53 protein-coding genes (1 of these 53 only partly in view) are annotated in these 56644 nt (G+C 58.9%); 22 read left to right on the top strand and 31 right to left on the bottom strand.

The genetic code is table 11. The features are described 5' to 3' along the window. The 3 genes from lysA to argH all read right to left on the bottom strand — a co-directional run. Positions 1 to 77, bottom strand: partial view of a diaminopimelate decarboxylase gene (lysA, locus tag EYD00_RS16715; protein ID WP_034497215.1) — the 5' end (the start) only. The gene continues 1192 nt to the left of window position 1, outside the view; only the first 77 of its 1269 coding nucleotides appear in the window; the start codon lies at positions 75 to 77; its stop codon lies off the left edge, out of view. 13 nt (positions 78 to 90) lie between these two features. Continuing rightward, entirely contained in the window at positions 91 to 294 is a 204-nt protein-coding gene (lptM, locus tag EYD00_RS16710; RefSeq protein WP_004445637.1) for an LPS translocon maturation chaperone LptM, read from the bottom strand. A gap of 94 nt (positions 295 to 388) precedes the next feature. Continuing rightward, positions 389 to 1789 carry an argininosuccinate lyase gene (argH, locus tag EYD00_RS16705; RefSeq protein ID WP_034497212.1) on the bottom strand — a complete coding sequence of 467 codons (1401 nt, stop codon included), beginning with the start codon at positions 1787 to 1789 and terminating at the stop codon, positions 389 to 391. Positions 1790 to 1811: 22 nt separating this feature from the next. On the opposite strand from argH, the gene tlpA reads away from it, so the two are divergent. Next, the gene (gene tlpA, locus EYD00_RS16700; protein ID WP_034497626.1) at positions 1812 to 2480 is read left to right on the top strand and encodes a thiol:disulfide interchange protein TlpA; all 669 of its coding nucleotides are present in this window, start codon (positions 1812 to 1814) and stop codon (positions 2478 to 2480) included. 58 nt (positions 2481 to 2538) lie between these two features. On the opposite strand, the gene EYD00_RS16695 is transcribed toward tlpA, so the two are convergent. The 7 genes from EYD00_RS16695 to EYD00_RS16665 form a co-directional block, all read right to left on the bottom strand. Next, positions 2539 to 3420, bottom strand: a complete 882-nt coding sequence (locus tag EYD00_RS16695) for a 3-hydroxybutyryl-CoA dehydrogenase (protein ID WP_004445632.1) — start codon at positions 3418 to 3420, stop codon at positions 2539 to 2541. Between the two features lie 114 nt (positions 3421 to 3534). After that, entirely contained in the window at positions 3535 to 4464 is a 930-nt protein-coding gene (locus EYD00_RS16690; RefSeq protein ID WP_006697715.1) for an electron transfer flavoprotein subunit alpha/FixB family protein, read from the bottom strand. Positions 4465 to 4489: 25 nt separating this feature from the next. Then, a complete protein-coding gene (locus EYD00_RS16685) occupies positions 4490 to 5236 on the bottom strand; it encodes an electron transfer flavoprotein subunit beta/FixA family protein (RefSeq protein WP_022563006.1) in 747 nt (248 codons plus the stop codon). A 180-nt stretch (positions 5237 to 5416) separates the two neighbouring features. Continuing rightward, positions 5417 to 6190 carry a rhomboid family intramembrane serine protease gene (locus EYD00_RS16680; protein WP_034497209.1) on the bottom strand — a complete coding sequence of 258 codons (774 nt, stop codon included), beginning with the start codon at positions 6188 to 6190 and terminating at the stop codon, positions 5417 to 5419. A 32-nt stretch (positions 6191 to 6222) separates the two neighbouring features. Beyond that, entirely contained in the window at positions 6223 to 6801 is a 579-nt protein-coding gene (locus EYD00_RS16675) for a cob(I)yrinic acid a,c-diamide adenosyltransferase (protein ID WP_022563004.1), read from the bottom strand. 1 nt (position 6802) lies between these two features. Further along, positions 6803 to 7000: a twin transmembrane helix small protein gene (locus EYD00_RS16670; RefSeq protein WP_004445622.1), complete on the bottom strand. Its 198-nt coding sequence runs from the start codon at positions 6998 to 7000 to the stop codon at positions 6803 to 6805. Positions 7001 to 7016: 16 nt separating this feature from the next. Next, positions 7017 to 7850, bottom strand: a complete 834-nt coding sequence (locus EYD00_RS16665; protein WP_034497206.1) for an SDR family oxidoreductase — start codon at positions 7848 to 7850, stop codon at positions 7017 to 7019. Positions 7851 to 8029: 179 nt separating this feature from the next. Between EYD00_RS16665 and EYD00_RS16660 the strand changes: the two genes are divergently transcribed. Beyond that, positions 8030 to 8947: a YihY/virulence factor BrkB family protein gene (locus EYD00_RS16660; protein WP_004445618.1), complete on the top strand. Its 918-nt coding sequence runs from the start codon at positions 8030 to 8032 to the stop codon at positions 8945 to 8947. Here EYD00_RS16660 and gluQRS read toward each other — a convergent pair. Then, positions 8915 to 9814, bottom strand: coding sequence for a tRNA glutamyl-Q(34) synthetase GluQRS (gene gluQRS / locus EYD00_RS16655; protein WP_034497203.1), 900 nt, complete (start codon positions 9812 to 9814; stop codon positions 8915 to 8917). The two genes, EYD00_RS16660 and gluQRS, sit on opposite strands and share 33 nt — an antisense overlap. 39 nt (positions 9815 to 9853) lie before the next feature. Between gluQRS and EYD00_RS16650 the strand changes: the two genes are divergently transcribed. After that, positions 9854 to 10510 (top strand): DNA-3-methyladenine glycosylase family protein, encoded by a 657-nt coding sequence (locus EYD00_RS16650; RefSeq protein WP_162699271.1) that lies wholly within the window; start codon positions 9854 to 9856, stop codon positions 10508 to 10510. Positions 10511 to 10516: 6 nt separating this feature from the next. On the opposite strand, the gene EYD00_RS16645 is transcribed toward EYD00_RS16650, so the two are convergent. After that, complete coding sequence (locus tag EYD00_RS16645) at positions 10517 to 11935, bottom strand: helix-turn-helix domain-containing protein (RefSeq protein WP_034497200.1); 1419 nt, start codon at positions 11933 to 11935, stop codon at positions 10517 to 10519. 118 nt (positions 11936 to 12053) lie between these two features. Between EYD00_RS16645 and EYD00_RS16640 the strand changes: the two genes are divergently transcribed. The 8 genes from EYD00_RS16640 (at position 12054) to EYD00_RS16605 (ending at position 21998) form a co-directional block, all read left to right on the top strand. Beyond that, the gene (locus tag EYD00_RS16640) at positions 12054 to 13586 is read left to right on the top strand and encodes an acyl-CoA carboxylase subunit beta (protein WP_034497197.1); all 1533 of its coding nucleotides are present in this window, start codon (positions 12054 to 12056) and stop codon (positions 13584 to 13586) included. 102 nt (positions 13587 to 13688) lie between these two features. After that, positions 13689 to 14585 carry a glutathione-dependent disulfide-bond oxidoreductase gene (yghU, locus tag EYD00_RS16635; RefSeq protein WP_004445609.1) on the top strand — a complete coding sequence of 299 codons (897 nt, stop codon included), beginning with the start codon at positions 13689 to 13691 and terminating at the stop codon, positions 14583 to 14585. A 21-nt stretch (positions 14586 to 14606) separates the two neighbouring features. Further along, on the top strand, positions 14607 to 14984 hold the full coding sequence (locus EYD00_RS16630; RefSeq protein ID WP_004445608.1) for a hypothetical protein: 378 nt from the start codon (positions 14607 to 14609) through the stop codon (positions 14982 to 14984). 36 nt (positions 14985 to 15020) lie between these two features. Next, positions 15021 to 15584, top strand: a complete 564-nt coding sequence (locus EYD00_RS16625) for an RNA 2'-phosphotransferase (protein ID WP_006697708.1) — start codon at positions 15021 to 15023, stop codon at positions 15582 to 15584. Continuing rightward, positions 15581 to 17584 (top strand): acetyl-CoA carboxylase biotin carboxylase subunit, encoded by a 2004-nt coding sequence (locus EYD00_RS16620; protein ID WP_034497194.1) that lies wholly within the window; start codon positions 15581 to 15583, stop codon positions 17582 to 17584. The genes EYD00_RS16625 and EYD00_RS16620 overlap by 4 nt, the downstream gene beginning before the upstream one ends. 133 nt (positions 17585 to 17717) lie before the next feature. Further along, on the top strand, positions 17718 to 19859 hold the full coding sequence (gene scpA / locus EYD00_RS16615) for a methylmalonyl-CoA mutase (RefSeq protein WP_034497192.1): 2142 nt from the start codon (positions 17718 to 17720) through the stop codon (positions 19857 to 19859). A gap of 12 nt (positions 19860 to 19871) precedes the next feature. Then, positions 19872 to 20288 (top strand): methylmalonyl-CoA epimerase, encoded by a 417-nt coding sequence (gene mce, locus EYD00_RS16610; RefSeq protein WP_034497189.1) that lies wholly within the window; start codon positions 19872 to 19874, stop codon positions 20286 to 20288. A 165-nt stretch (positions 20289 to 20453) separates the two neighbouring features. After that, entirely contained in the window at positions 20454 to 21998 is a 1545-nt protein-coding gene (locus EYD00_RS16605; RefSeq protein ID WP_034497186.1) for a glycerol-3-phosphate dehydrogenase, read from the top strand. A gap of 16 nt (positions 21999 to 22014) precedes the next feature. Here EYD00_RS16605 and EYD00_RS16600 read toward each other — a convergent pair whose 3' ends face one another. Next, the gene (locus EYD00_RS16600; RefSeq protein ID WP_034497184.1) at positions 22015 to 23247 is read right to left on the bottom strand and encodes an ROK family transcriptional regulator; all 1233 of its coding nucleotides are present in this window, start codon (positions 23245 to 23247) and stop codon (positions 22015 to 22017) included. A gap of 241 nt (positions 23248 to 23488) precedes the next feature. Between EYD00_RS16600 and xylF the strand changes: the two genes are divergently transcribed. The 3 genes from xylF (at position 23489) to EYD00_RS16585 (ending at position 26723) form a co-directional block, all read left to right on the top strand. Then, positions 23489 to 24529: a D-xylose ABC transporter substrate-binding protein gene (gene xylF, locus EYD00_RS16595; RefSeq protein ID WP_004445598.1), complete on the top strand. Its 1041-nt coding sequence runs from the start codon at positions 23489 to 23491 to the stop codon at positions 24527 to 24529. A 79-nt stretch (positions 24530 to 24608) separates the two neighbouring features. After that, complete coding sequence (locus EYD00_RS16590) at positions 24609 to 25922, top strand: sugar ABC transporter permease (protein ID WP_004445596.1); 1314 nt, start codon at positions 24609 to 24611, stop codon at positions 25920 to 25922. An 18-nt stretch (positions 25923 to 25940) separates the two neighbouring features. Next, positions 25941 to 26723 (top strand): ATP-binding cassette domain-containing protein, encoded by a 783-nt coding sequence (locus EYD00_RS16585; protein ID WP_004445595.1) that lies wholly within the window; start codon positions 25941 to 25943, stop codon positions 26721 to 26723. Between the two features lie 242 nt (positions 26724 to 26965). Here the strand turns inward: EYD00_RS16585 and EYD00_RS16580 are convergent, their stop codons facing one another. The 7 genes from EYD00_RS16580 to EYD00_RS16550 all read right to left on the bottom strand — a co-directional run bounded on the left by EYD00_RS16580 (position 26966) and on the right by EYD00_RS16550 (position 33365). Further along, entirely contained in the window at positions 26966 to 27199 is a 234-nt protein-coding gene (locus EYD00_RS16580) for a hypothetical protein (RefSeq protein WP_004445594.1), read from the bottom strand. A gap of 93 nt (positions 27200 to 27292) precedes the next feature. Beyond that, positions 27293 to 27730, bottom strand: a complete 438-nt coding sequence (locus EYD00_RS16575; protein WP_006697702.1) for a helix-turn-helix domain-containing protein — start codon at positions 27728 to 27730, stop codon at positions 27293 to 27295. Between the two features lie 139 nt (positions 27731 to 27869). Then, entirely contained in the window at positions 27870 to 29006 is a 1137-nt protein-coding gene (locus EYD00_RS16570; protein WP_034497180.1) for a hypothetical protein, read from the bottom strand. After that, a complete protein-coding gene (locus EYD00_RS16565; protein WP_034497177.1) occupies positions 28996 to 29712 on the bottom strand; it encodes a TfuA-like protein in 717 nt (238 codons plus the stop codon). The genes EYD00_RS16570 and EYD00_RS16565 overlap by 11 nt, the downstream gene beginning before the upstream one ends. Further along, positions 29709 to 30908: a YcaO-like family protein gene (locus EYD00_RS16560; RefSeq protein WP_034497175.1), complete on the bottom strand. Its 1200-nt coding sequence runs from the start codon at positions 30906 to 30908 to the stop codon at positions 29709 to 29711. The genes EYD00_RS16565 and EYD00_RS16560 overlap by 4 nt, the downstream gene beginning before the upstream one ends. Positions 30909 to 30945: 37 nt before the next feature. Next, a complete protein-coding gene (locus EYD00_RS16555; RefSeq protein ID WP_004445589.1) occupies positions 30946 to 31374 on the bottom strand; it encodes a hypothetical protein in 429 nt (142 codons plus the stop codon). An 8-nt stretch (positions 31375 to 31382) separates the two neighbouring features. Next, a complete protein-coding gene (locus tag EYD00_RS16550) occupies positions 31383 to 33365 on the bottom strand; it encodes an AfsR/SARP family transcriptional regulator (protein WP_193604416.1) in 1983 nt (660 codons plus the stop codon). A gap of 132 nt (positions 33366 to 33497) precedes the next feature. Here EYD00_RS16550 and EYD00_RS16545 point away from each other — a divergent pair, with 132 nt between their 5' ends. The 3 genes from EYD00_RS16545 to EYD00_RS16535 all read left to right on the top strand — a co-directional run bounded on the left by EYD00_RS16545 (position 33498) and on the right by EYD00_RS16535 (position 35778). Continuing rightward, a complete protein-coding gene (locus EYD00_RS16545) occupies positions 33498 to 33989 on the top strand; it encodes a hypothetical protein (RefSeq protein WP_004445587.1) in 492 nt (163 codons plus the stop codon). Between the two features lie 98 nt (positions 33990 to 34087). Next, on the top strand, positions 34088 to 34462 hold the full coding sequence (locus EYD00_RS16540; RefSeq protein WP_244465096.1) for a hypothetical protein: 375 nt from the start codon (positions 34088 to 34090) through the stop codon (positions 34460 to 34462). Between the two features lie 401 nt (positions 34463 to 34863). Beyond that, the gene (locus tag EYD00_RS16535) at positions 34864 to 35778 is read left to right on the top strand and encodes a TIM barrel protein (protein WP_034497622.1); all 915 of its coding nucleotides are present in this window, start codon (positions 34864 to 34866) and stop codon (positions 35776 to 35778) included. A gap of 79 nt (positions 35779 to 35857) precedes the next feature. Here EYD00_RS16535 and eglC read toward each other — a convergent pair whose 3' ends face one another. The 4 genes from eglC to EYD00_RS16515 all read right to left on the bottom strand — a co-directional run bounded on the left by eglC (position 35858) and on the right by EYD00_RS16515 (position 41502). Continuing rightward, positions 35858 to 37255, bottom strand: coding sequence for an endo-1,3-1,4-beta-glycanase EglC (gene eglC / locus EYD00_RS16530; protein WP_034497169.1), 1398 nt, complete (start codon positions 37253 to 37255; stop codon positions 35858 to 35860). Between the two features lie 183 nt (positions 37256 to 37438). Beyond that, positions 37439 to 38533, bottom strand: coding sequence for an acyltransferase family protein (locus EYD00_RS16525; RefSeq protein WP_051674175.1), 1095 nt, complete (start codon positions 38531 to 38533; stop codon positions 37439 to 37441). A gap of 124 nt (positions 38534 to 38657) precedes the next feature. After that, complete coding sequence (locus EYD00_RS16520) at positions 38658 to 40034, bottom strand: O-antigen ligase family protein (protein WP_034497166.1); 1377 nt, start codon at positions 40032 to 40034, stop codon at positions 38658 to 38660. A gap of 130 nt (positions 40035 to 40164) precedes the next feature. Beyond that, positions 40165 to 41502, bottom strand: coding sequence for an SGNH/GDSL hydrolase family protein (locus tag EYD00_RS16515; RefSeq protein WP_034497163.1), 1338 nt, complete (start codon positions 41500 to 41502; stop codon positions 40165 to 40167). A 247-nt stretch (positions 41503 to 41749) separates the two neighbouring features. Here EYD00_RS16515 and EYD00_RS25940 point away from each other — a divergent pair, with 247 nt between their 5' ends. The 3 genes from EYD00_RS25940 to EYD00_RS16505 are packed head-to-tail and all read left to right on the top strand — an operon-like array spanning position 41750 to position 44218. Continuing rightward, positions 41750 to 41923, top strand: coding sequence for a hypothetical protein (locus EYD00_RS25940; RefSeq protein WP_156510768.1), 174 nt, complete (start codon positions 41750 to 41752; stop codon positions 41921 to 41923). Beyond that, on the top strand, positions 41920 to 43068 hold the full coding sequence (locus tag EYD00_RS16510) for a glycosyltransferase family 4 protein (RefSeq protein WP_034497160.1): 1149 nt from the start codon (positions 41920 to 41922) through the stop codon (positions 43066 to 43068). Before EYD00_RS25940 ends, EYD00_RS16510 begins: the two co-directional genes overlap by 4 nt. 55 nt (positions 43069 to 43123) lie before the next feature. Next, on the top strand, positions 43124 to 44218 hold the full coding sequence (locus tag EYD00_RS16505; protein WP_034497158.1) for a glycosyltransferase family 4 protein: 1095 nt from the start codon (positions 43124 to 43126) through the stop codon (positions 44216 to 44218). On the opposite strand, the gene EYD00_RS16500 is transcribed toward EYD00_RS16505, so the two are convergent. The 5 genes from EYD00_RS16500 to EYD00_RS16480 all read right to left on the bottom strand — a co-directional run bounded on the left by EYD00_RS16500 (position 44219) and on the right by EYD00_RS16480 (position 50945). Continuing rightward, positions 44219 to 45424, bottom strand: coding sequence for a glycosyltransferase family 4 protein (locus EYD00_RS16500; RefSeq protein WP_034497156.1), 1206 nt, complete (start codon positions 45422 to 45424; stop codon positions 44219 to 44221). Between the two features lie 2 nt (positions 45425 to 45426). Next, entirely contained in the window at positions 45427 to 46956 is a 1530-nt protein-coding gene (locus tag EYD00_RS16495; protein ID WP_034497154.1) for an O-antigen ligase family protein, read from the bottom strand. Between the two features lie 73 nt (positions 46957 to 47029). Next, entirely contained in the window at positions 47030 to 47707 is a 678-nt protein-coding gene (locus EYD00_RS16490; RefSeq protein ID WP_034497151.1) for a hypothetical protein, read from the bottom strand. Continuing rightward, positions 47700 to 49958 (bottom strand): polysaccharide biosynthesis tyrosine autokinase, encoded by a 2259-nt coding sequence (locus tag EYD00_RS16485; protein ID WP_034497149.1) that lies wholly within the window; start codon positions 49956 to 49958, stop codon positions 47700 to 47702. Before EYD00_RS16485 ends, EYD00_RS16490 begins: the two co-directional genes overlap by 8 nt. Before the next feature lie 129 nt (positions 49959 to 50087). Beyond that, a complete protein-coding gene (locus EYD00_RS16480) occupies positions 50088 to 50945 on the bottom strand; it encodes a hypothetical protein (RefSeq protein ID WP_034497146.1) in 858 nt (285 codons plus the stop codon). A 429-nt stretch (positions 50946 to 51374) separates the two neighbouring features. Between EYD00_RS16480 and EYD00_RS16475 the strand changes: the two genes are divergently transcribed. Continuing rightward, the gene (locus EYD00_RS16475; protein WP_034497143.1) at positions 51375 to 52427 is read left to right on the top strand and encodes an acyltransferase family protein; all 1053 of its coding nucleotides are present in this window, start codon (positions 51375 to 51377) and stop codon (positions 52425 to 52427) included. A 110-nt stretch (positions 52428 to 52537) separates the two neighbouring features. On the opposite strand, the gene EYD00_RS16470 is transcribed toward EYD00_RS16475, so the two are convergent. Continuing rightward, entirely contained in the window at positions 52538 to 53866 is a 1329-nt protein-coding gene (locus EYD00_RS16470; RefSeq protein ID WP_034497141.1) for a hypothetical protein, read from the bottom strand. A gap of 45 nt (positions 53867 to 53911) precedes the next feature. Next, positions 53912 to 54985, bottom strand: a complete 1074-nt coding sequence (locus tag EYD00_RS16465) for an acyltransferase family protein (RefSeq protein ID WP_034497139.1) — start codon at positions 54983 to 54985, stop codon at positions 53912 to 53914. A gap of 364 nt (positions 54986 to 55349) precedes the next feature. On the opposite strand from EYD00_RS16465, the gene EYD00_RS16460 reads away from it, so the two are divergent. Continuing rightward, on the top strand, positions 55350 to 56573 hold the full coding sequence (locus EYD00_RS16460; protein WP_034497137.1) for a glycosyltransferase family 4 protein: 1224 nt from the start codon (positions 55350 to 55352) through the stop codon (positions 56571 to 56573). Positions 56574 to 56644 lie beyond the last annotated feature (71 nt).

Below are 56644 nucleotides of genomic sequence, written 5' to 3'. Positions count from 1 at the left end.
CCGACCGCCTTGGCGATCTCGGGCACGGGCACGTTTTCGGCGTGCAGCACGCCGTCGATATAGCCAAAATGGTTCACGGCTTTTTACCCGTCAGAGAAGCTTGTCGAGAATGAAGGGCCGTTCCGCCGTTGCCGGCTTCGGCTCACTGCCATCGGCGGCGCGCTTGTTGCGCATTTCGACCGGCGTGCTCGGCGGATCGATGTCGCCCTTGCGCCCGCAGGCGCTGAGAGCGAGGCTTACGGCAAGCGTCATGCCGATGGGAACGATGAGTTTGCGCACGGATTTTGAAAGCATGGGCCTGTCCAAAGGAAATATGTGCTTCTCTGATAACGAAAAACAGGGCGCTTGTGCACCCTGTTTCTTGTGATCGCGGCTTAACGCAGATTTATCAGTTGCGGCCGCGCCACCAGGCGATTTGTTTGCGCACCTCCGAAGGAGCCGTGCCGCCGAAGCTTGTGCGACTGGCGACCGATGCTTCCACCGAAAGAACATCGAAAACGCTGTTGGTGATACCGGGGTGGATGGCCTGCAACTCCTCCAGCGAAAGATCGGCGAGATCGCAGCCTTTCTTTTCCGCCAGCGCCACGGCATTGCCGGTCACATGGTGGGCATCGCGGAAGGGCAGTCCCGCTTCGCGCACCAGCCAGTCGGCCAGATCGGTCGCGGTGGAATAACCGGAGCCTGCCGCCGCCCGCATGCGGTCCTTGCGCACTTCAAGGTCGCGGATCATGCCGGTCATGGCGGCGATCGCCAGTTCCAGGCTTTCGGCGGCGTCGAAAACCTGTTCCTTGTCTTCCTGCATGTCCTTGGAGTAGGCGAGCGGCAGACCCTTCATCACGGTGAGGAGAGCGATCAGCGAGCCGTTGATGCGGCCGGTCTTGGCGCGCACCAGCTCAGCGGCATCAGGGTTCTTCTTCTGCGGCATGATCGACGAGCCTGTGGAAAAGGCGTCCGACAGCCGAATGAAACCAAATTGCGGCGTCGACCAGATGACGATCTCTTCGGCAAGACGCGACAGATGCGTGGCGCAGATGGAGGCGATCGACAGGAATTCCAGCGCGAAATCGCGGTCGGACACGGTGTCGATGGAGTTGCGGGTCGGCTCGCGGAAACCGAGCGCCTTGGCCGTCATGTGGCGATCAATCGGATAGCCGGTGCCGGCAAGGGCAGCCGCACCAATCGGGCTTTCGTCCATGTGCTCGATGGCGTGGCGTACGCGGGCGCGGTCACGGCCGAACATTTCCACATAGGCCATGCAATGATGGCCGAAGGTGACAGGCTGCGCCGTCTGCAAATGCGTGAAGCCGGGCATGACCGTATCGGCGTTTTCCTCGGCGCGGTCGAGGAAGGCGGCGATGAGCGCCGTCAGCATGCCTTCGGTCTTCTGCAATTCTTCCTTGACCCACAGGCGGAAATCGAGCGCCACCTGGTCGTTGCGCGAGCGGGCGGTATGGAGGCGGCCGGCGGCCGGGCCGATGAGGGTGGCAAGCCGCGCTTCGATATTCATGTGAATATCTTCGAGCTTGCGGGAGAATTCGAAGCTGCCGGATTCGATCTCTGACAGGATCGTGTTCAGGCCTTCGGTGATCTTGTCTTTATCTTCAGGCGAAATAATGCCTTTAGATGCCAGCATGGCGGCATGCGCCATAGAGCCGCGGATATCCTGGGCGTAAAGTTTCTTGTCGAAGCCGATGGAGGCATTTATCTCTTCCATGATGGCAGATGGCCCGGAAGCGAAACGCCCGCCCCACATCTGGTTGGAGGATTTCTGATCTGTGCCGTCAGCCATGTGTGATGCCCTGGAGTATTCGATGACAGAGAAAAGGCCGTTCAGGCTTCCTTCCGCCAAATTGGTTGCAATTGCTGCCGTTGCCGGTGTGCTCGCCGGTGCAGGCGCGGTCTGGTTCAGGCATATTGGGTCTGAGAGCCCGGTTCAAGGGGCAGCGGTGGCCGACGCCGGTTTATGTGAAGGTGCGGCGAACCGCATTGCCACGCTGAAACCCTTTCTGAAGGGCCAGGTGGCGGCTATGTCGGCGGCAGACACCCCGCGCGTTATTCCGCTCTCCTTCAAAGGGCCGGAGGGGAAAGATATGAGCCTTGCCGATCTCAAGGGTAAAGCGGTGCTGCTCAATCTCTGGGCGACGTGGTGCGTGCCCTGCCGGGAAGAAATGCCGGCGCTGAACGCGCTGGAGAAGGAAAAGGGCGGTAACGGCTTTGAAGTCGTGGCTGTTAACATCGATACGGGCGGGGATGAAAAGCCGAAAGCCTTCATGGACGAATACAAGATCGATTCCCTGAAGCACTATCGCGACAGTTCCATGGGCGTCTTCAACGTTCTGAAAAAGGAAGGTCTCGCTTTCGGCCTGCCGGCCACCCTGCTGCTGGATGAAAACGGCTGTCTTCTCGCAGCGATGAACGGGCCGGCGGCGTGGGATAGCGAAGATGCCAAGGCGTTGGTGACGGCCGCAACATCCAGGTAGCTTTGAGTTTTCGGCTTGGGGGAGAGATATTTCCTCTCCCTCAGCACAAGGTCGATTTTTACCGCGTCGGAACCGGCGTCTCACCCCGATAATCGTAAAAACCACGGCCGGATTTGCGGCCGAGCCAGCCGGCTTCAACATATTTCACCAGCAGCGGGCAAGGGCGGTATTTGCTGTCGGACAGGCCGTCATGCAGCACCTGCATGATCGACAAACAGGTATCGAGGCCGATGAAGTCTGCGAGCTGCAGCGGACCCATCGGGTGGTTCGCGCCGAGGCGCATGGCGGTGTCGATGGCTTCCACCGAACCGACGCCCTCATAAAGCGTATAGATTGCCTCGTTGATCATCGGCAGAAGGATGCGGTTGACGATGAAGGCTGGGAAATCTTCGGCGACGGTGATCGCCTTTTCGAGCGTCCGCACATAGTCCTTGGCCGCGTCGAAGGTCTTTTCATTGGTGGCGATGCCGCGCACCAGTTCCACCAGTTTCATGACCGGCACCGGGTTCATGAAGTGGATGCCCATGAACTGTTCCGGACGGTCGGTGGCAGAGGCAAGCCGGGTGATGGAAAGTGAAGACGTGTTGGTGGCGAGAAGCGCCTCCGGCTTCAGGACCGGGCAAATCTGCGCATAGATCTTTCGCTTGATCTCTTCGTTCTCGGTGGCAGCCTCGATGACGAGGTCCATGGGTGCCAGATCGTTGACATCGGTCGAACCGCTGATGAGCGCCAGGGCCTGCTTGCGGGCCTCGTCGGAAAGCTTGCCGTTGGTGACCTGGCGCGCGAGATTGCCGTTGATCGTGGCAAGGCCGGCCTCGATACCGTCTTTGGAAAGATCGTAGATATGAACCCTGTAGCCGGCAACCGCAGAGACATGTGCGATGCCGCACCCCATCTGACCGGCTCCGATGACACCGATGTTCTTAAAGGGGGCGGTCATATGCTGTTCTCCCATGTGCTGCATGTGCAAATTCGCTGGCGATGTTACGCATATCGCCGAAAAAGAGAAGGCGGCGCGTTCAAAAAACGCGCCGCCTTCATCATCTATTTGAAATCAGAGGGCCTTTTGCAGTTCCGGCAATGCCTCGAAGAGGTCCGCCACAAGGCCGTAATCGGCAACCTGGAAGATCGGCGCTTCTTCGTCCTTGTTGATGGCGACGATGACCTTCGAATCCTTCATGCCGGCCAGATGCTGGATGGCACCGGAAATGCCCGCCGCGATGTAAAGCTGTGGGGCGACGACCTTGCCGGTCTGGCCCACCTGCCAGTCATTCGGCGCATAGCCGGCGTCCACGGCAGCGCGCGATGCACCAACGGCAGCACCGAGCTTGTCGGCGACAGGAAGGATGACTTCCTTGAATTTTTCCGAAGAACCGAGAGCACGGCCACCCGAGATGATGATCTTGGCGGAGGTCAGTTCCGGACGGTCGGACGAGGCCAGTGCATCAGAAACGAAAGAGGAGACGCCGGGGTTTTCAGCGGCGGCGATCGTCTCGACCGCTGCCGAACCGCCTTCTGCCGCTGCCGCAAAGGCCGTCGGGCGGACGGTGATGACCTTCTTGCCATCGGTTGCCTGAACGGTCTGGATGGCATTACCGGCATAGATCGGGCGCTTGAAGGTATCCGGGCTGACAACTTCGATGATTTCCGAGACCTGAGCCACGTCGAGAAGCGCAGCAACACGCGGCGTGACGTTCTTTGCCGAGGCGGTCGCAGGAGCGATGATGACGTCATAGGACGGGGCAAGCGAAACGATCAGCGCCGCCAGCGGTTCCGCCAGCTGGTTTGCATAGGATGCATCGTCGGCAAGCAGCACCTTGGAAACACCGGAAAGTTTTGCTGCGGCGTCGGCAGCGCCCCTGGCGCCGGATCCGGCGACCAGCACATGGACGTCGCCGCCAATCTGGGTTGCCGCCGTCAGGGTCTTTGCCGTCAGGTCGGAAAGGGTTGCGTTGTCGTGTTCTGCCAGAAGAAGAATGGCCATGAGAATATCTCCCTTTTCCGAAACCTTAGAGGACGCCGTCGGCTTTGAGCTTTTCGACCAGCTCGGCAACCGAGCCCACCTTGATGCCGGCCTTGCGGCCCGCCGGCTCTTCGGTCTTCAACACCTTCAGGCGCGGCGAAACATCGACGCCGAAATCGGCCGGAGCCTTCTTGTCGAGCGGCTTCTTTTTCGCCTTCATGATGTTCGGCAGCGAGGCATAACGCGGCTCGTTCAAACGAAGATCGGTGGTGACGACAGCGGGAAGCTTCAGTTCCACCGTCTGCAGGCCGCCATCGACTTCGCGGGTCACCGCAACCTTGCCGTCGGCAGGCACGACCTTTGAGGCGAAGGTGCCCTGGCCCCAGCCGAGGAGGGCTGCCAGCATCTGGCCGGTCTGGTTCGAATCGTCGTCAATCGCCTGCTTGCCGACAATGACGAGACCGGGCTGCTCAGCCTCGGCCACGCCCTTCAGGAGCTTGGCGACAGCGAGCGGCTCGACCGTTTCATCGGTCTCGATCAGGATGGCGCGATCGGCACCCATCGCGAGCGCGGTGCGCAGCGTTTCTTCCGCCTTGGCAGGTCCAATGGAGACGACGACGACTTCTTCAGCCTTGCCGGCTTCCTTCAGGCGAAGGGCCTCTTCCACCGAGATTTCGTCGAACGGGTTCATCGACATCTTCACATTGGCAAGCTCAACGCCAGAACCATCCGCCTTCACGCGGATCTTCACGTTGTAATCGACGACTCGTTTAACGGGGACAAGGATTTTCATCGGCGGCTTTCCTCAAACTCCTGTCCGCTTGGCAGTGCCGAGCGGACCTCCAAAAACAGGTTGGCGACATGGATAAGCATTTTTCCCGCAATTACAACGGAGCAATCTTCATTATCGCATGCACACAAGGCATATCTTACGTTGACGTTAACGTAAATACTCTATCTCTGACGTGACCTCTCATCTACCCCCGTCATAGCCGCGTTCGATTTGCGACAACCCCGCCGTTTGCGACGTATTTTTGAACTGCGCCGCCCTCGGCGGGACAATGGTGCGATCAAACAGGGGAACGCCCCGTCTGCGCATGAAAATTACCATGATGGCGCCCGCCAAGATGCCGCCGACATGCGCGCCCCAGGAGACGTTCTCTTCCAGCCCGAGCGCCAGCATCAGGAACTGCTGGCCGATCCACAGCGCCAGGGGAATGAAGGCGGGCAGTGGAAGCGGAATGCGCATGAGGACCAGCACCCAGACGCGCACTTTTGGATGCAGCAGGAAATAGGCCGCGACGACGCTGGAAACCGCACCCGAGGCACCGATCAGTGGTCCTTCCGAGGTGGGTGAGACGAAACCGTGAAACAGCGCGCCGGCGATGGCACAGGCGAGATAGAAGATCAGGAAACGAAAATGGCCGAGCGCATCCTCGACATTGTCGCCGAAGACCCAGAGAAACAGCATGTTGCCGGCCAGATGCCAGAAATCGAGATGAAGAAAGGCATAGGTGATGGCGGTGAGGTCATCAGGCACGACCTGCAGGGCGGGTTCCAGATAGGCGTGATCGAACACCACGGCGGGAATGAAGCCGAGGCCGAGGGCAGCGGCATTGGCTTCGGTGTCGCTGGCCAGCACGCCGGTAAACAGCCAGACCAGCACGTTGACCACGATCAGGCCGATGGTGACATATTGCAGCCGGATATGCTTGAGGGAATTCGCATCGTGCAGCGGTATGAACATCGAACGCCCTTTTGTTGCGTCGTTGAAACGCCTTAGCGGTTCTTGCCCGGAACCCACAATATGTCGGCCTTGCCGGCATCATTGGCGAAACGGGCCGCGACAAACAGGAAGTCGGAGAGGCGATTGGCATATTTGATGGCGGCCGGGCTGACGATCTCATTCTCGGTGACGGAAAGCTCCACCATCAGCCTTTCTGCGCGCCGGCAAACCGTGCGTGCCAAATGCAGATTTGCCGCCGCGGCGCTGCCGCCCGGCAGCACGAAGGACGTCAACGGTTCGAGGGTGGCGTTGAGGTCGTCGATTTCGCTTTCCAGCCGTGTGACCTGGCTTTCGACTATACGCAACGGTTCGTAAGGCAGTGGTTCGCCATCGTCAGGCGTGGCAAGATCGGCGCCGAGGTCGAAAAGATCGTTCTGGATGCGGAAAAGCATGGCATCCAGCTTTTCCAGCCCAGCCGTGTGAAGCCGCGCGACACCGATGGCCGAATTGGTCTCGTCCACCGTGCCATAGGCTTCGACGCGCAGATCGTGCTTCGGTCGGCGCGGGCCGGAAACCAGCGCCGTCGTGCCCTTGTCGCCGGTGCGGGTGTAGATCTTGTTCAGTTTCACCATGTCAGCGGCCGCCTCCGGTGAGCCAGAGGGTGAGCATGATCAGAGCGATGGCAATGGCCTGCAGAAGCAGGCGAAGCTGCATCAGCTTGTTGGACCGGTTGGCGTCCTGTCCCTTCAGCATGTTGAAGAGGCCGCGTATCAACACGATGACGACAAGCCCCATGACGATAAGGGCCAGAACGGTGGTGAAGCCGGACATGCGGTATTACTCCTCCTCAATCGAATCTGCGCAGCAGACGATAGAAAAGTCCGGCAGGCAAGAGCCGTTTCAGCATAAGCCCCTGTTTGGCCGGAACGGTAACGGGATAATGTGGTTTCGGCCTTGCAGCCGTCAGGGCGTGTTTCAGCACGGCATAAACGGCATTCGGGCCGAGCTTGTGACGGTTGACGGGGCCGGAACCATCCATACGCGCCAGCTGGCGTTTATATTCTGCCGCATGGGCCGAATTTTCGAGATCGATATGCTCATTGATATGAGCAAGCGCCGTCGCGGTGAATTTCGACGTGATCGGGCCGGGTTCGATCAGACTGACATGGATACCGCTGCCCTGAAGCTCCATGCGCAGGGTGACGCCCAGCCCCTCAAGCGCGAATTTCGAAGCGGTGTAGGCGCCGCGATAGCGATAGGGCACGAGCCCGAGAATGGACGAGCAATGCACGATGCGGCCCGCACCACGCGCCCGCATAAAGGGAATGACCCGCCGCGTCAGATCGTGCCAGCCGAAGACATTGGTTTCGAACTGGGCTCTCAGCGCTTCGACTGGCAGGTCCTCCACCGCGCCCGGCTGGCCATAGGCACCATTGTTGAAAAGCGCATCGATGCGGCCGCCGGTGCGGGCGGAGACGGTGTCCACCAGCGCGGCGATAGTTTCGGGCTTTGTGTAATCCATGATCAGGGTTTCTATGCCCTGATTTTCGAGGGCTGCCATGTCAGCGATGCGCCGCACCGTGGCAAAGACCCGCCAGCCGTCCCGGTGGAGCGCGCCGGCGCAATAGGCGCCGATGCCCGAGGAACATCCGGTGATGATGATGACGGGTTTTTCAGACATTTGCCGCTCCGGGAAACCGACTGTCGCTCTGGTCCGATTACCCGGCCCGTTAAAATCCAATCGCGCGAAATCCGTGTCCTTCGGGAACCGAAAGGTCAGCTTGCGCACTGTACAAAACGAAGCTGATTTCCCATATTCGGGGCGAAGTTACAAATGAAATGCCGATGAATGGAGGCGACATGGTTGCCGCAGTGCGCCTGGCAGGCAAGGTTGCCTTCGATGCCTATTCCCATTTCGCCGAGGATGACGGCTGGGCGATGGCGAGCCACATGGCGCTGTCCATCCTGCTGGCGCTGTTTCCGTTCCTGATCTTCGGCACGGCGCTGGCCGGTTTTCTGGGCGCCGACCAGTTCTCCGAAACGGCGGTGCATCTGATTTTCGACACCTGGCCGGAAGCAATTGCCGGTCCGCTGGCAGCTCAGGTGCAGCAGGTTCTCACCATCCCGCGCGGCGGCCTGCTGACGATTTCGGTGCTGGCGGCCGCATACTTCGCCTCGAACGGCGTCGAGGCGCTGCGCATTTCGCTGAACCGCGCCTATCGCGTCACGGAAACGCGCTGGTGGTATGTGACCCGGCTGCTCAGCCTGCTTTATGTCCTGATTGCCGTTGTGGTCTTTGCCGGCATCAGCACCGTGCTCGTCGCCGTGCCGGTCGCCATGTCCTTCGCCGAACGGCGGTTTCCGTGGCTGACGGATGTGCTGAACACCATTTCCAGCCTCGGCCTTTATGGCACCATCGTGGTGCTGACGGCGGGGCTGGTGGCGGCGCATCTGTGGCTACCCGCAGGCAAGCGCCGCATCTGGGATGTCTGGCCGGGTATTTTGCTGACGATGATATTCTGGGTCATCGGCGCGGCTATCTTCGCCTATTATCTCTCCACCTTCGCCAATTATGCCGCCACCTATGCCGGTCTCGCCTCCGTCATGGTGGTTCTGGTGTTCCTTTATATGGTCGGCGTCATCTTCATGCTCGGCGCGGAGGTGAATGCCGCGTTGATGAAATACAAGGTCCGGCAGATCATCCGCCGTAACATCGGCGGCAATGGCGCGCGCCGCGGGCAGGCGCTAGAGGAGGCCGACAAGCCGGCGGATATCTGAGGGCGTCGCTCCTTCCGCGCGAAGGGCGGAAAGCCCGGTACTGCCTTCGCTTTTCGAAAGCTTGCGCCCGTCCGTGCCCAAAATCAGCCGGTGATGATGATAAGCGGGCTGCGGTAGGTCCAGCAGCTGCTGCAGCAGCCGGTGGATGGCGGTGGCATGGAAGAGATCCATGCCGCGCACCACATGGGTGATCCCCTGCAATGCATCGTCAACCACAACGGAAAGATGATAGCTCGAAGGCGCGTCGGAACGCGACAGCACCACATCGCCCCAGAGCGCGGGCAGGGCCTCGATCTGCCCCGTCGCCCCGTCGCCGCTCTCCTGCCAGAACAGAGGGGTGCGGGCGGCGCGGATCGCCTTGTCCATGTCGAGCCGCCAGGCGTGTTGCCGGCCGGACGCGAGCAGGGCCGCCCGTTCCGCCTTCGGCCTCTCGCGGTCGACGGACGGATAGAGCGGCGCTCCGTCAGGATCGCGCGGCCATATCCCGCCTTCCGCTTCGAAGGCACCGACAATGGCCCTGGTTTCGCCACGGCTGAGAAAGGCGGGATAGGCAAGATCCGCCTCGATCAGCCTGTGCAGCGCCATCCGGTACTCATCGAAATGCTCCGATTGTCGCCGCACTGGCTCTTCCCAAGAGAGTTCCAGCCAGCCGAGATCATCATAGATCGCCTGCTCCAGCTGCGGCGTGCAGCGCGTCTGGTCTATATCCTCTATACGCAGCAGAAAGCGGCCGCCATTGTCCAGCGCCATGTCATGGTTCAGGAATGCGGAAAGCGCATGGCCGAGATGCAGCGGGCCGTTGGGGCTTGGCGCGAAACGGTAAACCGGTTTTTGACGGATGGATGAAGGCATGGTTTCTTCTGCCATGTTTTAATGCACCCCGCCAGCGGGCTGGCGGCATATGGAATGACCGACATGAAAATCATCACCGGGATGGATGACATCAGCGAAGGGCTGGAGCATCTCGCCCGCCTCGACCCCGCACTTGTCCCTGTCATTGAGATAGCCGGTCCGCTGGAACTGCGCATCCACGAGCCGGGCTTTGCCGGCCTTGCTCATATCGTCGTCTCGCAGATGGTGTCGCGCGCCAGCGCCACTGCCATATGGGCGCGTATTCTCACCGGGACGGGCGGGGCGGTCACGGCGGAAAATTATCTCGGCGCACCGGAGGAATTGCGGGCTACTTTCGGCCTTTCGCGCGCCAAGGCGACGACGCTGGAAGGACTGGCTCGCGCCGTTACCGAAGGGCAGATCGACCTTGACGGCGTGGTGCGCAAGGAGGGGAGTGCAGCCCTTTCTGAACTGGTGGCGCTTCGTGGCATAGGCCCATGGACGGCAGAGGTCTATCTGATGTTCTGCGGCGGGCATCCGGATATTTTTCCCGTTGGCGATGTGGCGCTGAGATCAGCGGTGGCACATGCGCTCGATCTGGAGATAAGGCCGGAAGCGAAATGGCTCGCGGAACGCGCGACACTCTGGTCGCCATGGCGCTCCGTCGCCGCCCGGCTTTTCTGGGGCTATTACGCCAACATCATGCGGCGCGCGATGGTGCCACTGCCCTGAGCGGGGTCAAAAATCGGCAATCCGATAGGGCAGGGCGCCGCGTGAAAGATGATCGAAATGCAGCTTGCGTTTCAGCGGCGGCACGGCGCGCTGCACGCAATCCACCCTTTCGCACACCCGACAGGAAATGCCGATCGGTTTGAAGGAAGCCGCATTGCCGAGATCGAGCGTGTCGGCGTAGACGAAATTCTGCGCATGGGAAATCTCGCAGCCGAGTGCGATGGCGTAACGCGGCCTTTCCGTATTGAAACCGGCGCCGGCCTTTTCGATCTGGGTGGCGATGGAAAGATAGCGCACGCCGTCAGGTGTTTCCGCCAGCTGCCGCACGATCCTGTCGGAGCTTTCGAAAGCCTGATGGATATTCCACAGCGGACAGGCCGCGCCGAACCGGGCAAATTGCAGCCGCGTGGCGCTGTGGCGTTTGGTGATGTTGCCGGCGCGGTCGATCTTGGCGAAAAAGATGGGTACGCCCTTCATGCCGGGTCGCTGCAGGGTGCTCAGACGGTGGGCCACCTGCTCAAGGCTCGCGCCAAAACGCACGGCGAGAAGTTCGAGATCATGGCGCAGTTCCTGTGCCGCCCGGTGAAATTGCCCATAGGGCAGGATGAGCGCTGCGGCAAAATAATTGTGCAGTCCGATACGACAGATTTCGGCCGCTTCCGTGTTGCGGAAACCGGCGCCGGCCAGCACCCTGTCCACCGTCGGGCCGGCGTGAAGCTGGGCGATCTGCAACGCGAGCTGAAAACAGCGGGTGGATGCGGCCATGTAGGAACTGAGGGCGAGCGTTTTGCCGACAGGATCGAAATGCCGGATTAGCCCGCCTGCCGCCGCGGTTCTTGTGATATGGATGCCGTAACGGTTCCTGAGATGCGCTGACAGAATGCTGTCGGTCTCGCCTCCCTCGATCTCCAGTTCCTGCGCCAGCTCCTCGGCCAGAAGATCAATCTCGGCAACGTAATTGTCGACGAAGTGAAAGAAATCGCGGACCTCCTCATAGGGGGTTCTTTCAACCTGTGCGGTGCCGCGGCCCAGGCGGTCATCCAGTTGCACCAGCTGTTCGCTGTTCTGGCGATAGGCCTGATGGGCCCGCAGCAGCGCATGGGCAAAACCAGGTGCGTTCTGGGCAATCAGCTTCAACTCCTGAAGCCCCGGTTCATAAGTCATGAACAGCGGGTCCTTCAGCGCCTCGCGCACGGCGGAAACCAGCCGGTCGCTTTCGCCTGTCGCCAGTTCCGCCATGTCGAGCTGGAATTTTTCCACCAGCGTCACCAGAACGCTGGCCGAAACGGGGCGCTGGTTGTTTTCGATCTGGTTCAGATAGCTCGCGGAAATGCCCAGCCGTTCGGCAAGTTGCGCCTGCGTGGCGCGGGCATTTTCGCGAAGGCCGCGCACCTTGCGGCCGATGAAGAGTTTTTCCGTCGCCATGTTGCAACTTTGCAAAATTAAATATTGCAAATATTTATGGCACGCATACGCGCACGATCAAGGCTTCTGGCAGAGTATTTTCTGGGTTATTGATCGTGGCATAACGCATGGAGGATACATGCCAGGCATTCTGGAGCAGTTGGAAACGCGGCGGGAAGAGGCTCGGCTCGGTGGCGGCGTCAAGCGCATCGAGGCGCAGCACGCAAAGGGCAAGCTGACGGCGCGCGAGCGCATCGACGTGCTCTTGGATGAGGGTTCCTTCGAAGAATACGACATGTATGTCACCCACCGAGCGGTGGATTTCGGCATGGCGAGCCAGAAGATCGCCGGTGACGGTGTCGTGACCGGCTGGGGCACCATTAATGGCCGGCAGGTCTATGTGTTTTCGCAGGATTTCACCGTGCTCGGCGGTTCGCTCTCGGAAACCCACGCCCAGAAAATCTGCAAGATCATGGATATGGCGGTCCGCAACGGCGCGCCTGTTATCGGCCTCAACGACAGCGGCGGCGCGCGCATTCAGGAAGGCGTGGCCTCGCTTGGCGGTTATGCCGATGTCTTCAAGCGCAATGTCGTCGCCTCCGGCGTCGTGCCACAGATCTCCGTCATCATGGGGCCATGTGCGGGTGGTGCGGTTTATTCGCCTGCCATGACCGATTTCATCTTCATGGTGCGCGATACCTCCTACATGTTCGTGACGGGGCCGGATGTGGTGAAGACGGTGACGAACGAGATCGTCACGGCCGAAGAGCTGGGCGGGGCCTCGACCCATACCAAAAAATCTTCCGTCGCTGACGGCGCTTACGAAAACGACATCGAGACGCTGGAACATGTGCGGCTGCTCTTTGATTTCCTGCCGCTCAACAATCGCGAAAAGCCGCCGGTGCGGCCGTTCCACGACGATCCGGCGCGCCTGGAAGCGCGGCTCGATACGCTGATCCCTGACAGTTCCAACAAGCCCTATGATATGAAGGAGCTGATCCACGCGCTGGCCGACGAGGGCGATTTCTTCGAATTGCAGGAGGCCTTTGCCCGAAACATCATCACCGGCTTCATTCGTCTCGAAGGCCAGACGGTCGGCGTCGTCGCCAACCAGCCGATGGTGCTGGCCGGCTGCCTCGATATCGACAGTTCGCGCAAGGCCGCCCGCTTCGTGCGCTTCTGCGACGCCTTCAATATTCCGCTGCTGACGCTGGTGGATGTGCCGGGTTTCCTGCCCGGCACGGCCCAGGAATATGGCGGCGTCATCAAGCACGGCGCAAAACTTCTCTTCGCCTATTCGGAAGCGACAGTGCCGATGGTGACGCTGATTACCCGCAAGGCCTATGGCGGGGCTTACGACGTGATGGCCTCCAAACATATCGGGGCGGACGTCAACTACGCCTGGCCAACGGCCGAAATTGCCGTGATGGGTGCCAAGGGCGCTGCGGAAATCCTCTATCGTTCCGAGCTTGCCGATCCCGAGAAGATCGCTGCGCGCACAAGAGAGTATGAGGAGCGTTTCGCCAATCCCTTCGTCGCGGCGGAGCGCGGATTTATCGATGAGGTCATCATGCCGCATTCCTCGCGCCGCCGCATCGCCCGCGCGTTTGCGTCGCTGCGCAACAAGAGCGTGGAAACCCGCTGGAAGAAACACGACACCATTCCGCTCTGATCTGCTGAAGGGCTGGAAAAATGCTTCGGCCACCTTACTATATGGATGTTCAGGCGCCCGGATGTCCGGATGTCCTCTTGAAACGCACAAGGACACATTTTCATGGCCGAAAAATCCTCAGCAGATAATTTCCCCACCGGGTATGAAGTGCCCAAGGTCTGGACCTGGGACAAGGGCAATGGCGGCCAGTTCGCCAATATCAACCGGCCGATCGCCGGTCCCACCCATGAAAAGGAACTTCCCGTCGGAAAGCATCCGCTGCAGCTTTATTCGCTGGCGACGCCGAATGGCCAGAAGGTCACCATCATGCTGGAAGAATTGCTTGCTGCCGGCCACAAGGGCGCCGAATACGATGCCTGGCTCATCAAGATCGGCGAAGGCGACCAGTTCGGTTCCGGTTTTGTCGAGGTCAATCCGAACTCCAAGATCCCGGCGCTGATGGATCATTCGACGCCTGAGCCGACGCGCGTTTTCGAAAGCGGCTCCATCCTCGTTTACCTCGCGGAAAAATTCGGCGCCTTCCTGCCGAAGGAGGGCAATGCCCGCACGCAAGCGCTGAACTGGCTGTTCTGGCAGATGGGCTCCGCCCCCTTCCTCGGCGGTGGTTTCGGCCATTTTTATGCCTATGCGCCGATCAAGATCAAATACGCCATCGATCGTTACGCCATGGAAGTCAAACGCCAGCTTGACGTGCTGGATCGCCATCTCGCCGAAAACCGTTATCTCGCCGGTTCGGAATACACGATTGCCGACATGGCGGTGTGGCCGTGGTATGGCAAGATCGCGCTTGGCCAGGCATATGGCGATGCGGGTGCTTTCCTTGAAGCAGACGGTTATAAGAACGTCATGCGCTGGACGCTGGAAATCGGCGAACGCCCTGCTGTAAAACGCGGCGTGATCGTCAACAAGACCTCCGGCGATCCGTCTGAACAATTGCATGAACGCCACGATGCCTCCGACTTCGACACGAAGACGCAGGACAAGATCGGCAAGGCGTAACAGATACAAGAAGGACTAAAGATGGCGAACCTGCCCGAAATGACCAAACACAAGGGATTTCCTTCCGGTATGCCGAGCACGGGCGTCCAGTTCACCATCCGCCGCGCCAACCCCAAAGGGGTAACACCGATCAAGATGATACCCCGCCGGGCGCGCAACGACACCAAGGAGCATCGCATCGATGCCGCCTTTCTGCACTCGCTCTGGCACCATTTCGGTGCCGAGCCCTTCGAGCGCGGCAATCTCGACGCCGCCCGCCTCAACCTGCTTTTCGGCCGCGAGGTCGTACCTGCGGAGAAAAATTTCGACCCTGTTTCCTATCAGGCAATGCTCGTCATAGACGAACGCGTCGCCCGGCAGAATTTCCCGGAATCCTTCGAGAACTTTTTCGAGATTTGAGGCCTCCGTCATCCGCCAAAGGGGGAGCGAAGTTCTATGTCGACAGCAACCAGCAAATTTTTAAGTTACGTGCTGCGCCATGCGCCTGAGAGCATCGGCCTCACCCTGGACGATCAGGGCTGGGCAGATGTCTCAGATTTGTTAGCGAAGGCAAATTCGAGCGGCACGTCACTTGATGAGGTGGGCCTACGGGCGGTGGTTGCCGAAAGTGACAAGAAGCGCTTCACGCTGTCGGAAGACGGTCGTCGCATTCGGGCCGCGCAAGGTCATTCCGTGAAAGTTGATCTTGGTATAGCTCCCGTCGAGCCTCCGCCTCGGCTTTTTCACGGCACAGCGACGCGCTTCCTTGAGGCTATCCTGCAGGAAGGATTGCGCCCCGGCAGTCGGCAGCAAGTCCATCTTTCTGCAGATATTGCGACGGCACGTGAGGTTGGCCGGCGCCATGGAAAGCCAGCCATTCTGCTTGTAGATGCCAAACGGATGTTTGCTGATGGCCATAGTTTTTATCAGGCAGAGAACGGTGTCTGGCTGACGAACGCTGTCGCTGTTGGCTATCTGATGCTGATTGAAAACGATGTTGCAGAAAGCGATGGCAAATGATCAAGAAAATCCTTATCGCCAATCGCGGCGAGATTGCCTGCCGGGTCATCAAGACGGCGAAGAAGATGGGCATCGCCACCGTTGCGGTCTATTCGGATGCCGATGCCAATGCGCTGCATGTGAGACAGGCAGATGAAGCCGTTCATATCGGCCCGGCACCCTCGTCACAGTCCTATATCGTCATCGACAAGATCCTTGAGGCGATCAAGAAGACCGGAGCGGATGCGGTCCATCCGGGCTACGGATTCCTGTCGGAAAACGCTGCCTTTGCGCAGGCGCTGGAAAAGGCGGGTGTCGTTTTTATCGGTCCACCAGTCGGCGCGATCGAGGCCATGGGTGACAAGATCACGTCGAAGAAACTGGCTGCGAAAGCCGGCGTTTCCACCGTACCCGGCCATATGGGGCTGATCGAGGATGCGGATGAGGCGGTGAAGATCGCCTCGCAGATCGGTTATCCGGTCATGATCAAGGCGTCTGCCGGCGGTGGCGGCAAGGGCATGCGCATCGCCTTCAACGACGCTGAGGCGCGCGAGGGTTTCCAGTCCTCGAAAAACGAGGCGAAATCCTCCTTTGGTGACGATCGCATCTTCATCGAAAAATTCGTCACCCAGCCGCGCCATATTGAAATTCAGGTGCTGGGCGACAGGCACGGTAATATCCTTTATCTCGGGGAGCGCGAATGCTCTATCCAGCGGCGTAACCAGAAGGTCATCGAGGAAGCGCCGTCGCCGTTTCTGGACGAGGCGACTCGGCATGCCATGGGCGAGCAGGCCGTGGCGCTGGCGAGAGCGGTCGGTTACCACTCCGCCGGCACGGTGGAATTCATTGTTGATGGCGACCGCAACTTCTATTTCCTCGAAATGAACACCCGTCTGCAGGTGGAACATCCGGTAACGGAACTGATTACCGGCATCGATCTGGTAGAACAGATGATCCGTGTGGCGTCAGGTGAAAAACTGTCCTTCGGACAGGCGGATGTGAAGCTGAACGGTTGGGCGATCGAAAGCCGGCTTTATGCCGAGGATCCCTATCGCAACTTCCTTCCTTCGATCGGTCGTCTGACGCGTTATCGGCCGCCGCAGGAGGGGGCGCAGGGAAACGGCACCATTCTCCGCAACGATACCGGCGTTTTCGAAGGCGGCGAGATTTCGATGTATTACGATCCGATGATCGCCAAGCTGTGCAGCTGGGGCAAGGATCGCGAAACGGCCATCGATGCCATGGGGCGGGCGCTCGACCGTTTCGAAGTGGAGGGCATCGGCCACAATCTGCCCTTCCTGTCGGCCGTCATGCAGCATGAACGCTTTCGCTCTGGCAGGCTCACGACGGGCTTCATCGCGGAAGAGTTTCCGGAAGGCTTCTCCGGCGTCGAGCCGGATGAAGCCGCAGCACGCAGGCTTTCTGCCATTGCCGCTATCATCAATCAGCGCGTGCAGAACCGAGCGGTGGAAATTTCCGGTACCATCGGCAATCATCGCCGCATTATCGGGCAAGACTGGATGGTTTCGTTTGGTGCGTTTCGCCACCGGCTCAGCATTGAAACCGGTGCGGATGGCGCGGCGGTCCGTTTTGAAGACGGGACAGCGCTCACCATCGATACCGGCTGGCTTCCCGGTCAAAGCCTTGGCCTGTTTACGGTGGCGGGCGAGGTCATTGCCGTCAAGGTCGATCTTGCAGGCGCAGCGGTTCGTCTGCGCTGGGGTGGCATGGATGTTCTCGCCCGCGTGCGCAGCCCGCGCGTGGCGGAACTGGCGCTGCTGATGCCAGAAAAACTGCCGCCGGATACGTCGAAACTGCTGCTCTGCCCCATGCCGGGGGTCATCACCGGTATTTCGGTGGGTGAGGGTGACGAGGTAGAGGCCGGGCAGGCACTGGCGACGGTGGAAGCCATGAAGATGGAAAACATCCTGCGTGCCGAAAAACGCGGTCGTGTTGCGAGAGTGGCGGCGAAACCCGGCGATAGTCTCGCTGTGGATGAGGTTATTCTCGAGTTCGAGTGAAGGTCGCTGCCGGTTTTTCCGGAACGGATACCGGCCGGAGCGGTTTACGGGGTCGGACCTGCGGACGGGCCGGGCGAATCTGCCTTGATCTCCCGCTGGAATGCCAGAGCGAAATGCAAATGGGGAGAGATGCATGTCGGGTGAAAAAACGGTGCGGGATTGGCTTCACCTTGCTGAAAAGGAGCTGAAGCGCTCACCGGACACACTCGTCTGGCACACCCCTGAGGGTATCGAGGTCAAGCCGCTCTATACGGCCGACGACCTGCAACATGTTTCCCATCTGAACAGCCTGCCGGGATTTGCGCCTTTCACCCGCGGCCCGCGCGCCACCATGTATGCGGGACGGCCCTGGACCATCCGCCAATATGCCGGTTTCTCCACCGCGGAAGCCTCGAATGCCTTTTACCGCAAGGCGCTGGCTGCCGGTCAGCAGGGCGTTTCCGTCGCCTTCGATCTCGCTACCCATCGCGGTTATGACAGCGACCATCCGCGCGTGGAGGGCGATGTCGGCAAGGCGGGCGTGGCGATCGATAGCGTCGAGGACATGAAAATCCTGTTCGACGGCATCCCGCTCGACAAGGTCTCGGTGTCCATGACGATGAATGGCGCGGTCATCCCCGTTCTTGCCAATTTTATCGTCGCGGGGGAGGAGCAGGGCGTGCCGCGTGCAGCGCTTTCCGGCACCATCCAGAACGACATCCTCAAGGAGTTCATGGTCCGCAACACCTATATCTATCCGCCCGAACCCTCTATGCGGATCATCGCCGACATCATCGAATATACGGCGAGGGAGATGCCGAAATTCAATTCCATCTCCATTTCCGGCTATCACATGCAGGAAGCCGGGGCGACGCTGGTGCAGGAGCTTGCCTTCACACTCGCGGATGGCCGTGAATATGTGCGGGCGGCGCTGGCCAAGGGGCTGAATGTTGACGATTTTGCCGGCCGCCTGTCTTTCTTTTTCGCCATCGGCATGAATTTCTTCATGGAGGCGGCCAAGCTGCGCGCCGCGCGCCTGCTCTGGTCACGCATCATGGAGGAATTCAAGCCGCAAAAGGCGTCCTCGCTGATGCTGCGCACCCATTGCCAGACGTCGGGCGTGTCGCTCCAGGAGCAAGACCCCTATAACAACATCGTCCGCACTGCGTTCGAGGCCATGTCCGCCGTGCTCGGCGGCACGCAATCACTGCACACCAATTCCTTCGATGAGGCGATTGCGCTGCCGACGGAATTCTCCGCCCGCATTGCCCGCAATACCCAGCTGATCCTCCAGCACGAAACCGGCGTCACCAGGGTCGTCGATCCGCTGGCCGGTTCCTATTATGTCGAAAGCCTGACGAATGAGCTGGCCGAGAAGGCCTGGGCGCTGATCGAGGAGGTCGAGACGCTTGGCGGCATGACAAAGGCCGTGGCGGAAGGCCTGCCGAAACGGCTGATTGAGGAGGCCGCGACACGCCGGCAGGCGGCGGTGGACAAGGGCGAGGAGGTGATCGTCGGCGTCAACCGCTATCGTCTCGAGAATGAAGAGGATATCGATGTTCTCGATATCGATAACGCCGCCGTGCGGGCCGCGCAAATCCGCCGCATCGAAGACACGCGCCGGCGCCGCGATGGCAAGGACGTGACCGCCGCTTTGCAGGCGCTTTCAGAGGTGGCCCGCAGCGGCAAGGGCAATATTCTCGAAGCCGCCGTCGTTGCGGCCCGTGCACGCGCTACGGTGGGAGAGATTTCCGATGCGCTGCGCGTTGCCTTTGGCGACCACGCCGCCGTGCCTGAAGTGGTGAGCGATATATACGGCGAGGCCTACAAGGATGAACCGGAACTCGCTACGCTTGCCGCCCGCCTTTCAGGTGTGGCTGAACGGATCGGCACCAAACCGCGCATCATGGTCGCCAAGCTGGGGCAGGATGGGCATGATCGTGGCGCAAAGGTTATTGCGTCTGCCTTCGGCGATATTGGTTTCGACGTGTTGGCCGGTCCCCTGTTCCAGACCCCGGCGGAGGCAGCCGAGCTTGCGGTTGAGAACAAGGTGCATGTGGTCGGCATGTCGTCGCTCGCCGCAGGGCACAAGACGCTTGCGCCACAGCTGGTCGAGGCGCTGAAACAGAAAGGCGCGCAAGACGTCATCGTTGTTGTCGGTGGGGTCATTCCGCGCCAGGATTATCAGTTCCTGCTCGACCACGGGGTCTCGGCCATCTTCGGCCCCGGTACCAATGTCATGGATGCGGCCAACAAGGTGCTCGACCTGCTCGAAGGCATCAGGCGGAACGTGTGAGGGAAGGCGGCCATGTTCGGAAGATTGAATCACGTCGCCATCGCGGTACCCGACCTCGATGCCGCCATTGCCCGTTACAGGGCGCTTGGCGCGGCGGTTTCGGAACCACAAGCCCTGCCTGAACATGGTGTGACGGTTGTTTTCATTCATGCTGATAACACCAAGATCGAACTTCTTCACCCGCTCGGGGAAAACTCGCCGATTGCCGCTTTTCTCGAACGCAATCCGGGCGGCGGCACACATCATCTCTGCTTCGAGGTGCCGGATCTACTGGCGGCGCGCGACGACCTCATTCAAAAAGGCGTCCGTATTCTCGGCGATGGCACGCCAAAGATCGGCGCGCACGGCAGTCCCGTTCTTTTCCTGCATCCGAAGGATATGGGCGGGGTGCTTTACGAGCTCGAGCAGGTTTCTCAGACACACGGCTGAAACATAAATCTCCTAGGAGGCTAACCCTGTGAGGCAATGCTCACGGCGGCGCTTTCACACGCGCTTTCGTGGTTCGTTTGTTTTCTTTTGACATTCGTTTTGTTTTCGTTTTTATGTAATTGTCTTTCCATAAAGGGTTCTCCCTTGCATTGTCGCGGAGGCTTCATGTCCAGCGAAAACATTTTTGATCTTTTTGTCATCGGCGGCGGCATCAATGGCTGCGGCATTGCCCGCGATGCGGTGGGCAGGGGTTATTCCGTGGCGCTTGCGGAAAAAGGCGATTTCGCTTCCGGCACGTCGTCCGCCGCCACCAAGCTCATCCATGGCGGCCTGCGGTATCTCGAACATTACGAGTTTCGTCTGGTGCGCGAGGCGCTGATGGAGCGGGAAATTCTCTGGGCCATGGCGCCGCATGTCATCTGGCCCATGCGTTTCGTCCTGCCCATTCAGAAGGGCGGGGTGCGCCCGGCCTGGATGGTCCGGCTTGGCCTGTTTCTTTATGACAATCTCGGCGGCCGGAAACTTTTACCAGCCACCCGAACGCTCGATCTGCGGAAGGACCCGGCTGGAAAGCCTCTGAAGCCGGCTTTTGCCAGGGCCTTCGAATATTCCGACGGTTGGGTGGATGATGCCCGTTTCGTGGTTCTCAATGCGCGCGATGCTGCTAATCGCGGCGCGACGATCATGAACCGCACGCGGGTCGTTTCCGCACGACGCGAAGGTGGGCTCTGGCTCATCGAAACTCTGGACGAAAAAACCGGCCGTGCAGGCGTGCACAAGGCACGTATGCTGGTGAACGCCGCTGGTCCCTGGGTGGATACGGTGCTTTCCGGCGTCTTCGGGCGCATCGACGTCCACAATGTCCGGCTCGTGCAGGGCAGCCATATTATCGTGCGCCGGAAGTTTTCCGATCCGCGCGCCTATTTCTTCCAGAACCCTGACAACCGCATCATCTTCGCCATTCCCTATGAGCGGGATTTCACGCTGATCGGCACCACGGATCGCGACTACAAGGGCGATCCGGCCAAGGTTCGCATTTCCGAGGAAGAGATTTCCTATCTCTGCAACGCCGCCAGCGACTATTTCAGCGAGCCGGTTCGGCCGGAAGACATCGTCTGGACCTATTCCGGCGTGCGGCCGCTCTTTGATGATGGTGCTTCGAAAGCGCAGGAAGCCACACGCGATTACGTGCTGAAGGTTGAGGAGGGCAACGGGCAAGCTCCACTCCTCAATATTTTCGGCGGCAAGCTCACCACCTATCGACGGCTGGCGGAACATGCGCTGGAAAAGATCGGCGCGGCGATCGGCGAAAAGGGCAAGCCATGGACGGCGGGCTCACACTTGCCGGGCGGAGATTTCGGCGCGGGGAGATATGAGACGCAGGTGCGGGCGCTTGTCTCCCGATATCCTTTCCTCGATAGACACCATGCCGAGCGGCTAGTCAGAAACTACGGTACGAAGGCTGCGGAATTGTTGGGCAGCGTTACCGATGCCGCCGGGCTCGGCCGGCATTTCGGCGGCACGCTCTATGAATGCGAGGTGCGCTGGCTGGTTGAGCAGGAATGGGCCTGCACGGCCGAGGACATTCTCTGGCGACGCACGAAACAGGGCCTTCGCCTGAACAAGGCCGAGGCTGCCGAGCTGGATGACTTCGTATCCAAGCTGACGGGTGGAAGGAAAGAGGCGCAAGCTGCGGTGGAGCGAGCCTAAACGTCTTCCGCTAGTGTCAGGCTGTGGAGTTCCTCGCCGGTTTCGGAAAGCTTTCTGCACTCAGTATATAGTCATCGGCGGCCGAAAGAGCGTGTTCCATATGCCCTTCGAACACCAGTTCCGGTTCGTTCGGTGCTATTGCAATTTCCGGCATGCCGCCGAAACGCACCGCTTGCGATTGCGCCAGCCCGTCGCGCAGGCCGCTCTCCAGGAGGTCGAAATAACGTGTGCCGGGGCCGGTGATGAAAACCGGCATATGACCATGCAGGCTGAAGAGGCGTGAAAGGCCGTTGCCGAGCGCCAGCCCAGCGGTGCGGAACGCAAACCGCGCCATGCGTCCCCCGGCGCGGGCTGAAGCGGCGATCTTGTCCACCTCGGCTATCGGCACGAACTTCGCAGGTTCGGCCTGCGGTGGGGCCTCGAAAGCCGAGCGCAGGATGGCGTAGAAGCCGGAATAAGCCTCGATGCAGCCCTTGGTGCCGCAGCGGCACAAGGCGCCGTCGGCCAGATGCAGCATATGTCCGAAGTTGGGGGCGCTAACCTCGATCGTGCCGCCCGTTGCACGGGCGACGCCAAGGCCAATACTATGGCCGAGCGACAGGGTAACAAGGGCATCCGGCGCGGGATTGCCCTTCGCATGCTCTCCCATCCAGATGGCTTTTGCGGCCAGCAGCGTCTCGTTGTTCAACGTCACGCGGGTGCGCCCGTCTTGCGAAACAAGCTGCTGGAAATCTATCTTTTCGTCGCCGAGAACCGGAGACCAGAGAAGCGTTGCCGCGCCCGCATCCACCAGCCCCTTGCTGCTGATCGAGACCTGGATAATATCATGACTGTCGATGCGTGAGCGGTCGGCAAGCCGTGCAAGGCCGCCAAGGATCGCGCCGCCGAACGTGCCTTTTTCAGCGGCGATCCTCTGTTCGGTAAAGCGGTCCACCAGCTTGCCGGCATAATCGACCAGCGAATATTGCACGCTATCTGAAGAAATGATGACGATGGCGACGTGACAGAAAGCCCCGCGTGGCCCGAAGAGAATGCGCGGCCGGCCCCGACCGGCGGTTGCGAGCTGTTCTTTCCGTAATATGAGGCCCGCCCGCTCAAGCTCGGTGGTGATGGCGGAAACGGTTGCTGAAGCAAGCCCGGTGAAAGTCGACATGTCCGTATGGGAGAGACTGCCGTGCAGGCGCAGTGCGGCCATCACCGACAGGCTGTTTTTCTGGCGCACCAGTTCCGTGCTTGCAATGGCGGACATGGGCTGGGGCATGCTCCCTGAACGGCCTTTTTCCTGTCGTGCTAGACCTGTCCATGGCGCATGTGCTGGACAAGATCAAGGCACCCGGATGCTGCCCGCAGCCGTTGTTGACAGCATGGGGAATCTCTGACATTAATTTTCTCGACTGTCGAGAAAATTGTGAAACCACAGCGACCGGCAGCTTTTTCAGGCGTTTTCCCCGCATGGAGGTGTGGGGCAGCGCTCTTACCGGGAGGACATCATGAATTCATTTGCCAAGCTTCTGGCGGGTACAGCCGTACTCGTTTCCCTGCATACGGCCGCTATTGCGGCTGACCTCGTCGTCGGCGTATCCTGGTCGAATTTTCAGGAAGAGCGCTGGAAGACCGATGAGGCGGCCATCAAGGCAGCCCTCGACAAGGCAGGCGCAAAGTATATCTCCGCCGATGCGCAGTCATCCGCGGCCAAGCAGCTGACTGATGTGGAATCGTTGATTTCCCAGGGCGCCAACGCGCTGATCATCCTGGCGCAGGACAGCGACGCCATCGGCCCGGCTGTTGAAAAGGCGGTTGCTGAGGGTATTCCGGTTGTCGGTTATGACCGCCTGATCGAAAACAAGAACGCCTTCTACATCACCTTCGACAACAAGGAAGTCGGTCGTCTGCAGGCAGCCGAAGTCTTCAAGGTGAAGCCGGAAGGCAATTATGTTTTCATCAAGGGCTCATCTTCCGATCCGAACGCGGATTTCCTCTTTGCGGGCCAGCAGGAAGTGCTGAAGGCGGCGATTGACGGCGGCAAGATCAAGAATGTCGGCGAAGCCTATACCGATGGCTGGAAGCCGGAAAATGCCCAGAAGAACATGGAACAGTTCCTGACCAAGAACAACAACAAGGTCGATGCGGTCGTCGCCTCGAATGACGGCACGGCCGGTGGCGCAATCGCCGCGCTCGCCGCGCAGGGCTTGGCGGGGTCGGTCCCGGTTTCCGGGCAGGATGCCGATTTCGCCGCGCTGAACCGCGTCGCGCTCGGCACACAGACCGTCTCAGTCTGGAAGGACAGCCGCGAACTCGGCAAGGAAGCCGCCGGCATCGCGCTGGAACTGGCCGGTGGCAAGAAGATGACGGAGATCAAGGGCGTCACCGCTTTTGACGGAGGTCCGAAGAAGGTGACGATGCAGTCGGTGTTCCTCAAGCCGATCGCCATCACCAAGGACAATCTGAACGTCGTTATCGATGCGGGCTGGATCAAGAAGGAAACCGCCTGCCAGGGCGTGAAGGCCGGGTCCGTCAAGGCCTGCGACTGATCGAATATGTCCCGGTTCGGGTGCCGCGCCATGGTTCATGGCGCGGCGCCCTTTAAGATGTGAGGAGCACCGGCAGTTCATGGCCGATATGACCCAATCCAATTCCACAGCGTCCGCCAAGACGGAAAAGACCGGCTCGATTGCGCGCTTCATCAGCGCCACGGAACTCGATACCCGCCTGCTCGGGATGGTCGGCGCACTTCTTCTGATCTGGATCGGATTTCATATCCTGTCCGGCGGCCTGTTCCTGACGCCGCGAAATCTCTGGAACCTTTCCGTGCAGACCGCGTCCGTGGCCGTTATGGCAACCGGCATGGTCCTCGTCATCGTCACCCGCAACATCGATCTCTCGGTGGGTTCCATCCTCGGTTTTTCGGGTATGATCATGGGTGTCATGCAGGCGGAAATCCTGCCGCAGATCCTTGGCTTCGAACATTGGGCCACATGGATTGTCACGCTTGCGGTCGGCATTCTCGTCGGCGGCGCGATCGGCATGTTGCAGGGTTCCATCATCGCCTTCCTCAACGTGCCCTCCTTCATCGTCACGCTCGGTGGCCTGCTCGTCTGGCGCGGCGGCACGTGGTTCATCACCAGCGGCCGCACGGTGGCGCCGATGGATTCCACCTTCCGCCTGATGGGGGGCGGCACCAGCGGCTCGATCGGTGCGACATGGAGCTGGATAGCCGCGGCCGTCGCCTGCGTCGCCATTGTGGCGGCAATCCTGAATTCACGTCATCAGCGCCGACGTTTCGGCTTTCCGCTACGGCCCGTCTGGGCGGAGTATTTTCTGGCCGCGCTCGGATGCCTTGTCGTCATCGGTTTCGTGGCCGTCGTCAACAGCTACCCATGGCCGGTCAACATTGCCCGCAACTATGCCGATGCCAACGGCATCGCCTGGCCGGATGGCGGCCTGTTCATTCCGCACGGCATCGCCATTCCCGTTTTGATGGCGCTCGCCGTCGGTGCGGTCATGACCTTTATCGCCACACGGCTTCGTTTCGGACGGTATGTCTTCGCCATCGGCGGCAACCCGGAAGCTGCCGAACTTGCCGGCATCAAGACCCGCTGGGTCACGGTGAAGATCTTCACGCTGATGGGGGTTCTGTGCGCCATCGCCGCGGCGATTTCAACCGCTCGCCTCAATGCCGCTACCAATGCCCAGGGTGAGCTCGATGAGCTCTACACCATCGCGGCAGCCGTCATCGGCGGCACCTCGCTTGCCGGCGGCGTCGGAACCATAGCGGGTGCGATGCTCGGCGCGCTCGTCATGCAGTCGCTGCAATCCGGCATGGTGCTGGTGGGCATCGATACGCCCTTCCAGCGCATCGTCGTCGGTGTGGTTCTGGTCGTCGCCGTCTGGCTCGACACCATCTATCGCGCCCGCGCCAAGTAAGAACCGAGGAGAACTCTTATGACGGACCAAGTCACGCCCCTCGTGGAAATGCGCAATATTTCCATTTCCTTCGGCGGCATCCACGCGGTGGAAAACGCCTCTGTCGATCTTTTCCCCGGCGAGGTTGTCGCCCTTCTCGGCCATAACGGCGCAGGCAAATCGACCCTGATCAAGATCCTCTCAGGCGCCTATCGGCGCGATAGCGGCGATATCCTCATCAATGGCGAAGAGGCGGATATCCGCAATCCCCGTGACGCCAAGAAATATGGCATCGAGACCATCTACCAGACGCTTGCCGTGGCCGACAATGTCGATGCGGCAGCCAATCTTTATCTCGGCCGCGAGCTGAAGACGAAATGGGGCACGCTGGACGATGTCGCCATGGAAGCCTCCGCGCGTGAGGTCATGGGACGTCTCAACCCGAATTTTCGGCGGTTCAAGGAGCCGGTAAAGGCGCTGTCCGGCGGCCAGCGGCAGTCCGTTGCCATTGCCCGTGCCATTCTCTTTGACGCCCGCATCCTTATCATGGACGAGCCGACGGCGGCGCTCGGTCCGCAGGAGACCGCGCAGGTCGGCGATCTCGTCAAGGAGCTGAAACGGCAGGGCATCGGCATCTTTCTCATCAGCCACGATATTCACGACGTTTTCGATCTCGCCGATCGTGTGTTCGTGATGAAAAACGGCAAGGTGGTGGGCCATGCCCGCACCCAGGATGTGACCAAGGACGAAGTGCTCGGGATGATCATTCTGGGCAAGGTGCCTGCGGGTGCCGTGGCAGGCCCCGGCGCGGTCGTATCCTGACTGTCGAATATTCCGTCCGAAGACGCGCAAATCCGAAGCGGCTTCGGACTTCCTTTCGCAGCGCTTGTTGATGACAAAGGCCCGGTGGTAAGCCGGGCCTTTGTCATTGGATTTGCAGAAAACCGGAAGCGCTGCCGACGGACCGGCCGCGCCGGAGCGGCAGGGGAAAAAGCGGACCGACGCCTCATGACCGGAGATCGAGATGGAGGCGCTCAATCCTGCAGATTACGCCGGCCGCCCGTTCAATGCAGGTCGGCCGGAGCGAAACCACCCCCATTCGCCTCCGCGGCTGTGAGCGGCAGGCCGTGCTGATTGATGTCCTGGGCGAGCGACAACAAGGCCATTTCCAGGAAATAGGTCGACATGCCGAGTTCCAGAGATTTCGACCGCTGGCATAGGTAGGAAACCATCCGCCCAAGCGCCAGAATCTCGTCTGCATCGTCCTGTTCAAGTACTGCTGTGGTAGGCGTGACCATGATTCCCTCTCGACAGTCGACAGTATGAGAACGCGTGATACCGCGTTGTTCATTTTCGACCACATCGAGCGTCACGCGAGCGTCACACCTGCGTCAATCGTCGTTCTTGGTTTCCGCGGTGCCAGCATTTTCAATGGCTTCGGAAGCTGCCAATGATGTGACGAGGGCAACAATGCTCTTGCGCACGGCGGCGCTCCTGATGCGCGAAAAGGCCTGGTTGAGCGAAAAACCTTCGTTAGAGGCGACAAATGTCTGCATGGCGTTGATCGAGCCGAGGGCCGGATTGGCTTCTCCGCCGTCGGGCGTGGCATTGGCGAATAGCGAGCTGACCTCCACACCGAGGATGGATGCTATGGCCTGCAGGCGTGATGCGCCGACGCGATTGGCGCCTTTTTCGTATTTCTGCACCTGCTGAAAGGTGATGCCCAATCGCCCGGCCAGCGCGCTCTGGCTCATGCCGAGCGACTTGCGGCGCATTCTGATTTGCGCGCCCACATGCACATCGATCGGGCTGGGTAGTTTCGCTTGCATTACAAATTCCTCCGGCTGTGAGGGCTAAATTCGATGATCGTCAATTAATATTGTCGAAGGTATACATTCAACACAATTTCCACGGGTATTATGAACCTTTATTGCCAAAAGAACAGGGTTTTTCATCTGGAATCGATTGTCAGAGGCCCCGCATTATAACCTTTGTAGCGCAGCGCAACGCCCCGTTGCGGCTTGCAAGATGACTGAATCCCAAAACGCCGATCGCACGAAAGCCGAGGCTTTCCCATATGCGCCGATTTTCCGCATCGAAGTTCGTGAGCAGTTCCAGATCGCCGAACTGCGGAACCCAGACCAACGGCTGGGTCTCGCCGTTGCGCGTCACGTTTTCAAGGAGGACGTTGTTGTAAAGCCTCGGCAGGCATTTGTTGGTGTCGATGGTAGGCAAAACCGGCACGGGATTTCGCAGGATGGCGAAACCCTGGCGCGCGAGTGAAAGAGCAGAAGCGTCCAGCTTCCGTTTCAGCTCCTCGGCGGCACGGGGGTAGCGCATGTCACCGGCTTCCGGATCGGCGACGAGCAGAAGCGGTCGCCCGTCGCGCCGAAGTCCGGTTATCGAAACGAACTGATCGACGTGGAAACCGCACTGGTGGATGTTCCTGGCGGCCATTGCCGGTCCGGACCCCGTCTGCGAAAGGTCGGGTTGGGCTGTTTCGCCGAGGTCTTCCGGCCTATAGCCGAAGCTGAAGACGGCCCGTGCGTCAAGAGCCTCGATCCGCAGCCAACGACGTGAAAGGGTGGCCGGCGCGCTTCGCGCGCATTCTGCGCCGCCCTGCAGGCTGGCGTGGCCGACCAGCCGGTAATCCGGGCCGACAAGTTGGTTGCCGCCGGGCAAGACGACATCGGAGATTGCGGTCGCGAAGCCTAAACGGGCTGCAAGCGCCTGGCTTATAGCACTCTCCCCGCTTGAGACCAATTCCGGTGTCAGGGCGTCTGCGCGCAGCCGGACATGGAACATATCCTGTATCCACGGGTGCGGAACGGTGCCGGGTTCATCAAGCGTCACCAAGTCCACCTGGCACGTGACAGCGAGACGATCGAGCCAACTCCGCGCGGCTGCAAGGCACGGACGATCAACCAGCAGAAGAACCGCGACATTTCGCGGCAGGGTCAAAAGCAGGTTACCGATGGGAGCAAGAGATGAAACGGTAAAGCCGATCCCGGCGTCGGCAAACCAAGCGGCGGGCAGCGAGAGCGCGATCGTCTCAATGAGGCCGCCGCAATCGGCTATCAGAGGCGAAGGCCGATCAGTGGTCACCGCGTGGACCTCCCGCGGTCCGTCCGGACGCCAATTGCTGGAAGAAGAGAGTATTCTGGAATTTCCAGCCTGGCGGTGGCGGGGTCGGTAACGCGCCGCCGTTCAGTGTGGCCAGAAGCAGGGCGGCGTCGTTCCGTTTGACGGAAACAGCATGAGCGGCGAGAAGATTTGCCGCCTCGGCTTCGAGACCGGCCTCCGTGGTGACAGAGCGCCAGGTTCTGCGGGTGAAATGCAGAGAGCGGGCGGCATGCAACAGGGCGTTCCGCTCTGCGGGCCCGAAGGAGGTTCCGCACGCCGCGAGCGTTGCTTCGGCATCAACCAGCGCGACAGTGAGCGGGCTATAACCGAGCTCTCTTGGGGCGTGGTTCACGGCCACATCGGCATCGGAAAAACGCCGTCCATCCCGATAGTCTTCGAAGACGTGACCAATGCCGATCATGCCAAAGGCGGCGCATTCCGCCGCGCGCAGCGCGCCCATGCTGGCGGCACCGAAAACGGTGACGCCTGCTGAAAGCGCGTAAAGGATTTCCTTGTGCCAGACGGCGGCGCAATCGCCATAAAGCCCATCGATCAGCCCAATGGCCTTGATGCCTTGACCGACCGCATCGAGAATATCGCCGCATGCCGCCGGGCCGCGAAGATCAAGGCCGGCGAACTGGCCGGCAATGCCGTGGATGGATGGGCCCGCGAAAACCACCGGTCTCATGTCGTCCCCCCGGCCTTCAGAAAACCCTCGAGCGTTCGTTGCGATAGGCGTTGCATTCCGCGGCTGAGCGGGGCCAGCCCGCTTGCCAGGACGCGCACGACGTGCAGCCCGGAAAGGCCCGTTTCCAGCGTAAAAACATGGACATCGTCGATGCCACGCGCAAAAAGGTGTTCCGCAAGCTGGCGCCATGGCGGCAAAGAGGTTTCGAAACGCGATAAGTCGAGACTGCCCGGCGCCTGTTCTGCCTGATTTGCCCCAGGGGCCACGGGCTTGGAAGCAACCCCGTCACGCCGATAACGAAGCGGGGAGAGATCGTCGCGGGCACCACTAATATCCGTCAACCGCGACTGGACCGCCTCCAGTAGCGCAGCAAGCGCGGCGTCGTAAACGTCGGGACGGCAGGCCGCCCCGGCAGCGCTGCGGGTCGCCGGCCCATCCTGCGCTTGAAGCGACCGCGGCAGGCTTGCCATCACCACCGGCACGCCGAGCGCATTTGTCATGTCAAAGAAGGAGGGCGGCAGACCGATGTCCGAAAGATGCCGGACAAGCCTGTCGAATGATGTTTCGACGCCCGGTGGGAACAGGATCGGTCTGGGGCTGACGGCGCGGGTTTCGAAAGCGTCCACGAGAAAGCAGGCGTCGTTTTCGATCAATTCCTGCAGGGCATGGAGGACGGCGTGGTCATGATTGAAACCGGCTGCGAGGCCCTGCGAACTCATGAGAAAGGCTTGCCGGTCCCAGGGGAAATCCGCTCGAAAATCCATACCGATCAGCTCAAAGGGAGCGTAGATCTCCTGCTGCCGACGAACCGATGTTCCCTTCACCCACGCGCGTTCACGCTGGGGGTCGAGCATGTCCATATCGACCCTGCCAACGCTCTCGAAGGGGATTAAGGGAAAACCCCTGTCGCGCATATCCTGGATTGAGCCGAAAGCGGCCGTGTGTCTGCGGGTATCCTCGGCAACCGCGCCTTCGAGCGCCTCCATCACGGCAGAGAGCCTCGCCTGGGCCGGAACCAGTCCCTTGCCCTGTGATACCGATAAACCGCGCGAATTGGGGCGAACCGCAAACCAGACGGGTACGCCGACAATATCGAGGCCGGTCACGTCGCCGACACGGGTAATCCCGAACCGCCGGAGCAGCTCGGGATCGAAGATGGAAGCGTCTGCATCACCTTTGTCCGTTGTCGCTGACATGGAAGGACCTTGAGCGGTCAAGGCTTCACAATCGCCATCAGGGCGCGGCGTTCGGGTCGTCGGCAAGGATCGCGTCGAACAATTCGCCGGTGATCGAACCCGCGGGCCCGACTGCCTTCAGTGCCGCTTCGATCGGCGTCAGCACCATGCGGTTGAAATCCCAGCCGGCATCGACCACTTCACCGATGAAGGCGAAATCGGCTTCGGACACGACGGCGCCGCCTGAGACAAGCGCCTCGATGCCTTGAATCTGGACCTGGTCCAGCTCGGCTTCAGGTTGGCCGTCCTGGCGGACAAGCATGGCCTTGGCTGCTGCAGCCACGCGGGCGTAACCATCCACGCCGGGGTGGCTCGCCTCGTAGGCGGTGATGGTTTCGTGCGATACCGAAGCAACCCGGAGCGGCGTGGTGCGAATGAACAGAACGCCAAAACCCTTTTTCCCGACGATAAAGAAATGCGACGACATATTCTCTCCTATTTGATTCCGGCTAAACGAAGCGCTTGATAAAATTTCTCGTTTGCTACCGGGTCGCGGTCCGGAGACAGGCTGCTGATCTCCCTTGCCGTCATGCCCGGATAGTTTTCCTGTAGCCTGCTGCCGGCTTCCCGGGCGGCGGCCAGATCACCGTGGAGCGCGTGACTTGCGGTCAGAACTCGCAGCGCGGGCTCATCGTCTTCCATGCGACCGCAGAGTTCCACCGCGGCCCCATAATCTTCTCGCTTGAACGCGATGCTGGCGCCAGCCCACCAGTAAATATCGGGGGCGAGCGGGTTGAGGTCGATGGCCTGCTGAAATTTTTCCCACGCGACTTCCGCCTCACCGAAATGGGCGAGCGCATCGGCATGCTGGAGAAGCAGGTCGGCTGAGTTTGGGGCGAGCGCTTCCGCCTCGAAGAATTTCTCGGCGGACATGTCGAAATCCCGCTGATAAAGCGCCACCACCGCGCACATCCAGTGGCCGACGCCGAGGGCCGGATCAATCTCCACAGAGGCGTCAGCCTCGGCCTTGGCGCGGTGCAGCAGGTGAGGGTCATTACCGCCCAGCATCAGCCACTCCAGTTGCAGACTTTGCGCAACGCGGGCGCGGGCGACCGCCATTCCGTGATCGAGATCGACAGCCTTGCGGAACATCGAGCGGGCCCTGCGCAGGAGCGGCAGGTCGCATTTGCCGCGCAGAAGCTGCTGGCCCTCCAGCAATTGCCGGTAAGCCTCGCCACTGTGGTTACGGTCGGGTTCCACCTGAAGCCGCTCGATCTCCCGCGCAAGCGCAGCAGCCACCTGTTTGGACAGCAGCCGGAAGGCCGCGTGGATGTGCCTTTCGGTCAGCACCGCCTCCAGCGACCAGACGATTTCACCGGTCGTTTCCTCGATCAGCGCCACGGACATGCGGGCATCGTCAAAAACTGTCGACATGATGCGATAATCGGCCCGCAACATCGCATATCCGTCATCCGCCCGGTCATGCGAGAGCGCAAAGGTACTGTGCGGTGAAAGGACGGTGAAGGTCCGATACCGCACAAGGCTGTTTGCGACGTCTTCGACAAAGGCCTGCATCACCGGTGAAACGGATAGCCCGTCCACCCGCGCCGGCCGGCCGAAAGCCAAGCGCGGTTTTGCCAGCGATTGCCGGCGACTGCTTTCCTCCGGCTCGGCGGGGGTCGCGATCGTCGCGGTGAGGCTTTGTATTCGCCGCCTCAGCGCGACGGTTTCGGCTTCCGGCGGGCGTCCCTCCTGGCGGAGCTGTTCCAGCAACAGCTGGTACATGCTCTCGCAACCGCTGATATTGCCGATCCGCGCATAGGAGGCCATGGCGGCACGATAGGTTTCTTCGCGCTCCGGCTCGATATTGCGCGCGCGCTCGGAAAGTCTGGCGATATCATTCGAGCTGGCGCGACCGAAGCGGGTCAGCTCCTCCAGAAGCTGCGTGTAGCTCGAAAAAAACAGGTCCTTGAGACGGCGACGCTCTGAAAGCAGCCAGAGGTAGAGATGGTCCTGGCCGGCATCCAGTCCGTCCAGAAGGTCGCCGCCGAACTCCAGAAGGGCCTTCAGCCGCCGCATCGGGTCTTCGGCTCTCGCATCGGCGAGAAAAAGCGCGAGGTCGGTGCGCTGCGCCAGCTTTCCGGCCTTCAGATCATTCCCTTCCGTCAGCAGAATGGCCTCGTCGTCGCCGAAGAGTTTCTGAAGGCGCAGAATGAGCTGCCGCAAGTTGCCCAGCGCCCTTTTTTGCTCGACATCTTCCCACAGCAGTGATGCGAGGTGCTGGCGGGACAGGGACTGGTTGGGAGCAAGGATCAGGGCGGCCGTGAGGGCAAAACCCTTGGACGGAAAAAAAGCTTCCCGCACCGCTTCACAGCGCGGGGTGCCAAAAAGCCGGATCGCTATCAGTTCATCGTTCCCAGCCACTTTCGTCCCCCTTGAATCACCATCTAACAACGTGCCCGGGAAATTGAAAGTCATCATAGCATTCGATTTGACGCTGGTGTGACGCCGCCTGCCTATTGTCGCAAACAGAAGCGTGAATGACGGGCGGAACCGGCAGGCGACAGGTATCGGGGATCATCGAAAGTGATAGCGTTCAACGGAAGCTACATGGCATTCGAGCCGCGTATTGAGCCTTACCAGCGCGCCGATGACGTCGGATACGCAGTTAGTGAATTCATGTGGTTCAAGGGCCGCCCGTTTTATCCGGTCTCGGCGCTGGTTCACGCGAAGGTCGCGCATGCAAGGCTGTCGGCGGAAAAATGCGATGATCAGGATGAGGACAATCTCGACATTCTCTTCCGCATGCCTGCCGTGGCGGGCGGACACTTCTTCGAGATCGTGCTGCGTTCGAACGAAGGCACTTTCTATGGCGGCTGGCTGTGGGGAGAGGAACTGGAAATCCTGAACGAGGTGGTCAACGGCTATCGCGTTCTGGCGGGTAAATTCGACGACAGGCTCATCCGGTTCGAATATTCCAGACGTTTTCAGCGTTACCGGACGGTGGAGCCGCTGCCGGTGGAAAAATCAGTTTTCCTGATCCAGCGGGAGGCGAAACCTCACCCGGGCGGGCGGAGTTTTCCCGCGGGCGCGGCGCGCTGATTGCGGGGTGCTTCGCGTTCAGGGGAGAACGCGGCGCGCGGGCAGAGGGGGTTCGGTAGATTCACCTGGCAGAGCTCAGGCTTGGTCGGGGAATACCGGTGCATATTTTTATTTTTATTGTGTGGAAAATTATGATGCCCAATCAAGGTAACGTGCGTAACAGGCGGGTGTCATCGCAGCTTCTGGCGGTGAATAGCGCTTCCGACAGCCGTGCGTTTTCGACGGAGCGCGCCGAGGGGGAATCACGTCCGCAAGCTCATAAAGACAGGCTTCATGTCGTGGAAGAGGCGGAGGCCAGGGCGGTGTTCCCGCCGCGCCCGCCGGAAGTGCGCGAGGGGGAAGAAGCGGGACGCCGGGCGGAAATCAGCAACATGGTCGTCGACGCCGATATCAGGGTCGCGAAATGGGCATGGGCAGTGCTTGCGATTGGGCATTGTCTGCTGATCTATTTCATGGTGCGTAATCTCGGTTGACTCCTCCTGCCCAAAAACGGGCTCAACCGCCGATATCGTCCGCCACTAATTCGGGCATTGGAACTTGGAGACTGTCGCACCCCCCGAAACTGAGTGGACATCCAGTCCGGCTCCTCCGCAGCCCTGTAGCGCCGCTTCCGCCACGTCGATTTGCGGACTTCGCACAGCGGAATGTCATAAAGCTGTAAATGAACAAACCTAATTGAGTGATCGGTCTCGATGGAGACGCATCACCACAGTCCACCCGTTGGCCTCGCCGGCGGGCACGGACTTTTCTTATCACGTCGCTTCGGCCGAGACAGACCATGTCTGTGCTGGCCGGCCTGATCTTTCGATGCGGCATGACGCGCTGCGCGGGTCGCGCGAATTCGCATGACTTTCTTAGCTCTGGAGATGACGAAGTGAGCAATCTTATTGGTACCGGTTTTAACGCCGGCTCGGACGATGGCGAGTTCGCCACGCTTGAAAACGATTTGCGTGCCCTTGCCGATATTGGCTGCGACACCGTCGAAATCGCCGCCACCAGCCTCGACGTGATTGCCGGCGGCCGTATCATCGAGGAGCGCGCGGACCGTCTCGTGTCGCTCGCAAGGCAGTTTGATTTCCGTTACACGGTGCACGGCCTGGTTTCATCCAACTTCATGGATCCGGTGACCTGCCGCTACCAGATCGATGCCGCGAAGGCGCTTGCCGTTCTCTGTGACCGCATCGGTGCGGGTATTCTTGTTCAGCATGGCGGCGCGCTGCGCGCTGACCAGATCGCCGAGCGGGCAGAGGCCGATCATCGTGAACGCAACGCGCTTTTCGAACTCGCGGAATTCTGCCGGCCCTATGGTGTGCGGATTGCGCTCGAAAATATCTTCACCACCGAACCCGGCCAATACCGCCAGACACCGGCTGAGGTGGCAGCGACCGTTAAGGCTGTCGGCCACGACAATGTCGTGGCGCTGATCGACTTCAGCCATGCATATCTCGAATCCACTTATCGTGGCCTGGACTTCCGTGAACAGCTTCGTGCCATGGCGCCGGTCGCCGGTCATCTCCATGTCCACGATTCCTTCGGCCGGCCGCAGGGTTTCTACCAGCCCTATTTTCCGCAGGAAAACACAGCGCTCGGCATCGGCGATCTGCATATGCCGCTCGGCTGGGGCGACATTGAATGGGAGAGCATCTTCTCCGAACTGACCTTCCTGCCTGACACCGTTCTGATGATGGAAATCGGCCGTCGCTATCGGGCCGAGCAGCCCGCAAGCCTCGAAACGGCGCGGCGTCTGATGACGCTTAACGCCGAACGGACACTGCTCGCAGCAGAGTGAGGAAACCGAATTGCGCGCGGCCGCGATCGGCTGACGCCGGAGATGCCGGCAGTTGCGGACGCGGCTGCCGGCATTCGGTTCACGCTGCCCAGTCGGAGAGCGAATAGGCCCTGATGTAGTCGATCATCATTTGCGAACCGTCGCTGAAATCACCTGCCGAGGGTGTTCCCGCCATGCCGCCGACGGCAAGATTGACGACCATATACATCGGATCATGCATATCGTCAGGCGTATCCGTTTGCGCAACGGCGACATCATCGAAATACCAGGTGATGTGTTCGGCATCCCACAACACGCCGTATGTGTGAAACCCCTCCGTGCTCGGCACGCTGACATTGTTGATGACAGAAGTCTGTTCGCCGGTCGCATTCGAATGTGTGGACATGATGAGCGTATTGGGATTTTGGCCGCGCATTTCGATCACGTCCAGTTCCGGCGGCCACGACCCGTCTTCCGGCAGAAGCCAGAAGGCCGGCCAGGCACCACGATCGGTCGGCATATCGGCGCGAATTTCAAAATATCCATAGGTCTGGCTGAAGGAGGAATAGGTGTTCAGCATCCCGGAGGTGTAATCATATCCCTCGACCTCGTCGGCGATCGATTGCGGGGTCTCGGCAGCCGTTATGGTCAGGACGCCGTTTCTGACGCTGAACGGGTCTACCTCCGACGTCCCGGTATATGCCGGGTTGATATACCACTGCGCCTCGCCATTCGTCGTCAGGGAACTGCCCTTCTCCGGTGCCCACCAATATTTGGCATCCCAGGTTCCCTGATCACCGTTGCGCAGTGACAGCGTATCAAACTCGTCTGCAAAGGTTTGTGTCAGGGATGACCGGTCGAGGCTGAGCTCGAACTGATCGGGCTGGATATCGTCTATGGTCGTTCCGGCCAAAACAACGGCTTCGCCATTCGAGAAATTCAGCCACAGATCATTGCCCTGCTGCGTGGCATTGCTTGCAAGCTGCTCGAAGGAGGTAATGCCGTAGCCATTGAGGCGGATCGTGTCATTGGCGCTGAAATCCATGATGAGATCGGTGCCATTGCCGCTCGTGAATACGAACGTATCCGCACCGCCGCCGCCAATCAACACATCATTGCCGGCACCGCCGTCAATCGTCTGGCTGCCAGATCCGCCGGTGATGATATTGTCGAGCGAATTGCCGAAGGCATAACGGCCATCGCCGGTGACCCGCAAGTTTTCAAAATTTTCGGGAAGTGTATAGCTCATCCAGGTGTCGATCGTATCGATACCCTCTCCGGCATTTTCGACGGCGCGATTGATGCTGGAATAAAGATAATAAATATCGTCCCCGGTGCCGCCCGCCATTGTCACATTGACGGAACTGTCACCCCACATGGAATCATTGCCGGCCGTACCGGCAAGAAGCGGGCCGGAGCCCGTGGCGGAGAAAAATCCGGTGGAACTGCCGCTATAGTAGAGTGTGTCTCCAAGCGCATTCACAACTGTTCTGGCCATAAGCCTTCTCCTGTCCGTTTGCGTCGCTTCCTCCCTCCTCCTGAACAACAGCCTAACAGCGCGAAAAGCTTCCTGTTAGGGCCAGAAATGAGGGGTATGTTCCGTTCCGGACGGAGGGGAGTAGGTCGATCTCATTTCCGGAATATCCTCTGGTTCCGATAATGAACGATCGCTAGGCGATACTTAACTCCGCGTATTCAATACGTGCTGCCGCACGCTTTTTCCCATTCGGATGAATGGTTGTTCTATAAAGTGATAGGTACCGATGCTGAGCGCAATGGTGGCTATAGATAAGCCAGGAATATACGCCCCACTCTTAATCAATCTGTCCTCCCACCCAAAAACTGTAACCATCTCCATTAATATTGGATGAGTGATGTAGAGAGAATAACTTACGATCCCCATGTAGGTGAGAGATGGAAGCTCAAATTTATTCAACCAAGCCAGTGTGCCTAGGAAGGCAATAGTTGCTGCAGTATGAGTAATAATAATCGAGTTGAAATTTTCAAACCTCGTATCTGTTCCGTATAGAAATAGTACGTAATGAATATATCCCCGAAGAATAATTCCGCCTAAAAGCAGGGCGACGATCAGCTTAATCCAGTGATCGATAATATGGCCCTGATCGATCTGTGTTTTCCGAATTGAGGCACCCAGAAACATAAATCCGAGAAGGATAATTTTATCCCCGGCACCTACCGATTGCCCCAACATTTGCAAGATCGAAATTGCTATGGATAGACAAGCACATAATATAGCTGCCTGTCGTGTGATCAACAAATTCAACGGACCGACGAATATATATATGACAACGATGCTGGCGTAAAACAGAAACTCGTAAGCCAAGGTCCAGTAAACATCCAGGACCCTGTGAGATGCCAAGAAATCCGGGATCATCGTGATATTTGCTACAATGTCATATGCCGAAACTTGGTTTCCTGCGTATAAACGAAGAAGCAGTGTAGCAGTGAGGGATGCCCAGAACAAAGGGTATAGTCTAAAAACACGGCTTATAATAAATCCCGCGACCGGATTTTGCTTCGGGAAGCTGAAAGGTACGACGTATCCACTTATTAAAAAGAATAAAATAACTCCAAATCGCCCAAAATTTAAATACTCTCCGGCAATGAGGTTTCTGAATATAGTGTCTGCCCACGAATTTTGGATGATGTCATCGCGATTTATGAGCGAGTGCGCTGACAGGTGATAAAAAATTACAGATAGTGCGGCAACGCCCCGTAATTGATCTATATTATTAAGCCTAATTTTTTCTGTCATTTTATTCTCTGATTAATAATTGATTAAATATATAATGCTATTTATAGTTATATTATGATGCGTGCCATTGAAATTTCGAATCTACGTTGGCTCTGGCTCTTTCCGCCTTCGCAAACTCGCAATATTAGCCGAGGCCGTGTGTGCTATAAACCCCGGAAAGGTTTGTTTTACGCATCACCGCATTTTTTAAAAAAAGCCTGAAATCGAGATCAGTAAAAGCATATGCAAGCGCCATCCCAACGTGCGCCATAAAAACAGGATTCGAATTCAGTTCCTCGAACTGGTAGCCCACTACCACCCCAATTGCCGAATAGGCAAAAAACCCAACTTTTCGTGTTCGGAAGATAGTATAGACAAGTGCAAATGCGCTTAAAAGGCAAAAACCAATGCCTGAAGTATAGGCGGTGGCAAGAAAACCATTATGGGGGGTGCCGATACCTGATATTCCAGACAATTCTTGATCCCTTGCTCTAAACCCAATACCTAGGGGGTGGTTGAGCATTACCTCAAAGCCACCCGTTATGGTAGTCCACCGCTCGTGGGCGTTGTCGGTGCTACGATTGTCTTCCAGAAAGCGTTTGGAAAAAGCTTGCTCCACGAAATTGAGGGCGCCGAAAGGTAAAACGGCTGCAATGACAAGTGCCGAAAAAGCAATGCCAAAATAGGTGCTGAAAAGCATTCGGATCGAAAAATTCCGCAGGTAGTAGTAGGCTCCGATAGCCAAAACAGCAAAGACGCCCGATCTGTTAAGCGTTAGCGTAAAGCTGGCCAGATATATCGCCAAAAATATAGCAAAGACGAATGGGCGACGGTAGCGCTCGGCAAGATAGGCAGCTGCCGCGCCAGCGAGCGCGAAGGCTGGCCCAGCCATGTTGCCCGCAGACCAAATACCGCCAGCTTTTTCTATGCGCAAAAACATCGCGCTCATCTCGCCTTTGGCCGCCGCTTCCAGTACTGCGGCTTCGTCAAATTGGAAGGACAGCCCGAGCGCAGCAAGCCTGTCGTGGATGGTGACATCGAGAAAAAGAAGGATAGTGACCGCTATAAATCCTGCAAAGCTGCCACAGCAAAATAAAGCCAAAAGGTTTTCCTTCAACACCATGTAGATGAAGAAGAGAAAATAGACAGCGTAAAAGTAAGTTAGGGCGGTGGGATAAAACTCTCCGTCTCCACGCGCGTCCGCGAAAAGAGCAGTGAGTCCAAATAAGGTGGTAAGCGGAAACAGATAAAGTAAAATGATGGAAGGAGTTAGGCATCGAATATACAGAAGGACGATAGCCGGCAACGTCATTAGCACCAACATATCGCTAATGTTGAGGAAGCGCAGCCCAATGTTGCTTGTCACGATGTTACATTGGATGAAAAAGCCAATCGAAAACACGAAGGTTGCCAGCACGGCGGCGGGAATATCGATGATTTTTGAAGGATAAAGGGGCATCGCGAGAACGAACCCCGGGAGCGAGGGTTGATCTGATGCCGCACTATATGGCTGGCTTGTCATTCGCGGCCTCTATCATCTGCTGCGGACACTGAAATTGTCTGATGGTGAGGGCGTCGCCTCCGCGACGATACGAAGAGACGCGACATAATGGTCTTGATAGGGCTAGCGCGCAAGTCATTTTGTCGATGTCTCATGCGCTTAGATTGCCTTTCGGAAGATCTCCTTCCACCGCAACTATCCTTTGAACGTAAAGCGGCGCATCAGAGCTGGGTGCGCTATAACCAAAGGCGGGAAGTACGCGTAGATAAAGGCCGTATCCGGCCTGGTCGATATCGGCGTCTAAACTGACACCGCTGGCTGTTGCCCACATCCAACCGCTATTGTCGAGAACCCCGGAGTCACGAAATTGCAAGGCGGCGCAAATAATTGTCCTGAGGTCGCCACCACTTTTTGCAACCAACTCCACGAACGGGCTGCGTTGTCCTGCGCTGTTCTTATAGAGCACCGCAAAGGAGAGAGTCTTGCCGATCATCGCGGCCGCTTCTTCGTTGCGGAAATAATGGAAAAGCCCGCTGAACTCGCTGCCATTCGCTCGCAATGCGAGGCTATAGGCGAAAGAGGGGGAGAAGGTGACCTCCGTGCTCTTGGTGGCGGAGGCTGACTCTGCAAGGGACCAGCCTGAAGGAGCGGGCCCGGACCATTCGGTGAAATCGCCGTTGGCGATCAGGTTGGTGGCGGATAGTTTTGGCCAGCAGGGGGTTTCGAAGCCGCTATTCGGCGCTGACGCCAGATAGGCGGCGAACAAGGTTCTGGCGATGAGCGCCGAACCTGTGCTGCTGGGATGAATATTGTCGTTGTAAAGCGTGGCGTCCTTGCCGTTTGCGATAAATGCCGCATGGGTGTCCACCAGCGTCAGGTTCGGGTGCGCCCGGGCGACGTCCAGTATGGTGTGATAGACCTTGTCGTAGCCCGTTCCATCCTTCCAGGGGTTTTGGGTGGTGATGAGCTGCGCAGCGCCCGGCCAATGCCATTCGGTCATGCCCAGCGGCCCAAGCAGGGCAGCCCTTCCGGGGCTTCGAATGCCGCCGGGCGTTTCGAAGCTCTGCATATTATATCCGTGATGCATGATGCAAAGGTCGGGGCGTGGAATTTGCAGCGCCGCCATGCGCTGTTCGGCAAGCATGTAGCCCGGCCTGCCAACCGGCAGTGTGGCAAGATAGACAGTCAGCGTCGCGCCCGTGCCGGCGCGCAATATAACCGGTTCGGCATAGGCCTTGGGACCCGTCGCGGCATGGGTCTGCCATTCCGCCCAGCGGTGAAGCACGACCTTTATATCATGCAGGCCGCCAAGCATGATGGCGAATTGCTGGAATGGCCCGTCGTCCGCATGGGCGGTGCTGTCGCCATTCACAAAGATCGTGGCGTTCTTGCCCGCAACAAGACGGGCCCGCAGGGGGGAGAACGCATCGACTGATCCCGCCATCGCCGTGCGGTTTTGTTGGGAAATGCCGAGCGATACGCCGATCATGCCGGCACCTCTTCCGTTCCGGTCATATATATGCATATCTTGTCTTCGAGCAGCATCATTTCGGTCTCCTTGTCTGCCCCTTGAGAATAACCTCGCGGTGAGGCCCGGGGAAAAACACAGGGAGCCGGACGCTGAATCGCAATAAAACTGCACGTCACGAATTTTCTTCGATTTCAACTAAAGCATATAAATAAAATAGATTTTTTATTTTATCTGGGTCGGATTTTTGGTCCACACGAAGGTTTGAATGTCACTTTTTTTCCGCGCGATCAAGTATTGTTATTTCTCAATTGCTGTCTCCGCCGAATATCCCGCCGCCACTGACGGAGGGGGCGGTCGTTCTGACCCCGACCCCGGTGATGCCCGCAAGACGGAGTGGTGCTATCCCTGGTGCCTGCATGCCGTGGAGCTCAAGGCATGACATCGGCGCTTTTCGTCAGCCACACGGGGGAAAAGGGCGGTGCCGAACTTTTTCTGGCGGATATCGTCAAGGCCGGGCCGCGCTCCTGGCGAGCCTGCTTCCTCAGTGGCGGTGGGGCAGCAGACGATCTGGCGGAATGCGGCAGGCCGCCTCTTCTGCTGTCTGCGGGAGAAAAAATGCTGTCGATCCGGCGGGATTCGTCGTTTGGTGCGATGCTGCGAGGGGCCGTCGATGTTTTGGCCGTTGCCTGGCAGCTCAGCCGTCAGGCAAAAAACCATGACGTGATCTGCGCCAATTCGCAAAAGGCGCTTTTTGTCTGCGCGTTGGCGGCGAAGCTCAGTCGTCGGCCGTTGATCTGGATCCTGCATGATATCGTCACCGACCCCGCCTTCAGCGCCGCAAACCGCCGCGCTTCGCTGACATTCTCGCGTCTTTTCGCCAGGCTGGTCGCCGTCAATTCGCAAGAGACGGGCAGGGCTTTTGTGAAGGCGGGAGGCGAGGAGGACAAGGTCCGCGTCGTCTATAACGGTTTCGACCCAGCCAAAGCGTCAGTTTATGACCCCGCAAGAGCGCAGCAATTGCGCAGGGAGCTCGGCCTTGGCCCTCAGCCACTGATCGGATTGTTCGGCCGGTTGAGCGAATGGAAGGGGCAGCATGTTTTCCTTGAGGCGATTGCTGCAATGGAGGGGGTCCAGGCCGTGATCGTCGGCAGCGCGCTTTTTGGGCAGGAGGCTTACGAAGGCCGCATCCGCACGCTGGCATCCAGTCTCGGTCTTGATTCCCGTGTCCGATTTCTCGGTTTTCGCCCGGATGTAACGGAGTTGATGGCGGCGATGGACGCGGTTGCCCATACCTCAGTTGTTGCCGAACCGTTTGGTCGTGTGGTGGTGGAGGCCATGATGTGCGGAAGACCGGTTGTCGCCACCCGCGGCGGTGGGGTCACCGAGATCATCCGTGATGGTGAAACCGGCCTGCTTGTGCCGCCTGCGGATGCGCCGGCACTGGCCGCGGCGCTGGGCCGCATCCTGACGGACCCGACGTTGGCTGAAAAACTGGGGAAGAAGGGGCGGGAAGATGTGATGCGGCGTTTTTCGCTCGAGGAAACCTGCAGGACGATCTCCGCGCTTTTGTCTGAAGTAGCGTGACGCTGCGGTCTGCGACCGCTCACAGGCGGCAATCCCAAACGGGTGGAAGGTTGGAATGCGCATTCTCGTGAACATGCCGAGCCAGTATGGCGGGAAAGCTTCCGGCGTTGCCCGCGTAACCTTCAGCCTGCTGGAGCGGCTTCTGGAGCAGACTGATGATGATTATATCCTGCGCTCGCCCTGGACGCGGGCGCAATTGCCCGCGGAATTGCGCGACAGCCGCCTGCGGCTGATAGAGACGGCTCGGCCGCACATCATGGTGCTTGACGTGCTGCGGCAGGCCATGACGCTGCCGGTGCTTTGCCGCCGGGAAGGCATTGACGTGCTTTTTAATGCCGATCCTTTTGGCAGCCCGCTGGGCGGCAGGCGTCGGATCACCCTTGTTCACGATCTCTATTTCAAGACCATACCTGAACAGATTGGCTGGCGGGCGGCCTTGACCACCGATTTCATTTTTCGCCTCATGCTGGCCGGTTCGCACCGGATCGCGTGTGTATCCGACGCGACGCGAATGGATCTTGCGCGTTTTTATCCCGGCGCTGCCCGCAAGAGCGTGACCATTCATTCCGACAGCACGTTGAAGCTGGAGGCAGGGGCCCCGGCTGCGCCGCCGCCGATCGCGGGGCGTTACATACTGGCGGTTGGAAACGCGACCTCGAACAAGAATTTTGCCCTTCTGGGCAAGGCTTTTGCGCGATTGGGCCCGACGATGCCGGGCCTGCGTATTGTCCATGTGGGCCGCGACGAGGCGGAAGAAATCGCCAACACGCTTGACGATCCGGGATTGAAGGCCCGGCTTATCCGGCTTTCAGGCATAGATGACCGGGAACTGGCGGAACTTTATCGTCATGCAGCCTGCCTTTGCGTGCCTTCCACTTATGAGGGCTTCTGCCTGCCGGTGCTGGAGGCGCAGCAACTGGGATGCCCGGTCGTCTGCTCCAATCGTTCTGCGACACCAGAAATTGCCGGTATGGGCGCGCTGACCTTCGATCCCTCGGACACCGATAGTCTCGTCGCAACTCTGGAGCGGCTCTTTCGCGAGCCGGCGCTTGCGGAGACGCTGCGCCAGGCGGGTTACGAAAACCGCAGCCTTTATTCCTGGGAAAAGGCGGCGGAGACATATGCGCAGCTTTTCCACGAGACGGCCTGACTATGCCGTGATCGGCCGCCGCAGATCAGCATAAAGTTTTTCATACGCGGAAATCACCCGTTCCGGCGCGACGCCTTGAGAAATCCGCTCTCTGGTTTGCGGCAACTCTGTGAGAACGGCAGGATTTTTCATGGCCTCGATCATACGGGCGGCAAGTTCGTTGGCATTACCTGGCGCAAAAAGGCGGTCCGGCCTGTCGCGACCAATCTGTTCGGCAACTCCGGCGAGATTGGCTCCAATGACAGGGACGCCGCGCAAAATGGCCTCCGCTACCGTTCTGCCGAAAGCCTCCGGCCACAAAGGCGGCACGACGAGGCAATCTATGCCAGCAAAAAAACTGTCGGCCTCGACATATCCGGGAAAGTCGACGGGCAGGCCTGATGCCTTTCGCTTATAGGTTTCGATGCCGCCGGGCGCTCGACCGGCCATGGTCATTCGCCAACCTTGCGGGGGCAGGAGCCGCATGGCCCCGATAAGGAGATCGGCGCCCTTGGGTTCTTCGATACGTCCGAGATAACCGAAAACCAGCGGTTCTCCTGCAACACGGGCCTTGCGGGGGTTCAACGATTCTGGTTGTGCGATGGCGTTCCAGATTATCGCGCGGCGATTTTCAGGAACGTGCGTGAAAAAACCGGCCTCCAGATGGCGTTTCAGAATGTCGCTGCCAACGCCGGTGACAGCATCCACCGCGCCTTGGCAGCGCCGGTGCAGACAGGAGAAGGCCCGGCATTTTTTGCTCCTGCCATCGCAGATATGCCCTTCGTGAAACAGGGAGCCATTGGTGCACATGCTGGTGAAATCATGCAGGGAGTGCACAAGCGGAATACCGCGTCTGCCAATCATCGGCCAGATCAGCGGCGTCAGTTCCGAGAGGGAATGGGTATTGACCACATCCGGGCGAAAATCCTCAATGACGCGCGCCAGCCGCTGCACCAGCCGGGGATCGATCTGGACGGCGACCTTGTAATATTTGCGTTTCCATTCTGATTGCCGCTCCCAATCCCCAATGAAAAAGGGCGTCGTATGTCCAAGCCGATGAATGGCGAAACCGTCTCGCAATTCTGCGGTCTGGCGCTCCCGGGAAATGGCGGCAACCGCGATTGTATGTCCTTTCCCGGCCAAACCCCGGGCAAGGTCTTCGACGAATATCTCCGCGCCTCCTACGCGGTCGGGAGAAAACAGTGATGTCACCTGCAAGATACGCATGTTTAAGTTCCTGTGCCGGCGGCCGAGACGGAGGAAGCGGCATTGGCCGAAGTTTGTCTGCGCCGATCTGCTCCTGGTGGGTGCAGGCAAAGGGTGACGATGGGTGCGAGGAAAACGGCGTAAGCCATGGCGAAGCCCGGCACTTGCAGTGAAAAATCGAGGGACGAGTGCAGCGCCACCAGCAGCAGCCCGGCGAGGCCGAGATGCGAGGCATAACGATAAGTTTTGCGCCTGCGGGCCCCGCGAATGAAAATAAGCAACTGGCCGAACAGGAAAAATGCCGCATAAAACGGGAAAGCGGCTCCGAGGGTCAGCAAGCCCTCGGCATACACATTATGGGCATGGGTGACGACGGCATCGACGCCGCATTGCGCGGAATGATAGGGAGCGTAGGTTTCTGAAAAGCTGGCCAGCCCCGCGCCCAGGGGCCAGTTATCCGTTATCGCGCGTGCAATACCGGGCATATAGCAGAAGCGCATGTCGTCTTCGAGGCGTGTTTCCATACGCAGCGCTACACGATTTGCAAAAAGGGCGAAGAGGCCGATGGCGATGGCGAGCAGGATTGCTGCGCGTCGTCTGGAGCCGCGTCTTCTGCGCCGTGAGGGCGCGACATTCCGGCCGGGCCCGGAAGAGTTGAAAACGATGAGAAGGATGAGCAAAAGCAGCGCCGCGAAACTGGACATGATGCCCGCGCGTGATCCCGTCAGCATCAGGGCGATGAAACAGAACCCGGTCAGAAGGCCGATGAAGGCGGCGTGGCGGATGAGGCGTTTTTGATCGCCCGGCACTGTCAGGCGGTTTGCCACAAGCGCTCTCACCCTTCCCCAATCCGGAGCCGCCAGCTTGTTACTCAGCAGCACCACAAGCGTGAGCAGGATAAGCCCGAAGAAAGTCGCTGCCGTATTGCGGTTGACGAAGAGCCCCGTCAGGCTGCTGAGATAAAAACGCTTTTGAATAAGGCCGAGCATATCGGGAAACAGGAGAAATTGCAGGATCGCGCCCAGCGACAGCCAGCCGCCGGCGATTGCGAACCATCGCAGTGCTTTTGCTGCACGCTCGTCCGTATTAAAGATCACGAGCCCGGTCATGAAGGCGCCAAAGGGCAAAGCGGCGCTCAGCAGGCCCAGCCAGTCATCTGCCGGCGTGAGCGAGATCGTGGCCGCGGGCGCCACCTGCGTAAACATCGCGGCGGCGGACCAGGCGGGGTTGGACGGCAGTACGCCCTGCCTGGCGGATGTCTGAAGCAAGACCTGAAGCATCAGTGCGCCGAGCAGAAGACAGGCCGCTGCCAGGGCCTTCCCTATGGCGGGCTGGGGCGGGCCGAAGAGAGGCAGGGCGGCAAGGAGCAGCAGATAGGCGGCGAATGTGATGACGATCCGGCTTTCGATGTCGGTTGCGCCGCGATTGAGCAAGGCAAGCAGGAATATGGTCCAGAAAGCGATCGTGACGATTGCCTGGGCGCGATGCAGAACAAATGCCGGCCGGGGCGGCGAGGATGACAGCAATTCCGGTGGAGCGTCGAGGATCTGCATGATGTTCGGCTTTTGAGATCTGCTTGTTGTGGTGACGATGAACTAAAGAAAGGACTTGGCGCTTCCGTGTATCTCAGGGCCGTGGTTTGGCGCTTTGCATGCCGGTCCGAAGCTCCTGGGAGCAGACATGCCGCAACGACCATCGCAATATTTCGCCCTGCCTGCCGCAGACGATCGCGGTGTCGGCTTCACGGGCCGCCTCAGCCTGCGGTAGGGCGCCTTTGGTAAATTGTTGCCAGATGACGAAGCGCCCGCGGATCAGATTGGCATCGGCGGGGCCATAAAGCTGGGAGAAATTCGTCAGCACGGCGATTTCCATGGCAGAGGCGTTGCGCAACGAGCGAACCATGGCGAGGCGCAGCCAGACATCGCCATTGGCGGGAAGACACGACAGGGCGTGGCGCATATAGGTTTCGGCAAAACCGAGGCGCATGGCATCCGCTTCTGGCGATGCATCCCCGGCATGGGCGTCGATATCGGCAAGCACGAGCCGCATCCCAGCCTTGATGATATCCGAACGGCAGATTTTTTCGGCAATGACGGGCTGCAGACCCTCGACGGTTTTCGTTAGCAGATCGGGAGAGAGACCATTGTCCTCGTCGGCAATGCGCGCCAAAGCGATGATATCGGAAAACCGTCGTGTTTCGGAAAAAGCCTGGGCCGCGAGCAACAACACAAATAGCGAAACGATCAATACCGGCGTGACCGTCAGGACCCTGCGCAGGCTCGGCACGCCAGCGGTCCTAGTCATGATAATATCGCGTGTAGCGGGAATGATAATATTCGCTTGAACCGTAAGCCCGGTAAAGCTTGAGCTTCTCCGTGTCGACCTTGTTGAGAATGACACCCAGACATTTCTTGCGGATTTGAACTTCGTTTTCGATGGTGTTGCGAACCGCCCGCCGTGCGGTTTTGCCCCATTCCGTGACGAAAACGAAGCCGTCGATCCGGCCGGCCATCGCCCGCGCATCAACAACGGGGCCAAGTGGCGGCAGATCGACGATGATGTAATCGAAGGCCCCGCTTGCCTCGGCCAGCAGGCGGTGCATCTGCGCGGAAGTCAGGAGTTCCGAGGAGTGCGGGACACGCTGCTTGACGACCGTGGGCAGGAAAGCAAGCCGAGTCTTTTCATCATGCACAAGCGCATCGCGGATGGAGCGACCTTCCAGCAGCACTTCAAGCAGGCCTGCTGTCGCGTGGCGGGCAAGGGCGCGGGTGGCGCCCGGGTTGCGAATATCCGCATCGAGCAGCAGCACCCTTGCGCCCTGTGCGGCCAGAAGCTGCGCGAGATTGATGGAAATCGTCGATTTTCCCTCACTCGGCAGGGCGGAGACGACGCCGACGACCCTGGCGCCGTTTTTTGCCGCTATGCCGAGATCGATCGCCAGCCGCGTGCTGCGCAGTGTTTCGGCGAAGGAGGAGAGCGGGTGGTCTACGGCATAACGGGCAACGCCGGAGGGGCGCGTGACGGTTGGGCCGCCATCTTGCCCTCTCGGTTCCGTGTCTGCGGCCAGCTTGTTCGGCACAAGCGGTGTATTGCCCAGAAATTCCAGGCCAAGCACGTCGCGGACCTGCTCCCCCGTGCGAAAAAAGCGATCGCGGAATTCGCGGAACATGGCGACGCCGCCGCCCGCGGCCGCACCCATGATCATGAACAGCGCCAGAATGAGCGCCTTGTTCGGCTTGCTCGGCGTTCTCGGCGGTACGGCCTTGGAGATTACGCGCGCTTCCGTCACCGGGAAGGACTGCTGCTGCATGGCCTCCTGATAACGCTGCAGGAATGTCTGATACATGTTCTTGTAGGTTTCCGCCTCGCGCTGCAATTCGCGAAGCTGAACCTGCGTCTCGCCGGCGGAGTTGCTGATATTGGTGGCCTTGGCGACCGTTTCGGCCAGGGATTTCTCCCTTGCTTCGGAAACTTCCAGATCGCTCTTATAACTTTGCGCGATACGGCTGATTTCCTGGAACATCAGCCTGCGATATTCCTGCATCTCGTTGCGCAGACGCACCGCCTGCACATGGTTGGCGCCCAGCCGACCGGTGATCTCGGCTTCGACCTTCGAGGATTCGAGATATTTCTTCCGCAGGTCGTTTGCGACGGAACTGTCGAGAATATCCGTCACGACCGCATCGACATCGTCGGTAGCGAGGATGTGTTCGATACGTTGCACTCTTGCCCGCGCCCTGGCGGTTTCCGATTGCGCCAGGATAAGCGCGCTGTTCGACTCCGCCAGCTGCTGGTCGGAAAGCAGCCCGTTATTGCCGGTCGAGATCAGGTTATGCTCAGCACGGAATTTCTGGACGGCGAGGTCGGTGTCGAGCGCCCTCTGGCGCAGTTCGGCAATGCGATCGGACAGCCAGTCGCTCGCCCGCCTCGTTGCCTCATATTTGGAATTCAGCTTGTCCACCAGATAGGCTGCGGCGACCGCGTTGACGATCTGCGCTGCAAGGACCGGCGACGTCGAATTATAGGTGAGTTCCAGCGCATAGGTCCGGCCGATACGCTTGACGCTGAGACCCTGCAGCAACCGGTCCGAAAGACCCCTTTTCAGGGTTCCGTCATCCACTACCGCCTCTTTTGTCGCTGGCGCGAACCATTGCGATACGTTGACAAGTGAGCGGATGGTGCCCAGCACGGAGCTTAGGAACGAGGCGCGTGTCGCCCTGAATTCCTGGTTTTCCGTCAGGTTGAGGCTGTCGACCACGGCGAGGCCGATGGTTTCCGATTGCAGCACCTCGACCTGGCTGAGAATGGACGCCTCGTCCTCGATCACGCCCCCGATCGTCGAAAGCTGTTCGACAACCTGGCTGTTGTTGCGGTCTATCAAAAGGGTTGCAGTAGCCGAATAGATCGGAACGGCTGTGGCTGCGAAAGCAAGGCCGATTGCCCCGGCAACGGCGACGGCCGCCAGCACGATACGCCACTGACGGCGAACCGTCGCAAGTGCGGCGTCTATATCGATAAAGTCAGCCGTAAAGCCGTTTTTATCGAAATCGGCCATCGTCAGTGGATCGTGCCTTTGCAACAACTGTCAGCCTCGCTTTTTTAGGCAGGCACAGGGCCTGCCAAAGTCCCGGTTGCATCACGTTTCGGGCGGCGCTCCCGTAGGGATCGGGAAGGCCGGGCTTTGTTAAACGGGGCTGGTGCTGACCGGCGTACTGGTGCTGCCGGTGGAAAGCGATCTGCCACGGCCGGCAGGCGCGCCTGTTCCACCGGACTGCGCGGTACCCGCCCCGGTCTGGCCGCCCGCCGAACCACCGACGCTGTTGCCGCTCGCAGGCGTGGAGCCTGCGCCGCCGATCGGCGAGGCGGCTGCTGCGGCCGCGGGTGCTGCTGCCGCCGCCGGGCCGGCCGCGGTTCCTTCAATGTTTTCGCTGAAGGCGATCAGCAGATCGGAAGGCACGCCCGCGCCCTTCGTCTGCAGCTGAATGGCGGCCGCAAGGATCGTGTTGTTGTTCTGCATCGCCGCGGAATAGGCAAGCGCCAGACCTTCGCCCACCACTTCCGAGAAATCCTTGTTGCCGACCTTCTGTGCCAATGCGACGACGGCGGGCAACTGGCTGGAGTCGCTCAGTACAAGTGCGGAAATCTGCTCGGAAAACTGCGCGGCACTGGTGGAGACGGCGATGATCGGAAATCCGCCCGTCACCTTCGCCGCCAGCTCGGCCGTGGCGGCATCGGTGCTGGAAGCGACGGCGATCAGGTCCCTGACCGTTGGCGACGTCGGAGACTGCTTGAACGCTTCAGCGGCGGCAAGGGGAACCATGTCCGGACTGGTCGTGTTCACCCGCCCCAGAAAGGCGGCGGTGCTTTCATCGGGGGATTTGACCGGTGCGCCTGTCGCCACGCTCTGGGCGGGCGCGGCCTGCTGCTGCGGCGCGCCTGGCGCAGGTTCGACATTCTGTGCGTGGGCTGAGGCGGAAACTATAACCGTGCCGATAATCAATATCGCACCGGTGAGCGCCGAGCCATTAAGAAGGCGAGACATCACAACTCTCCAAATTTTTAAAATACGACTTTAATTACGCGCAATGCCGATATGGTTATTCAGCACTTAAAATGTTCTTCTTAGATCGCATAGGCTAGGCGGCGGATCAAGTGCTAAAACAACTACGCAACCGCAACTTCTTAAGTATCCTTAACCGGCGACAGCTGCCCAAGGCTTGATACGGCGTTGGTCGGCGAGCGATGAAAGTCACGAAGTTCTTCTCCTCGGTCCTGAGGAATTGACAGGCATATGGAATTGTTTGATTTTAGCTGATGTTTGAATAAAGGGAGATATTTTGTCTTCCCGTCTTGCTCATTTACTTTTCGCACTGCGTGGCAAAATTATAATTTCTCCGGTTTTTCGAGTTAAGTACCTGTTATATAAATAGAATCTTTTGATTAATCCCAAATTCATACGGATATTGATTTGATGATCATCAATCTTCAGGTTTTACGCGCGGTTGCTGCGTTCATGGTCTTTTTCCATCATTTCATGCCCGTTATAGACCGGGTTTTCCCGGGTGTCAGACGATACGAGGCCGGTGCTTCCGGCGTCGACATATTCTTCGTTCTGAGCGGATTCATAATGGTCGTCACAACTCACAACAAAGATGGCGATCCCTTGAAATTCCTGGTGAACAGAATTGTCAGGGTCGTTCCGATTTACTGGATAATGACATTCATAATCGTCTTTATTTTTCTCCTCGGCGCGCGCCCTCTCGGCGTTATGGAGTTGCAGCCGAGCTACGTCTGGAAGTCCCTGTTTTTCATACCATTTGAACGCGGAGGATTTTGGGAGCCGGTCTTGTCTGTCGGGTGGACCCTGAACTACGAAATGTTCTTTTATGTTGTTTTTTCGATTTTGATGGTTTTGGGGAATTTTTATACGAGAATATTGCTTATTATATTCTTGCTTTGTTCATTTGTGCTATCCGGATTACTGTTTTCGTTCGATGGTTACATGCGGTATTACAGCAGCCCGGTGATGCTGGATTTCGCCCTGGGTGCCGCCTTCGGAGCATTTTTCTGCGCAAGGAAAGACAAGCCGCCCTTCCTGGGGCCGAGAGGGGCCTGGTTTCTCATCGTTGCCGGAGCGTCAGTCATCCTCGCGACAAGCTCGGGATTCGAGCTCTATAACAACAGCATTGTGCGGCCTCTGACCTGGGGCGTTGCGGGACTGCTGTTGGTTTCCGGCTGCGTCTTCCTTGAACAGAACGGTTATGTTGCAAGGCATTGGCTGCTGGTCCATCTGGGAAATGCCAGCTATTCCATCTATCTCGTCCACAATCTGGTGATTCAAATTGCGATGAAGGTTGTCGGGGTAACGGGGTTGTCGGGTATCGTGTCGGTGCTCATCACAGGTGTTCTGGCTTTGCTGCTGACGATCGTGTGCGGCTTGGCGTCTTATCGATTCATCGAGGCGCCGATTAATCGAGCCTATCGCAAAAGAGACGGCGTCAGGCGGCTCTCCCTTCAACATTGAGCGGTGAGAGCAACTGCCCGGTCGATCACGCGAAAGATGTCGGCCGCGCCAGTCACCCGCCCGGTGTGGGCGGAGGTTTCAAGCTGCGGCTGGAAATCGTTGGTGAGTGTTCAAAAAACTTCCAGCACCGTCAACTGGTCGCTGACGGCAAGCCGATATTGCCCGCCTTCTTGCGGAATAACGCGCTGGATAACGGAGCCGTCGTCCTGAAACCGGTGGGCAATCACCTGGCTGTGTGCACCGGTAACGATAAAGCTTGCTGCACGTTCGGCCGGCGGGTTTTCGATCTGCGCCGGCCATTGCCAGCCCGATATTGCAAGCCATACCGGCACAAGCAGCGCGCCATCCGGTCGCGACAGCCTCAGGGAAACACTTTCGGAGGCGCTTTCGACGAAGTCGAGCTGGCATTGCGTGGGCGCGGTCTGGCGTCTTGCCGTCAGGAGCGAGAGCAGGGCGTGAACCGCCTCATAGGCTGCGGTGCGGCTCAGATCGTGGCGCAGCAGGCCGAAGGAGGACTCGGGATTGGTGTCATCCCGGGCGAAGCTTGACACCATTTCATAGATATATGTCCGGCGGATACCATTGATGAAGCACCACAGGAGCGTGCGCGGCATGTAGCGCGCCCTTATTCCTTCGGTGACAGGAAAATGAAAGCTCTGGGTCTTCAGGGCGCTATGGTAGCCGATTTCGGTGGCGAGCGTCGGCCTGCCTGCTGCTATGTGCGCGGAAGCGGCAAGAGACTTCGAGAGGGCGCCCGGCCCGGTCGTTTCGGGGTGTTCCATGCCCGCATAGGGATGAATATTGCCATATTGGCAAACCTTCGCGAGATCAAACGCCAGCGCCCTGTTGCTGAGGACATAGCTTGGCGCGGCAAGGGGAAGATCCCGGAGCGCGGGGTTTGCGCGGATGGCGTCGTGCAATGCAGTCTGATGTTGCGCCGAAAGGCGCGGCGCATTTTGCGGATCGGACGTAAGCACGGGTTCGTTGCTGCCTTCGAAAACCTCGATGCCGCCATCGCACCAGTCGTAGAAATCCACGAGCCTGTCCAATGGCGTGCTCAGATAGGGGTTGAGATCGTCAAAACAGATCACGGTGAGGCGCAGGCCTGACGCAACGATCTGGCGCAGCCGCTTAAAGGAGGCGCTTTCCCGGCGGTCTTCGGGAAAGATGATACCTTCGTCGCGTAAATGGCGCACTCCGAGAGCCTTGAGTTCCGGAAGGATGCGGTCGAATTGTTCCGGATAGACGCCACGTGTGCGGGTGAAATGGCCGCACACTCCAACACTGTCCAGAAATGCCTCGGTATTGGCAGAAAAATCGGTTTTGACCTTCGCCGGTGCGGCACGCAGACCACCGGCTGCGGCGAAGGTGAAAGAGGCTGCAGACAGCAATGTACGTCGCGTCATGGAGCGAGCACCGACAGGCCTGTTTTCTTTCATCAAGATCTCCTGCCGTATTCTTGCCGCCTATGTTCCTATCTCAATTTAACGAGCCAAGGTTGCACTTAAATGTCTGCGGGATGCCGAATTGACGACATTCTCTCCCCAAGCGAGCACGGGTGCTAAAACAAAACGATTGGCGGCCAGGCCGCATGTGATGGCCAAGAGGACAGAAATAGCCATAACGATGGATGGGGACAGCGATGTATTGGCTGGCGTAAACCCGATCCTGTCGAGAACCGCATAGACGGACGGATGACACAGAAAAATGGCGTAGCTTGCACCGCCGAGGGGCGCCAGCCGATTGAGGAAAGGCCTCTTCATCGCCGAAACCACAAGGAAAACCGTCATGCCTGTGCCGTAGCTGATGGCGTAGCGATACCAGGTCTCCTCGAAGCCGTAGTCATGCGAATAGGCCAGGAGGCAGATGGGGAGAAGCGTTGCGTAGAAAGTGCCGACCGCAATCCAGGCACAATATCGACTGTCACGGTTGCGCCCGGCATCTGACGCCTTCCACAGCGATGCCAGAAAGCATACACCCACCATCAGCGGCAGGGCAACCGGCATCTTGATGCCGAGCTTGTATCTTACGAGGGACAGAATTGCCGCAAAACCAAAAAGCGCAACTGTTGCAGCCGTCACCACCCGCAAATCGGCTGCTCGTCCCATCAGGAACAGCAGCACGCACAGCGCGTAAAAAGTCAGGTTGATCTGCAGGGTCCAGTAGAGTCCCATGACATTTTCCGTCATGAAAAAGCCCTGCAGCATCGTGGCGTTGATGGCGACGACATGGGCCGGGAATATCTTGCCCGGGTCATCCCAGGGCATCAGCACGCCGAAAAAAAGTGACAGCCAGTAGGCGGGATAAAGATGGAAAAACCGATGCAGGACAAAGGCGGTAAGCGGTTTCCGATACCGCACAGCGGCATTTTGCAGCGATGAGAGAATGAAGTAACCGCCGAGCGCGAACAGCACGATCACGCCGAATTTGCCGACATCGAGAAAAACCTTGGTGACATCGAAAAGGGCCCGGGTCACTCCATCAGTATCGCCACGATTGTGCATCTTCAGGGCCAAATGAGAATAAGCAACGCAAACTGCGGCAAGACCGCGCAACATGTCGAGATTGTAGTTTCTCGGAAGCTTTCCGCTACTTTGAGAAGACATGGGAATCCAAATTTTTTAAAATAAAATAATAATATCAATGGTGCAGCGGCGGGGCTGCATATTGTTAGGTTTTATATTCGAATATAATTAGCAACGGAGATTCTTTTTTGCAATACGGCATGAATTCCGCGGCGCCGCAAAAAATCACTTGAAACGGCGGTGTTTTCGGTGCTCTTTAAGACCGATATTCTGATGTTGATTTTTAAATTGTTACTTCCTTCGGCCTGGTCGCCGCCCTTTCACGACCGTTCCTTTTGGTCGGTTCAGCGGTACCGGTGCGGAAATATAAATTTTAAAGGATATTGAGCGTAGCCCCATGCGAATCCTCCATCTCAGCAGTCTTTACCCGCCGCATATCGTCGGTGGATGCGAACGCTCGGTCGAGCATCTGGCAGAGGAACTGGTTGCCATGGGGCATACGGTGGGTGCCGCCTGCATAGAGCGCCAGGCCGAGCCGAAGTCGGTGCGCAATGGCGTCAGCGTCTACCGCATGTTCCACAACAATGATTTCTGGCTGGAAGACTGGCCGCAATATACGCCGCAGCAAAGGCGGATGCAGAAGATCAGGCAACAGTGGAATTTCAACGTCGAGAAGCAGTTCGAGGCGGTTCTTGACGATTTCAGGCCCGATGTCCTCAACACGCATTCGTTGCTCGATGTTACCACGCTGGTGTGGCGGGCGGCGCATAAGCGCCGCATTCCGATCGTGCATACGATTTGCGAATATGACCTGCTATGCGGCAACGCCGCCATGTTCAAGGGTGGCAAACCGTGCGACCATATTCATCTGGGCTGTCAGGTGGTGAATTTCACAAAGAAATTCACACAGCGTTATATCGGCGCGGTCGCGAGCGTCGGTACGGAAATCCTCAGGACGCATGTCAATCACGGGCTTTTCCATCATATTCCGGAAAGCCTGCGGCGCGTCATATTTTATTCCTGCACGGTCCCGGAAGGCGACCCCGTGGCGCGACGACAGATCGACCGCAGCGGCCAGCCCATGACCTTCGGTTATATAGGCCGCATCAATACGGAGAAAGGCGTCGGCAACATGGTCGATGCTTTCAGGGAAATCGGTCATGGCAACTGGCGCTGTCTGGTGGCGGGCCACGCGATGGACGATTCCATTGAGCGCTTCAAGGCGCAGGCCGGCGATCTGCCGATCGAATTCATCGGCTGGGCGAAACCGAAGGAGTTTTTCGAACAGATCGATGTCCTCATCGTTCCCTCGTTCTGGGCAGAACCCTCACCACGCACGATCTATGAGGCCTATGCGATGGGCGTGCCGGTCATCGGCGCCGCCTCCGGCGGCATTCCGGAACTTATCGGCGAGACCAATCATGACTGGCTGTTCGAACCCGGCAATACTGCCGATCTGGCTGCCCGTATCCGCCGGGTGCTGACACTGTCACGCGAGCAATTGCCGACGGAAGCCGACTTCGGAAATATTGTCGAGGAATCCACTTCGCGTCGGGTCGGCGAGAATTATGTGAAACTCTATGAGGACGTCCTGGCAAAAAGCAGGGCCGCGGCGGCATGACGGGCCGCCGACGGCGCGAGCCTGCTCCCGATGCCGTGGGTGAAGGGTTGAACAGGCCGCACTGGAGCCGG

It is taken from the genome of Agrobacterium sp. 33MFTa1.1, assembly GCF_004328495.1.
GTDB lineage: Bacteria > Pseudomonadota > Alphaproteobacteria > Rhizobiales > Rhizobiaceae > Agrobacterium > Agrobacterium pusense.
The sequence above is the reverse complement of the archived record's forward strand: the minus strand, read 5'-3'. Positions and strand labels throughout refer to the sequence as shown.

What these genes read in the sequence shown, in the direction of transcription:
- lptM (WP_004445637.1), bottom strand. Translation starts at nt 294, where the DNA reads ATGCTTTCAAAATCCGTGCGCAAACTCATCGTTCCCATCGGCATGACG.
- argH (WP_034497212.1), bottom strand. Translation starts at nt 1,789, where the DNA reads ATGGCTGACGGCACAGATCAGAAATCCTCCAACCAGATGTGGGGCGGG.
- tlpA (WP_034497626.1), top strand. Translation starts at nt 1,812, where the DNA reads ATGACAGAGAAAAGGCCGTTCAGGCTTCCTTCCGCCAAATTGGTTGCA.
- EYD00_RS16695 (WP_004445632.1), bottom strand. Translation starts at nt 3,420, where the DNA reads ATGACCGCCCCCTTTAAGAACATCGGTGTCATCGGAGCCGGTCAGATG.
- EYD00_RS16690 (WP_006697715.1), bottom strand. Translation starts at nt 4,464, where the DNA reads ATGGCCATTCTTCTTCTGGCAGAACACGACAACGCAACCCTTTCCGAC.
- EYD00_RS16685 (WP_022563006.1), bottom strand. Translation starts at nt 5,236, where the DNA reads ATGAAAATCCTTGTCCCCGTTAAACGAGTCGTCGATTACAACGTGAAG.
- EYD00_RS16680 (WP_034497209.1), bottom strand. Translation starts at nt 6,190, where the DNA reads ATGTTCATACCGCTGCACGATGCGAATTCCCTCAAGCATATCCGGCTG.
- EYD00_RS16675 (WP_022563004.1), bottom strand. Translation starts at nt 6,801, where the DNA reads ATGGTGAAACTGAACAAGATCTACACCCGCACCGGCGACAAGGGCACG.
- EYD00_RS16670 (WP_004445622.1), bottom strand. Translation starts at nt 7,000, where the DNA reads ATGTCCGGCTTCACCACCGTTCTGGCCCTTATCGTCATGGGGCTTGTC.
- EYD00_RS16665 (WP_034497206.1), bottom strand. Translation starts at nt 7,850, where the DNA reads ATGTCTGAAAAACCCGTCATCATCATCACCGGATGTTCCTCGGGCATC.
- EYD00_RS16660 (WP_004445618.1), top strand. Translation starts at nt 8,030, where the DNA reads ATGGTTGCCGCAGTGCGCCTGGCAGGCAAGGTTGCCTTCGATGCCTAT.
- gluQRS (WP_034497203.1), bottom strand. Translation starts at nt 9,814, where the DNA reads ATGGCAGAAGAAACCATGCCTTCATCCATCCGTCAAAAACCGGTTTAC.
- EYD00_RS16650 (WP_162699271.1), top strand. Translation starts at nt 9,854, where the DNA reads ATGACCGACATGAAAATCATCACCGGGATGGATGACATCAGCGAAGGG.
- EYD00_RS16645 (WP_034497200.1), bottom strand. Translation starts at nt 11,935, where the DNA reads ATGGCGACGGAAAAACTCTTCATCGGCCGCAAGGTGCGCGGCCTTCGC.
- EYD00_RS16640 (WP_034497197.1), top strand. Translation starts at nt 12,054, where the DNA reads ATGCCAGGCATTCTGGAGCAGTTGGAAACGCGGCGGGAAGAGGCTCGG.
- yghU (WP_004445609.1), top strand. Translation starts at nt 13,689, where the DNA reads ATGGCCGAAAAATCCTCAGCAGATAATTTCCCCACCGGGTATGAAGTG.
- EYD00_RS16630 (WP_004445608.1), top strand. Translation starts at nt 14,607, where the DNA reads ATGGCGAACCTGCCCGAAATGACCAAACACAAGGGATTTCCTTCCGGT.
- EYD00_RS16625 (WP_006697708.1), top strand. Translation starts at nt 15,021, where the DNA reads ATGTCGACAGCAACCAGCAAATTTTTAAGTTACGTGCTGCGCCATGCG.
- EYD00_RS16620 (WP_034497194.1), top strand. Translation starts at nt 15,581, where the DNA reads ATGATCAAGAAAATCCTTATCGCCAATCGCGGCGAGATTGCCTGCCGG.
- scpA (WP_034497192.1), top strand. Translation starts at nt 17,718, where the DNA reads ATGTCGGGTGAAAAAACGGTGCGGGATTGGCTTCACCTTGCTGAAAAG.
- mce (WP_034497189.1), top strand. Translation starts at nt 19,872, where the DNA reads ATGTTCGGAAGATTGAATCACGTCGCCATCGCGGTACCCGACCTCGAT.
- EYD00_RS16605 (WP_034497186.1), top strand. Translation starts at nt 20,454, where the DNA reads ATGTCCAGCGAAAACATTTTTGATCTTTTTGTCATCGGCGGCGGCATC.
- EYD00_RS16600 (WP_034497184.1), bottom strand. Translation starts at nt 23,247, where the DNA reads ATGTCCGCCATTGCAAGCACGGAACTGGTGCGCCAGAAAAACAGCCTG.
- xylF (WP_004445598.1), top strand. Translation starts at nt 23,489, where the DNA reads ATGAATTCATTTGCCAAGCTTCTGGCGGGTACAGCCGTACTCGTTTCC.
- EYD00_RS16590 (WP_004445596.1), top strand. Translation starts at nt 24,609, where the DNA reads ATGGCCGATATGACCCAATCCAATTCCACAGCGTCCGCCAAGACGGAA.
- EYD00_RS16585 (WP_004445595.1), top strand. Translation starts at nt 25,941, where the DNA reads ATGACGGACCAAGTCACGCCCCTCGTGGAAATGCGCAATATTTCCATT.
- EYD00_RS16580 (WP_004445594.1), bottom strand. Translation starts at nt 27,199, where the DNA reads ATGGTCACGCCTACCACAGCAGTACTTGAACAGGACGATGCAGACGAG.
- EYD00_RS16575 (WP_006697702.1), bottom strand. Translation starts at nt 27,730, where the DNA reads ATGCAAGCGAAACTACCCAGCCCGATCGATGTGCATGTGGGCGCGCAA.
- EYD00_RS16565 (WP_034497177.1), bottom strand. Translation starts at nt 29,712, where the DNA reads ATGAGACCGGTGGTTTTCGCGGGCCCATCCATCCACGGCATTGCCGGC.
- EYD00_RS16560 (WP_034497175.1), bottom strand. Translation starts at nt 30,908, where the DNA reads ATGTCAGCGACAACGGACAAAGGTGATGCAGACGCTTCCATCTTCGAT.
- EYD00_RS16555 (WP_004445589.1), bottom strand. Translation starts at nt 31,374, where the DNA reads ATGTCGTCGCATTTCTTTATCGTCGGGAAAAAGGGTTTTGGCGTTCTG.
- EYD00_RS16550 (WP_193604416.1), bottom strand. Translation starts at nt 33,365, where the DNA reads ATGACTTTCAATTTCCCGGGCACGTTGTTAGATGGTGATTCAAGGGGG.
- EYD00_RS16545 (WP_004445587.1), top strand. Translation starts at nt 33,498, where the DNA reads ATGGCATTCGAGCCGCGTATTGAGCCTTACCAGCGCGCCGATGACGTC.
- eglC (WP_034497169.1), bottom strand. Translation starts at nt 37,255, where the DNA reads ATGGCCAGAACAGTTGTGAATGCGCTTGGAGACACACTCTACTATAGC.
- EYD00_RS16525 (WP_051674175.1), bottom strand. Translation starts at nt 38,533, where the DNA reads ATGACAGAAAAAATTAGGCTTAATAATATAGATCAATTACGGGGCGTT.
- EYD00_RS16520 (WP_034497166.1), bottom strand. Translation starts at nt 40,034, where the DNA reads ATGACAAGCCAGCCATATAGTGCGGCATCAGATCAACCCTCGCTCCCG.
- EYD00_RS16515 (WP_034497163.1), bottom strand. Translation starts at nt 41,502, where the DNA reads ATGATCGGCGTATCGCTCGGCATTTCCCAACAAAACCGCACGGCGATG.
- EYD00_RS25940 (WP_156510768.1), top strand. Translation starts at nt 41,750, where the DNA reads ATGTCACTTTTTTTCCGCGCGATCAAGTATTGTTATTTCTCAATTGCT.
- EYD00_RS16510 (WP_034497160.1), top strand. Translation starts at nt 41,920, where the DNA reads ATGACATCGGCGCTTTTCGTCAGCCACACGGGGGAAAAGGGCGGTGCC.
- EYD00_RS16505 (WP_034497158.1), top strand. Translation starts at nt 43,124, where the DNA reads ATGCGCATTCTCGTGAACATGCCGAGCCAGTATGGCGGGAAAGCTTCC.
- EYD00_RS16500 (WP_034497156.1), bottom strand. Translation starts at nt 45,424, where the DNA reads ATGCGTATCTTGCAGGTGACATCACTGTTTTCTCCCGACCGCGTAGGA.
- EYD00_RS16495 (WP_034497154.1), bottom strand. Translation starts at nt 46,956, where the DNA reads ATGCAGATCCTCGACGCTCCACCGGAATTGCTGTCATCCTCGCCGCCC.
- EYD00_RS16490 (WP_034497151.1), bottom strand. Translation starts at nt 47,707, where the DNA reads ATGACTAGGACCGCTGGCGTGCCGAGCCTGCGCAGGGTCCTGACGGTC.
- EYD00_RS16485 (WP_034497149.1), bottom strand. Translation starts at nt 49,958, where the DNA reads ATGGCCGATTTCGATAAAAACGGCTTTACGGCTGACTTTATCGATATA.
- EYD00_RS16480 (WP_034497146.1), bottom strand. Translation starts at nt 50,945, where the DNA reads ATGTCTCGCCTTCTTAATGGCTCGGCGCTCACCGGTGCGATATTGATT.
- EYD00_RS16475 (WP_034497143.1), top strand. Translation starts at nt 51,375, where the DNA reads ATGATCATCAATCTTCAGGTTTTACGCGCGGTTGCTGCGTTCATGGTC.
- EYD00_RS16470 (WP_034497141.1), bottom strand. Translation starts at nt 53,866, where the DNA reads ATGAAAGAAAACAGGCCTGTCGGTGCTCGCTCCATGACGCGACGTACA.
- EYD00_RS16465 (WP_034497139.1), bottom strand. Translation starts at nt 54,985, where the DNA reads ATGTTGCGCGGTCTTGCCGCAGTTTGCGTTGCTTATTCTCATTTGGCC.
- EYD00_RS16460 (WP_034497137.1), top strand. Translation starts at nt 55,350, where the DNA reads ATGCGAATCCTCCATCTCAGCAGTCTTTACCCGCCGCATATCGTCGGT.